General features: G+C 71.8%; 59 protein-coding genes and 1 tRNA gene (1 of these 60 running past the window's edge). 30 read left to right on the plus strand and 30 right to left on the minus strand.

The annotated features are described in order from the left end of the window. On the plus strand, positions 1 to 95 hold a 95-nt coding region (locus BLW43_RS05415; RefSeq protein WP_132546659.1), incomplete at its 5' end, for an EF-Tu C-terminal domain-related protein. 696 nt (positions 96 to 791) lie between these two features. On the opposite strand, the gene BLW43_RS05420 is transcribed toward BLW43_RS05415, so the two are convergent. Further along, positions 792 to 2165: a class II 3-deoxy-7-phosphoheptulonate synthase gene (locus tag BLW43_RS05420; RefSeq protein WP_093250036.1), complete on the minus strand. Its 1374-nt coding sequence runs from the start codon at positions 2163 to 2165 to the stop codon at positions 792 to 794. Positions 2166 to 2288: 123 nt separating this feature from the next. Between BLW43_RS05420 and BLW43_RS05425 the strand changes: the two genes are divergently transcribed. Then, the gene (locus BLW43_RS05425) at positions 2289 to 3308 is read left to right on the plus strand and encodes a GlxA family transcriptional regulator (protein WP_093250039.1); all 1020 of its coding nucleotides are present in this window, start codon (positions 2289 to 2291) and stop codon (positions 3306 to 3308) included. A 5-nt stretch (positions 3309 to 3313) separates the two neighbouring features. Here BLW43_RS05425 and BLW43_RS05430 read toward each other — a convergent pair whose 3' ends face one another. Next, positions 3314 to 4471: a DUF6456 domain-containing protein gene (locus tag BLW43_RS05430; RefSeq protein WP_093250042.1), complete on the minus strand. Its 1158-nt coding sequence runs from the start codon at positions 4469 to 4471 to the stop codon at positions 3314 to 3316. Between the two features lie 219 nt (positions 4472 to 4690). On the opposite strand from BLW43_RS05430, the gene BLW43_RS05435 reads away from it, so the two are divergent. The 5 genes from BLW43_RS05435 (at position 4691) to ppa (ending at position 8821) form a co-directional block, all read left to right on the plus strand. After that, positions 4691 to 5047, plus strand: coding sequence for a DUF6477 family protein (locus BLW43_RS05435; RefSeq protein ID WP_093250045.1), 357 nt, complete (start codon positions 4691 to 4693; stop codon positions 5045 to 5047). Between the two features lie 140 nt (positions 5048 to 5187). After that, positions 5188 to 6750 (plus strand): glutamine-hydrolyzing GMP synthase, encoded by a 1563-nt coding sequence (gene guaA / locus BLW43_RS05440; RefSeq protein WP_093250049.1) that lies wholly within the window; start codon positions 5188 to 5190, stop codon positions 6748 to 6750. Continuing rightward, positions 6741 to 7310 carry a peptide-binding protein gene (locus BLW43_RS05445; RefSeq protein ID WP_139283990.1) on the plus strand — a complete coding sequence of 190 codons (570 nt, stop codon included), beginning with the start codon at positions 6741 to 6743 and terminating at the stop codon, positions 7308 to 7310. The genes guaA and BLW43_RS05445 overlap by 10 nt, the downstream gene beginning before the upstream one ends. Beyond that, positions 7307 to 8191, plus strand: coding sequence for a DMT family transporter (locus tag BLW43_RS05450; protein WP_093250055.1), 885 nt, complete (start codon positions 7307 to 7309; stop codon positions 8189 to 8191). Before BLW43_RS05445 ends, BLW43_RS05450 begins: the two co-directional genes overlap by 4 nt. Before the next feature lie 93 nt (positions 8192 to 8284). Beyond that, entirely contained in the window at positions 8285 to 8821 is a 537-nt protein-coding gene (gene ppa / locus BLW43_RS05455; RefSeq protein ID WP_093250058.1) for an inorganic diphosphatase, read from the plus strand. 30 nt (positions 8822 to 8851) lie between these two features. Here the strand turns inward: ppa and BLW43_RS05460 are convergent, their stop codons facing one another. Then, on the minus strand, positions 8852 to 9613 hold the full coding sequence (locus tag BLW43_RS05460) for an adenosylcobinamide-GDP ribazoletransferase (RefSeq protein WP_093250061.1): 762 nt from the start codon (positions 9611 to 9613) through the stop codon (positions 8852 to 8854). A gap of 91 nt (positions 9614 to 9704) precedes the next feature. Between BLW43_RS05460 and cobT the strand changes: the two genes are divergently transcribed. Further along, positions 9705 to 10715 carry a nicotinate-nucleotide--dimethylbenzimidazole phosphoribosyltransferase gene (cobT, locus tag BLW43_RS05465; RefSeq protein WP_093250068.1) on the plus strand — a complete coding sequence of 337 codons (1011 nt, stop codon included), beginning with the start codon at positions 9705 to 9707 and terminating at the stop codon, positions 10713 to 10715. 15 nt (positions 10716 to 10730) lie between these two features. On the opposite strand, the gene dapE is transcribed toward cobT, so the two are convergent. The 4 genes from dapE to dapD all read right to left on the minus strand — a co-directional run bounded on the left by dapE (position 10731) and on the right by dapD (position 13593). Next, entirely contained in the window at positions 10731 to 11879 is a 1149-nt protein-coding gene (dapE, locus tag BLW43_RS05470) for a succinyl-diaminopimelate desuccinylase (RefSeq protein ID WP_093250072.1), read from the minus strand. Positions 11880 to 11984: 105 nt separating this feature from the next. Beyond that, positions 11985 to 12242, minus strand: a complete 258-nt coding sequence (locus BLW43_RS05475) for a hypothetical protein (protein ID WP_093250074.1) — start codon at positions 12240 to 12242, stop codon at positions 11985 to 11987. A gap of 143 nt (positions 12243 to 12385) precedes the next feature. After that, positions 12386 to 12688, minus strand: a complete 303-nt coding sequence (locus BLW43_RS05480) for a hypothetical protein (protein WP_093250077.1) — start codon at positions 12686 to 12688, stop codon at positions 12386 to 12388. 59 nt (positions 12689 to 12747) lie between these two features. After that, positions 12748 to 13593 (minus strand): 2,3,4,5-tetrahydropyridine-2,6-dicarboxylate N-succinyltransferase, encoded by an 846-nt coding sequence (gene dapD / locus BLW43_RS05485; protein WP_093250079.1) that lies wholly within the window; start codon positions 13591 to 13593, stop codon positions 12748 to 12750. A gap of 100 nt (positions 13594 to 13693) precedes the next feature. Between dapD and BLW43_RS05490 the strand changes: the two genes are divergently transcribed. Continuing rightward, positions 13694 to 14539, plus strand: coding sequence for an LOG family protein (locus BLW43_RS05490; RefSeq protein WP_425441166.1), 846 nt, complete (start codon positions 13694 to 13696; stop codon positions 14537 to 14539). A gap of 33 nt (positions 14540 to 14572) precedes the next feature. Here BLW43_RS05490 and BLW43_RS05495 read toward each other — a convergent pair whose 3' ends face one another. The 6 genes from BLW43_RS05495 to dctP all read right to left on the minus strand — a co-directional run bounded on the left by BLW43_RS05495 (position 14573) and on the right by dctP (position 20923). Continuing rightward, entirely contained in the window at positions 14573 to 15034 is a 462-nt protein-coding gene (locus BLW43_RS05495; RefSeq protein ID WP_093250086.1) for a hypothetical protein, read from the minus strand. A gap of 166 nt (positions 15035 to 15200) precedes the next feature. Further along, on the minus strand, positions 15201 to 16733 hold the full coding sequence (locus BLW43_RS05500; RefSeq protein ID WP_093250089.1) for a malonate--CoA ligase: 1533 nt from the start codon (positions 16731 to 16733) through the stop codon (positions 15201 to 15203). Positions 16734 to 16755: 22 nt separating this feature from the next. Next, the gene (locus BLW43_RS05505) at positions 16756 to 18018 is read right to left on the minus strand and encodes a malonyl-CoA decarboxylase (RefSeq protein WP_093250092.1); all 1263 of its coding nucleotides are present in this window, start codon (positions 18016 to 18018) and stop codon (positions 16756 to 16758) included. Next, on the minus strand, positions 18015 to 19331 hold the full coding sequence (locus BLW43_RS05510; RefSeq protein ID WP_093250096.1) for a TRAP transporter large permease: 1317 nt from the start codon (positions 19329 to 19331) through the stop codon (positions 18015 to 18017). The genes BLW43_RS05505 and BLW43_RS05510 overlap by 4 nt, the downstream gene beginning before the upstream one ends. Further along, on the minus strand, positions 19331 to 19897 hold the full coding sequence (locus BLW43_RS05515) for a TRAP transporter small permease subunit (RefSeq protein WP_093250099.1): 567 nt from the start codon (positions 19895 to 19897) through the stop codon (positions 19331 to 19333). The genes BLW43_RS05510 and BLW43_RS05515 overlap by 1 nt, the downstream gene beginning before the upstream one ends. A 39-nt stretch (positions 19898 to 19936) precedes the next feature. After that, complete coding sequence (gene dctP, locus BLW43_RS05520) at positions 19937 to 20923, minus strand: TRAP transporter substrate-binding protein DctP (protein ID WP_093250101.1); 987 nt, start codon at positions 20921 to 20923, stop codon at positions 19937 to 19939. Between the two features lie 127 nt (positions 20924 to 21050). Here dctP and BLW43_RS05525 point away from each other — a divergent pair, with 127 nt between their 5' ends. The 5 genes from BLW43_RS05525 (at position 21051) to BLW43_RS05545 (ending at position 25095) form a co-directional block, all read left to right on the plus strand. Next, positions 21051 to 21752 (plus strand): GntR family transcriptional regulator, encoded by a 702-nt coding sequence (locus BLW43_RS05525; RefSeq protein ID WP_093251515.1) that lies wholly within the window; start codon positions 21051 to 21053, stop codon positions 21750 to 21752. 91 nt (positions 21753 to 21843) lie between these two features. Continuing rightward, positions 21844 to 22527, plus strand: coding sequence for a hypothetical protein (locus BLW43_RS05530; protein WP_093250104.1), 684 nt, complete (start codon positions 21844 to 21846; stop codon positions 22525 to 22527). Between the two features lie 33 nt (positions 22528 to 22560). Beyond that, complete coding sequence (gene gatC / locus BLW43_RS05535) at positions 22561 to 22848, plus strand: Asp-tRNA(Asn)/Glu-tRNA(Gln) amidotransferase subunit GatC (RefSeq protein WP_093250112.1); 288 nt, start codon at positions 22561 to 22563, stop codon at positions 22846 to 22848. Further along, a complete protein-coding gene (gene gatA / locus BLW43_RS05540; protein WP_093250116.1) occupies positions 22845 to 24332 on the plus strand; it encodes an Asp-tRNA(Asn)/Glu-tRNA(Gln) amidotransferase subunit GatA in 1488 nt (495 codons plus the stop codon). Before gatC ends, gatA begins: the two co-directional genes overlap by 4 nt. 100 nt (positions 24333 to 24432) lie before the next feature. Then, positions 24433 to 25095, plus strand: coding sequence for a MarR family winged helix-turn-helix transcriptional regulator (locus BLW43_RS05545; protein WP_093250119.1), 663 nt, complete (start codon positions 24433 to 24435; stop codon positions 25093 to 25095). On the opposite strand, the gene lpxK is transcribed toward BLW43_RS05545, so the two are convergent. From lpxK to BLW43_RS05595, 10 genes are all read right to left on the minus strand, one after another. Next, on the minus strand, positions 24999 to 26006 hold the full coding sequence (gene lpxK / locus BLW43_RS05550; protein WP_093250121.1) for a tetraacyldisaccharide 4'-kinase: 1008 nt from the start codon (positions 26004 to 26006) through the stop codon (positions 24999 to 25001). The two genes, BLW43_RS05545 and lpxK, sit on opposite strands and share 97 nt — an antisense overlap. Further along, positions 26006 to 27316, minus strand: coding sequence for a 3-deoxy-D-manno-octulosonic acid transferase (locus tag BLW43_RS05555; RefSeq protein WP_093250124.1), 1311 nt, complete (start codon positions 27314 to 27316; stop codon positions 26006 to 26008). The genes lpxK and BLW43_RS05555 overlap by 1 nt, the downstream gene beginning before the upstream one ends. Beyond that, positions 27313 to 28092: a lysophospholipid acyltransferase family protein gene (locus BLW43_RS05560; protein WP_093250126.1), complete on the minus strand. Its 780-nt coding sequence runs from the start codon at positions 28090 to 28092 to the stop codon at positions 27313 to 27315. Before BLW43_RS05560 ends, BLW43_RS05555 begins: the two co-directional genes overlap by 4 nt. A gap of 5 nt (positions 28093 to 28097) precedes the next feature. Continuing rightward, on the minus strand, positions 28098 to 28352 hold the full coding sequence (locus tag BLW43_RS05565; RefSeq protein ID WP_093250128.1) for a DUF4170 domain-containing protein: 255 nt from the start codon (positions 28350 to 28352) through the stop codon (positions 28098 to 28100). Between the two features lie 147 nt (positions 28353 to 28499). Beyond that, positions 28500 to 29303 (minus strand): inositol monophosphatase family protein, encoded by an 804-nt coding sequence (locus BLW43_RS05570; RefSeq protein WP_281243474.1) that lies wholly within the window; start codon positions 29301 to 29303, stop codon positions 28500 to 28502. After that, on the minus strand, positions 29293 to 30630 hold the full coding sequence (locus BLW43_RS23885; RefSeq protein WP_093250129.1) for a TldD/PmbA family protein: 1338 nt from the start codon (positions 30628 to 30630) through the stop codon (positions 29293 to 29295). The genes BLW43_RS05570 and BLW43_RS23885 overlap by 11 nt, the downstream gene beginning before the upstream one ends. Positions 30631 to 30724: 94 nt before the next feature. Next, complete coding sequence (locus BLW43_RS05580; protein WP_093250131.1) at positions 30725 to 31999, minus strand: SAM-dependent methyltransferase; 1275 nt, start codon at positions 31997 to 31999, stop codon at positions 30725 to 30727. Between the two features lie 29 nt (positions 32000 to 32028). Continuing rightward, a complete protein-coding gene (locus BLW43_RS05585) occupies positions 32029 to 32451 on the minus strand; it encodes a DUF6524 family protein (RefSeq protein WP_245730937.1) in 423 nt (140 codons plus the stop codon). 7 nt (positions 32452 to 32458) lie between these two features. Further along, positions 32459 to 33043, minus strand: a complete 585-nt coding sequence (locus BLW43_RS05590) for an MlaC/ttg2D family ABC transporter substrate-binding protein (protein ID WP_175478772.1) — start codon at positions 33041 to 33043, stop codon at positions 32459 to 32461. Positions 33044 to 33080: 37 nt separating this feature from the next. Next, positions 33081 to 33824, minus strand: a complete 744-nt coding sequence (locus BLW43_RS05595; protein WP_175478773.1) for an MlaA family lipoprotein — start codon at positions 33822 to 33824, stop codon at positions 33081 to 33083. A gap of 164 nt (positions 33825 to 33988) precedes the next feature. Here BLW43_RS05595 and BLW43_RS05600 point away from each other — a divergent pair, with 164 nt between their 5' ends. The 6 genes from BLW43_RS05600 (at position 33989) to BLW43_RS05625 (ending at position 40078) form a co-directional block, all read left to right on the plus strand. Further along, entirely contained in the window at positions 33989 to 35794 is a 1806-nt protein-coding gene (locus BLW43_RS05600) for a type I secretion system permease/ATPase (RefSeq protein WP_245730938.1), read from the plus strand. Positions 35795 to 35913: 119 nt separating this feature from the next. Beyond that, positions 35914 to 37179 (plus strand): HlyD family type I secretion periplasmic adaptor subunit, encoded by a 1266-nt coding sequence (locus BLW43_RS05605; protein ID WP_093250135.1) that lies wholly within the window; start codon positions 35914 to 35916, stop codon positions 37177 to 37179. A gap of 26 nt (positions 37180 to 37205) precedes the next feature. Further along, positions 37206 to 37667: a RidA family protein gene (locus tag BLW43_RS05610; RefSeq protein WP_093250136.1), complete on the plus strand. Its 462-nt coding sequence runs from the start codon at positions 37206 to 37208 to the stop codon at positions 37665 to 37667. After that, on the plus strand, positions 37664 to 38464 hold the full coding sequence (locus BLW43_RS05615) for a glycerophosphodiester phosphodiesterase family protein (RefSeq protein WP_093250137.1): 801 nt from the start codon (positions 37664 to 37666) through the stop codon (positions 38462 to 38464). The genes BLW43_RS05610 and BLW43_RS05615 overlap by 4 nt, the downstream gene beginning before the upstream one ends. 64 nt (positions 38465 to 38528) lie before the next feature. Further along, on the plus strand, positions 38529 to 39722 hold the full coding sequence (locus BLW43_RS05620; RefSeq protein ID WP_093250138.1) for a GNAT family N-acetyltransferase: 1194 nt from the start codon (positions 38529 to 38531) through the stop codon (positions 39720 to 39722). Beyond that, the gene (locus BLW43_RS05625) at positions 39719 to 40078 is read left to right on the plus strand and encodes a 4a-hydroxytetrahydrobiopterin dehydratase (protein WP_093250139.1); all 360 of its coding nucleotides are present in this window, start codon (positions 39719 to 39721) and stop codon (positions 40076 to 40078) included. The genes BLW43_RS05620 and BLW43_RS05625 overlap by 4 nt, the downstream gene beginning before the upstream one ends. A 118-nt stretch (positions 40079 to 40196) precedes the next feature. Here BLW43_RS05625 and irrA read toward each other — a convergent pair whose 3' ends face one another. Continuing rightward, the gene (gene irrA, locus BLW43_RS05630; RefSeq protein ID WP_093250140.1) at positions 40197 to 40646 is read right to left on the minus strand and encodes an iron response transcriptional regulator IrrA; all 450 of its coding nucleotides are present in this window, start codon (positions 40644 to 40646) and stop codon (positions 40197 to 40199) included. A 126-nt stretch (positions 40647 to 40772) separates the two neighbouring features. Between irrA and fabA the strand changes: the two genes are divergently transcribed. The 4 genes from fabA (at position 40773) to BLW43_RS05650 (ending at position 44100) form a co-directional block, all read left to right on the plus strand. Further along, positions 40773 to 41291, plus strand: coding sequence for a 3-hydroxyacyl-[acyl-carrier-protein] dehydratase FabA (gene fabA / locus BLW43_RS05635; protein WP_093250143.1), 519 nt, complete (start codon positions 40773 to 40775; stop codon positions 41289 to 41291). A 31-nt stretch (positions 41292 to 41322) separates the two neighbouring features. Next, on the plus strand, positions 41323 to 42549 hold the full coding sequence (gene fabB, locus BLW43_RS05640) for a beta-ketoacyl-ACP synthase I (RefSeq protein ID WP_093250144.1): 1227 nt from the start codon (positions 41323 to 41325) through the stop codon (positions 42547 to 42549). Between the two features lie 5 nt (positions 42550 to 42554). Continuing rightward, on the plus strand, positions 42555 to 43343 hold the full coding sequence (locus BLW43_RS05645; protein ID WP_093251518.1) for an enoyl-ACP reductase FabI: 789 nt from the start codon (positions 42555 to 42557) through the stop codon (positions 43341 to 43343). Between the two features lie 112 nt (positions 43344 to 43455). Continuing rightward, complete coding sequence (locus tag BLW43_RS05650) at positions 43456 to 44100, plus strand: hypothetical protein (protein ID WP_139283991.1); 645 nt, start codon at positions 43456 to 43458, stop codon at positions 44098 to 44100. Between the two features lie 51 nt (positions 44101 to 44151). On the opposite strand, the gene BLW43_RS05655 is transcribed toward BLW43_RS05650, so the two are convergent. From BLW43_RS05655 to BLW43_RS05665, 3 genes are all read right to left on the minus strand, one after another. After that, positions 44152 to 44619, minus strand: coding sequence for an N-acetylmuramoyl-L-alanine amidase (locus tag BLW43_RS05655; RefSeq protein ID WP_093250148.1), 468 nt, complete (start codon positions 44617 to 44619; stop codon positions 44152 to 44154). Between the two features lie 135 nt (positions 44620 to 44754). Continuing rightward, positions 44755 to 45207 carry a TIGR01841 family phasin gene (phaP, locus tag BLW43_RS05660; RefSeq protein WP_093250150.1) on the minus strand — a complete coding sequence of 151 codons (453 nt, stop codon included), beginning with the start codon at positions 45205 to 45207 and terminating at the stop codon, positions 44755 to 44757. A 99-nt stretch (positions 45208 to 45306) separates the two neighbouring features. After that, entirely contained in the window at positions 45307 to 46542 is a 1236-nt protein-coding gene (locus BLW43_RS05665) for a trans-sulfuration enzyme family protein (RefSeq protein WP_425441167.1), read from the minus strand. Between the two features lie 125 nt (positions 46543 to 46667). On the opposite strand from BLW43_RS05665, the gene BLW43_RS05670 reads away from it, so the two are divergent. The 6 genes from BLW43_RS05670 to BLW43_RS05695 all read left to right on the plus strand — a co-directional run bounded on the left by BLW43_RS05670 (position 46668) and on the right by BLW43_RS05695 (position 51778). Beyond that, entirely contained in the window at positions 46668 to 48242 is a 1575-nt protein-coding gene (locus BLW43_RS05670; RefSeq protein ID WP_245730939.1) for an ABC transporter ATP-binding protein, read from the plus strand. Beyond that, on the plus strand, positions 48239 to 49306 hold the full coding sequence (locus BLW43_RS05675; protein ID WP_093250154.1) for an ABC transporter permease: 1068 nt from the start codon (positions 48239 to 48241) through the stop codon (positions 49304 to 49306). Before BLW43_RS05670 ends, BLW43_RS05675 begins: the two co-directional genes overlap by 4 nt. A 69-nt stretch (positions 49307 to 49375) precedes the next feature. Continuing rightward, positions 49376 to 50272 carry an ABC transporter permease gene (locus BLW43_RS05680; protein ID WP_093250157.1) on the plus strand — a complete coding sequence of 299 codons (897 nt, stop codon included), beginning with the start codon at positions 49376 to 49378 and terminating at the stop codon, positions 50270 to 50272. Positions 50273 to 50283: 11 nt separating this feature from the next. After that, positions 50284 to 51339, plus strand: a complete 1056-nt coding sequence (locus BLW43_RS05685) for a BMP family ABC transporter substrate-binding protein (protein WP_093250160.1) — start codon at positions 50284 to 50286, stop codon at positions 51337 to 51339. 152 nt (positions 51340 to 51491) lie between these two features. Then, entirely contained in the window at positions 51492 to 51662 is a 171-nt protein-coding gene (locus BLW43_RS23390) for a hypothetical protein (RefSeq protein ID WP_175478774.1), read from the plus strand. Positions 51663 to 51694: 32 nt separating this feature from the next. After that, positions 51695 to 51778, plus strand: a tRNA-Tyr gene (locus BLW43_RS05695). Between the two features lie 147 nt (positions 51779 to 51925). On the opposite strand, the gene BLW43_RS05700 is transcribed toward BLW43_RS05695, so the two are convergent. The 3 genes in view from BLW43_RS05700 to BLW43_RS05710 are tightly spaced (at most 8 nt apart) and all read right to left on the minus strand, a layout consistent with a single transcriptional unit that may run on beyond the window. Then, entirely contained in the window at positions 51926 to 52606 is a 681-nt protein-coding gene (locus BLW43_RS05700) for an ATP-binding cassette domain-containing protein (protein WP_175478775.1), read from the minus strand. A gap of 8 nt (positions 52607 to 52614) precedes the next feature. Then, entirely contained in the window at positions 52615 to 53787 is a 1173-nt protein-coding gene (locus tag BLW43_RS05705; RefSeq protein WP_093250168.1) for an FtsX-like permease family protein, read from the minus strand. Next, positions 53784 to 53858, minus strand: the final stretch of a protein-coding gene (locus BLW43_RS05710; RefSeq protein ID WP_175478776.1) for an HlyD family efflux transporter periplasmic adaptor subunit. It continues 1158 nt past the right edge of the window; only the last 75 of its 1233 coding nucleotides appear in the window; its start codon lies off the right edge, out of view; it ends in the stop codon at positions 53784 to 53786. The genes BLW43_RS05705 and BLW43_RS05710 overlap by 4 nt, the downstream gene beginning before the upstream one ends.

A 53858-nucleotide genomic window follows, 5' to 3' on the forward strand; every position in this document is an offset into this window, starting at 1 on the left:
TCGCGCCGATCGCCATGGAGGAGAAGCTCCGCTTCGCCATCCGCGAAGGCGGCCGCACCGTCGGCGCCGGCGTCGTCTCCAAGATCATCGAGTAAGCGGGACCGAACCGCCGCCCACGTGGGCGGCGCCGTTCGGCCGGATCGCGGGCCGCCCTCACGGGCGGCCCGTTTTCATTCCTTCGCGAATTCTGTCGCGACGCGGCGCAAGCGGACGGCGGATCGAATGCAGGAAGGGCCGCCATGCGCGGAAGGCGGCCGTCCGCCCCGCGGCGCCTCTTGAGCGATGAGGGCCGCGCCCTCCCTCGGGTGGGCGCTTCGCGACGGCTGAGCGGCGCGGTTTATGGCGCAAACAACTTCGACGGCGCAGCGGGTTGAGGCGTTGCAATGCGCCCTCCCTTGGGGGAGGGAGGGCGCGGCCCGTGCTGGTCGCACGGGCCAAGGGTCGAGCGAGGCGCCTTCAGGCCACAGGCCGCCTTCCGCGCGAATCGGCCCCTTCGCCAACGCGAGTCGAAGCGCTGTGGGATTGCCCACCTCCCCACGCGACATGCGACGGAAACACCAAGGCAGGCGCGCCAAAACAGCGCCATCGTCATGGCGTCCGTCGCCCCGCAAAAACCGGAGCGCCTCTCTGCCGGAAACGCCTGCCCCGCAAGCTGACGTATCGCGCCGCACAACTTGGCGGGTGCGGCGCGCGACCACGCGTCGGCGCCTATCACGCGCCGCCCTCGGCGTACTGCCGCCGCGGGCCGTCGCGAGGCGCGCCGGGCTGTCGCCCGGCGTCGTTCGCCGTTCTCAGACCGCCTCAGCCCTCGGGGCGGCGGCGGTCTTGTCCAGCTCCTCGGCGACGAGGAACGCAAGCTCCAGCGCCTGGCTCGCGTTCAGCCGCGGGTCGCAGGCGGTGTGGTAGCGGCTGGAGAGGTCGGCCTCGGCGAGATTGTGCATGCCGCCAAGGCATTCGGTGACGTTCTTGCCGGTCATCTCGAAGTGGACGCCGCCGGCGTGGGTGCCCTCCGCGGCGTGGACCTCGAAGAATTCCCGCGCCTCGGCCAGCACCCGGTCGAAGGGCCGCGTCTTGTAGCCGGTGTCGGACTTGATCGTGTTGCCGTGCATCGGGTCGCAGCACCAGACGACATGCCTGCCCTCGCGCTCGACGGCGCGGATCCAGCCCGGCAGGTGCTTGGAGACCTTGCCGGCCCCGACGCGGGCGATGAGCGTCAGCCGCCCCGGCTCGTTGGCCGGGTTCAGCCGGTCGATCAGTCGCAACATGTCGTCGGCCTCCAGCGACGGGCCGCATTTCAGGCCGAGCGGGTTGATCACGCCGCGGCAGTACTCGACATGGGCGCCGTCAAGCTGACGGGTGCGGTCGCCGATCCAGAGCATGTGGCCCGAACCGGCGACCCATTTACCGGAGGTCGAGTCGACGCGCGTCAGCGCCTCCTCGTACTGCAGCAGCAGCGCCTCGTGGCTGGTGAAGAAGCTCACGCCGTGCAAGACGTTGGCGTTGCCCGCGTTCACGCCGCAGGCGTTGATGAAGTCGAGCGCGGTCGAGACGCGCTCGGCCATCGCCTGGTACTTCTCCGCCTCGGGCGAGCCTTGGGTGAAGCCGAGGTTCCAGCTCGCCACGCGGTGCAGGTCGGCGTAGCCGCCCTGCGCGAAGGCGCGCAGCAGGTTCAGCGACGCGGCGGACTGCAGGTAGGCCTGCAGCATCCGGTCAGGGTCCGGCGTGCGGGCCTCAAGCGTCGGCAGGTCCTCGTTGATGATGTCGCCCTTGTAGGAGGGCAGCTCCAGATCGCCGACCTTCTCAGTGGGCGCCGAGCGGGGCTTGGCGAACTGGCCGGCCATGCGCCCGACCTTCACCACCGGCTTCTTGGCGGCGTAGGTGAGCACCACCGCCATCTGCAGCAGGACGCGGAACGTGTCGCGGATGGTGTCGGCGGAGAACTCAGCGAAGCTCTCGGCGCAGTCGCCGCCCTGCAGCAGGAACGCCTCGCCGCGCGCCACCTCCCCCAGCCGCTTCGTCAGCGCCCGCGCCTCGCCGGCGAAGACCAGCGGCGGATAGCTCGCAAGCTTGCCCTCGACGACGCCTAGCCGCGCCGCGTCGGCGTATTCGGGAAGCTGCATGGCCGGTTTGCGCCGCCAGCTCGCCCTGTCCCACACTTGCGTCATCGCCGCCTCCCGTCGCGAACCTGTCTTCTTGCGACGGTTCTTTATCGCCACGCGGCGGATTGCGCCAGTTTCAGGGCGCGCTCGCGGCTTGACGCCGCATCGGGCCGCACGTCACCTGAGCCGATGGTCGAACAGCTCCGCAGGACGGTCAGGCCCGAACCGTCGCCGGTCCAGCCGCCGGCGGCCCCAAAGCTCTTTGTTTTCCTGCTGACGCATCAGTTCTCCATGATCGCCTTCGCCGCGGCGCTGGAGCCCCTGCGCATCGCCAACCGGCTCGCGCGGGGCCGGCTCTACGCGTGGCGCCTCGTGGCCGAGACGGCCGAGCCCGCGCGATGCTCCAACGGCGCCGCGGTGAGCGTCGACGGCCCGCTCGACGCCGCGCCGCGCGACGCCACCGTGCTCGTCTGCGGCGGGCTGGAGGTGCAGAAGGCCGCCAGCAAGCCGGTGCTCACATGGCTGCGGCGCCAGGCCCGGCTCGGCTCGCGCATGGGGGCGCTGTGCACCGGGGCGCATGTGCTCGCGCGGGCGGGCCTGCTCGAAGGGCGGCGCTGCACGATCCACTGGGAGAACCGCGCCGCCTTCGCCGAGGAGTTCGAGGACGTCGAGATCACCAACCGCGTCTACGAGATCGACGGCGACCGCCTCACCTGCGCCGGCGGCGCGGCGGCGGCCGACATGATGCTGGCGCTGATCGGCGACGAGCACGGCCCCGACTTCGCCCGCCTCGTCGCCGACCAGATGATCGTCGGCTCGATGCGCGGCGCCGCCGAGGAGCAGCGTCTCTCCGCCCCGGCGCGCCTCGGGACGCGCCACCCCCGGCTGGTGACCATCATCAAGCGGATGGAGGCGCATATCGAGGAGCCGGTGAGCCCGTCAGACCTCGCCGAAGGCGCCGGGATGTCCACGCGACAGCTTGAGCGCCTTTTCAGACGCTATCTGAACAAGAGCCCCAAACGCTATTACATGGAACTGAGACTGCAGCGCGCCCGCGGGCTGCTGCTGCAGACCGACATGAGCGTGATCGCCGTGGCGCTGGCGAGCGGCTTCACGTCATCGGCGCATTTCTCGAAATGCTACCGCGACCAGTTCGGCCGCACCCCGTACCATGAGCGCGGCGCGGCGGAGCCCGAGGAGCGCGCCTGACGCGCTCAGGCGGCCCGTTCGGGGAGCATGGCGACGGTCCCGGCGCCGCGCGCCGCCGCGGGCGTCAGCCCGTAGTGGTCGCTCAGCCGCTGCAGCGCGATCTTGAGCACGACCTTGCCGGACCGCGCGGACCACCCCATGCGGCGTTCGGTCGACTCGAGCCCTTCGCGCAGACAGCAAGTCCGCAGGGCCGCGTCCGCAAGTCCCGGTCCAAGCGCCTCGAGCGCCCGGCCGAACCTGTCGGCCGCCAGGACAGGGGGCGAGGCGTCCCCGCCCGGAGCGCGCGGCGCGACGAGCCCGCGCCAGTCCTGCAGGGCCTCGCCCGCCAGATGCGCGGCCTCGAAGTCGCCGACGAGACGTTCGCCCGCCTCGACCTCCGCAGGCGTCAGGAACGGCGCCCCGTCCGCCCCGCGACGCGTGGCGAGCCATGCGAGCGGCGTCTCGGCGAGACAGGCGCGCAGTTGCGGCGCCGGCGTCGGCTCCGCCGGGCCTTCGCCGCAATCGGCGGCAGGCGCAGCTGGCTGGTTCTCAGCCTCGCGCGCCAGAACCGTCCTCAACCAGGCCCGCCCCGCCTCGGAGATGACGTATTTCGCCGAGCAGTTCGTCCGGGAGAGGCATCGCACCCAGTCCCGCGCCGCAAGCTCCGCAGCCGCCTCCAGCGTCAGCAGGCCCAGCGGACGGCGGAACCGGTTCTTGCGGCAGAAAACGCCCGCCTTGCCGGCGCCGTCGGCGATCATCAGGAAGGCTTCGGGCTCGCTGAGCCGCTCAAGCGCGCGCGCCGCCACGCGACGGCCGTAGTCCGAGATGAGCGCCGGCGCGGCGGCGCCGGACTGACCGTCCGCGTCGCCGTCGTCCCTGGCGCCGGGCGCCGCGCCGTCGTCCGCGCAGCCAACCCCGCCCATCGCCCCGCGCGCCACCGCGCCGAGCGTCTCGAGCGCGCGGTCGATCAGCGGGTCGTCCCGCAGCGCCTCCATGCGGCGGATCGCGCGGTGAACGCTGGCCGGCGCCTTCCCGGCCGCTTCGGCGAGACGTCTCAGCGGCGCCGCGCCCTCCACATGCGCGAGATAGAGCGCAGCGTCCTCGACCCGCCTTGGCGGCGCCTCGGCGAGACTGGCGCGCATCGCGCTGACGCAGGCCCGCAGGGTGACATGGTGGGTGCGCAAGGCGTCGTCTCCAACCGCTTCCAGGCTTTACGCCCAATTTGGTGAAAATCAGCGCTAACCGGCATGTGTGAAGAATGGTTTAAGTCCGGCACTTTGTGGAAAACGTAAATCTTACCGCAAACTCAATTAACTACCCGTCACCGTGCGCTGCGTTTACGAAGTGTGGAACACCTGCCGTGGCGCCGCATTGTCGCCATGAACGCAGCGACGGAGAGCGAAATGCGCCCTGAGATCATGATCGAAGCACAGCCCCTCACCCTTGCGCTGGAAGCGGCGGAGGCGGCGCTCGCGACGCTCTCGCGGCCGCGCCTGCTCGCCGCCGCGGCCCGTGTGGGCGCGACGCTCTATCGGCGCCAGCGCGATCTGCCGGGCCTTTTGCCACAGGGATCAGGCGCTTCCGGCGTTCGCCTCGTGGCGGCCATCATGTCGGCGGAGGCGGCCGCCAACGCCGCGCGGCTGGCGGGAGACCCCACCTACGCACCGGCGCGCCACGTCAAGCTGCTCACCGCGCTCCTCGCCGAGGCCGCCGCGCTGAAGCAGTCGGGCGGGCTTGAGACCAAATCCCGCGCGGCCTGATCCCGTGGCCTGATCCCGCGACCACCGCTCCGCGCCGGCCAGACGCGCCCGCCCCCCTGCGGCGGCGCCCGGCCGGCGGCGCGCAGGCCGCAGCATCGCCGCCGCTTGCGCGAATCCGCGCGCGCGCTTACGCGGGCGCGATGAACCCGCCCCAGCATGAACGCGTCCTGATCGTCGATTTCGGCAGCCAGGTGACGCAGTTGATCGCCCGCCGCCTGCGCGAGGCGCGGGTGTATTCCGAGATCGTCCCCTTCGCCCGCGTGGACCGCACCTTCCTTGCCGGGTTCGCGCCGCGGGCGATCATTCTCTCGGGCGGCCCCGCCAGCGTCCTCGAAACGAACGCGCCGATGCCGGACGCCGCCGTGTTCGAGGCGGGCGTGCCGGTTCTCGGCATCTGTTACGGCCAGCAGGCGATGGTCTCGGCGCTCGGCGGCGAGGTCGAGGGCGGGCGCCATCGCGAATTCGGGCGCGCGAGCCTCACCGTCGCCGCGCATTCGCCGCTCTTCGAGGGATGGGTCGAGACCGGCGCCGCCGAGCAGGTCTGGATGAGTCATGGCGACCGCGTAGCGGCGGCGCCGCCGGGTTTCCACGTCATCGCCGCCTCGCCCGGCGCGCCCTGCGCGGCGATCGCGGACGAGGCGCGGCGCTTCTACGGCGTGCAGTTCCACCCCGAGGTCATGCACACCCTGCGCGGCGAGCGCATCTACGAGAACTTCCTGTTCAGGGTGGCCGGGCTCAAGGGCGACTGGACCATGGCCGCCTACCGCGACGAGGCCGTGGCCGCCATCCGCGCCAAGGTGGGCGATGCGCGCGTGGTCTGCGGGCTTTCGGGCGGCGTCGACAGCGCGGTGACGGCGGTTCTGGTTCATGAGGCCATCGGCGAGCGCCTGACCTGCGTGTTCGTCGACACCGGCATGATGCGCGAGGGCGAGGCGGACGAGGTGGTGGGCCTGTTCCGCGACCACCACAACATCCCGCTGATCCACGCCGACGAGGGGCCGCGCTTCCTCGCCGCGCTCGACGGCGTGACCGACCCCGAGCAGAAGCGCAAGACCATCGGCAAGATCTTCATAGACGTCTTTCAGGAACACGCGGAAAGCATTGGTAAAGTTAAGTTTCTTGCGCAGGGAACGCTCTACCCCGACGTGATCGAGTCGGTCTCCGTCACCGGCGGCCCCTCCGTCACGATCAAGAGCCACCACAATGTCGGCGGCCTTCCGGAGCGCATGAACCTCGGGCTCGTCGAGCCGCTGCGCGCGCTCTTCAAGGACGAGGTTCGGGCGCTGGGCCGGGAACTCGGGCTGCCCGAGCGATTCGTGGGCCGGCATCCCTTCCCCGGCCCCGGCCTGGCGATCCGCTGTCCCGGTGAGATCACCGCGGAGAAGCTCGCCATCCTGCGGCGTGCTGACGCGGTGTACCTGGAGGAGATTCGCAACGCCGGCCTCTATGATGAGATCTGGCAGGCCTTCGCCGCCCTGCTGCCGGTGCGCAGCGTCGGCGTGATGGGGGACGGGCGGAGCTACGACTACGTTCTCGCACTGCGGGCCGTGACGTCCGTCGATGGCATGACCGCCGACTACTATCCGTTCGAGCACGACTTTCTCGGCCGTGTGGCGGGCCGCATCATCAACGAGGTGCGGGGCGTCAACCGTGTGGTGTATGACGTCACGTCGAAACCGCCGGGGACGATCGAATGGGAGTGAACCGGGCCGCGCCGATCGCATCGCTTCTGGCGGGCCTGCTGGCGGGCTTCGCCCATGCACAGGCGCTTTTCACCGCGCCGGCGCACCCGCTGCCGGTGCGCGACGCGCCGGGCGGCGACGTGATCGGCGCGCTTGAGCCCGGCGCGACGCCCGTCGAATCGACCGGCGCGGACGGCGCCTGGCTGCGCATCGGCTTTGGCGAGCGGGACGGATGGGTGGCGCGCGACGCGCTCTCGCCGACGGAGACGCCCATGCTCGCCGGCTCGCAGGCGCCCGACGGGCTGCTCTGTTCGGGGACAGAGCCGTTCTGGTCGCTGCGCCTCGAAGCGGCCACGACGCTGCGCAGCCCCGACGGAGACGGACCCGCGCTCACCCTGCATGGCGTCGCGCCCGCCGTCGGCATGTCCGCCTTCCCCGCGCGCGTCGACTATGGCCCGCTGGTGGCGGTGCTGCGCCCGCTCGCCTGCGCCGACGGGATGTCCGACCGCACGCAGGCCTGGACCGTCGACGTGCTCGACGGCGACCGCCTCCTCACGGGTTGCTGCCGCCTCTCGCCATGACCGTCGCCGCTGACGGCCACCCGACCGCCCGCCCGATGGCGGCGGCAGGCTGGATGGGCCTCGCCATCGTCTCCTTCGCCGCGATGGCCGTCGCCGGGCGCGAGCTCTCCGCCCATTACGACACCTTCGAGATCATGTTCTATCGCTCGGCCATCGGTCTGCCGATCGTCGCGGCGCTGCTGCTGCGCCTGCACGGCTGGCGCGGGGCGGCGACTGCGCAGCCCTGGGGCCATGTGCGCCGCAACGTGATCCATTTCACAGGGCAGAACCTCTGGTTCTACGGCGTCGCCACGATACCGCTCGCGCAGCTCGTCGCGCTGGAGTTCACCAACCCGATCTGGGTGGCGATGCTGGCGCCGCTGCTGCTCGGCGAGACGCTGACGCGCTGGAAGCTGGTCGCCGCGCTGCTCGGTTTCGCCGGCGTGCTCGTGATCGCGCAGCCCGGCGTCGCGCCGCTGGAGCTTGGGCATCTCGCGGCGCTGGCCTCCGCGCTCGGCTTCGCGCTCACCAACATCTTCACCCGCGGGCTGATGCGGCGCGACGGCGCGCTCTGCGTCCTGTTCTGGATGACGCTGAGCCAGATGCTGATGGGGCTGGCCTGCGCCCTGCCCGGCGGCGTCGCCGGCGTGACGCCGGAGACGCTTCCCTGGGTGCTCTTCGTCGGCGTCTGCGGCCTCTCGGCGCATATGGGGCTGACGCGGGCGCTGGGCTTCGCGCCGGCGTCGGTGGTGGCGCCGATGGAGTTCCTGCGCCTGCCGGTCATTGCGGTCGTGGGGCTGACGCTCTACGGCGAGCCGGTCGAACTGGCGCTCGCCCTCGGCGCCGCGCTGATCCTGTTGGGCAACGTCCTGAACCTTCGGGCGCAGCGGCGCGGCGCGTGACGGCGCTTTGCCGCCGGACGCCGCTGTGCTAGGCGATCCGCGAAAACCCAGCGCGGCGGCCTTCGCAGCCGCAACAAGATCAATGGAGACATCATGAATCTCGACGCCATCCCCGCGGGGAAGAACCCGCCCAAGGACGTCAACGTAGTGATCGAGATCACCGGCGGCGCCGGCGGCGGCGCGCCCGTGAAGTACGAGATCGACAAGGACAGCGGCGCCGTGTTCGTCGACCGCATCGTGAACACGCCGATGTTCTACCCGTGCAACTACGGCTTCGTGCCGAACACCCTGCACGACGACGGCGACCCCACCGACGTGCTGGTGCTGTGCGATTTCGCGCTGGCCCCCGGCGTCGTCATCCGCTGCCGCCCGGTGGGCGTGCTGAAGATGGAGGATGACGGCGGCATGGACGACAAGATCATCGCCGTGCCGGTGGAGAAGGTCGACCCGTTCCAGGCCAACATCCAGGACCTGACCGACATCGTCGAGAAGACCCGCGACCGCATCAAGCACTTCTTCGAGCACTACAAGGACCTCGAGGCCGGCAAGTGGGTCAAGGTCATCGGCTGGGGCGACAAGGCCGAGGCCGAGACGATCCTGATGAAGTCGGTGGAAGCCGCCAAGAAGTGAACCGAGGGCGGCGCCGCACGAGGCGCCGCCTCACTCCGGCGACAGCAGCGCCGCGAGCGCGGCCAGCGCCGCCAGTTCGCCCGCCATCTGGGCCGCGCCCAGCACGTCTCCGGTGACGCCGCCGATCCTGGCCCGCGCGACCGCCCGCGTCGCCAGCGCCGCCGCAAGCGCCGCCGCCGTCATCCAGCCCGCCGACCGCCAGCCGAGCGCCAGCGCGCCGACGGCGCCGCCGACCGCCAGCGCGGCGACGACCGTGGCCCAGCCCGGCGCGCCCGCCGTCGCCGCCATTCCGCCGGGCTTCGCCTGCGGCCCTAGCCTGAAGATCAGCGGCACGACGGCGCGGCTCACCGCGCCGGAGGCGGCGAAGGTCGCGACCGTCAGCGCCGGCGCGGTCTCCGCCATGAAGGCGGCCTTGGCGAGCAGCGCGAGCGCGAGCGCGGATGCGCCGAACGTCCCCACCCGGCTGTCGAGCATGATCTCCAGGCGCCGCGCAGGGTCCATTCCGCCCCCGAAGCCGTCGGCGCAGTCGGCCAGCCCGTCCTCGTGAAAGGCGCCCGTCAGCGTCAATGACGCCGCCAGCGCAGCGGCGGCGGCGGCGAGCGGCGGCAGGCCCAGCGCCAGGCCGAGCCACAGCGCCGCACCCGTCAGCGCGCCGACCAGCGCGCCGACCAGCGGCCACGCCCACGCCGCCGCCGCGGCGCGCTCCGCCGCGCGGGCGTGGTCGACCGGCGCCGGGATGCGCGTCAGCAGGCTGAGCGCATGGAGCGGGTCTCGGAGGTCGAAAAGGCGCATCGGTCGCGCTCCGCCAGGGGGTCCGCGGATTGCCCGCGACGCGCGCGCGGGCTACCGCCTCGGCTGATACAGCCTCATAGCCGGAGCCGCCATGCCCTTCGCCAGCCTCGACGCCTTCCGCGCCGCCCTAGCCGCCGCGCCGGGGCCCGACCGCGCCGCGCGCGCCGCCGCGGAGGCGCGCAACAGTCGGCTGACGAAGCCGCCCGGCGCGCTGGGACGGCTGGAGGAGATCGCCGTCTGGTGGTGCGGCTGGCGCGGCGTGGCGCGCGGCGCGCTGGAGCGCCCGCAGATCGTCGTGTTCGCCGCCGACCACGGGGTTGCGCGCCGCGGCGTGTCGCCATTCCCCGCCGAGGTCACGGCGCAGATGGTGGGCAACTTCGCCGCCGGCGGCGCCGCCATCAACCAGCTCAGCCGCCTGCTCGGGGCGCGGCTCGACGTCGTGGACGTCGGCGTGGGCCGGCCCACGGCCGATTTCACCGAAGGCCCCGCGATGGACGAGGCGCGCTTCCTGCAGGCTCTCGGCGCCGGTTGGGACGCGGTGGACCCCGACGCCGACCTCTTCATCGCCGGCGAGATGGGCATCGGCGCCACCTCGGCGGCGTCGGCGGTCGCGGCGGCGCTGTTCGGCGGCGGCGCGGAAGCATGGACGGGGCGCGGCGCCGGCGTCGACGACGCCGGCCTTCGCGCCAAGACCGCCGTGGTCGCCGCCGGTCTCGCGGCCCACCCCGAAGCCGCCGCCGATCCGCTTGAGGCGCTGCGGCGTCTCGGCGGGCTGGAGATGGCCGCCATGGCCGGGGCCGTCGCCGCCGCCCGCGCCCGCCGCACCCCGGTGCTGCTCGACGGCTTCATCTGCACCGCCGCCGCCGCCGCGCTCGCCCACGCCAGTCCCGGCGCGCTCGAGCACTGCCGCGCGGGGCACCGCTCTGGCGAGGCGGCGCATGGCCGGATGCTCGACGCGCTGGGGCTGGAGGCCGTGCTGGACCTCGGCATGCGGCTCGGCGAGGGCTCCGGCGCCGCGGTGGCGGCGCTGACGGTGAAAGCGGCGCTCGCCTGCCACGGCGGCATGGCGACCTTCGCCGAGGCGGGCGTCTCGGGCGGATGAGGCGCGCCCCGGCCGTCAGGAGCTTGCGAAGAAATCCTCGATGACGGCGCGGTAGACCTCCGCCAGCCGCCGCACGTCCTGCACCGGCACGCGCTCGTCGACCGCGTGCATCCCGCGCCCGACGAGGCCCACCTCCACGACCGGGCAGTGGTCCTTGACGTAGCGCGCGTCGGATGTGCCGCCGGTGGTGCTGAGTTTCGGCGTCTGGTTGGTGGCCCGCGCCACCGCCGCGGCGACGCGGTCGGTGAAGGGCCCCGGCGGCGTCAGGAACGCCTCGCCGGAGATCCGCGTCGACACCGAAGCGGTCACGCCGAACTCGGCGGCGACCGCCTCCGCCTCGGCGCGCAGCATCGCCGTGAGGCCCGCGCCGTCATGCATGTCGTTGAAGCGGATGTTGACGGTGGCGCGTCCCTCGGCGGGGATCACGTTGGAGGCCGGGTTGCCCACGTCGACCGTCGTGATCGCGAGCGTGGAGGGGTCGAAATGCGCCGTGCCCTCGTCCAGCGGGCGGCTCGCCAGCCGGTCGAGCAGCCGCGCCAGCGCCGGCAGCGGGTTGCGCGCCCGATGCGGGTAGGCCGTGTGGCCCTGCACGCCGCGCATCGCGAGCTGCGCGGTGACGCTGCCGCGCCGCCCGATCTTGATCATGTCGCCCAGCGTCTCGACGGAGGTCGGCTCGCCCACGATGCAGGCGTCGAGCCGTTCGCCGTTGGCCTGCATCCAGTCGAGGATGGCGGGCGTGCCGTCGACGCTGTCGCCTTCCTCGTCGCCGGTGATCAGCAGCGCCAGCGAGCCGCGCGCCGGATCGCCGGCAGCCCAGGCGCAGGCGGCCGCGACGAACGCCGCGACGCCCGACTTCATGTCCACCGCGCCGCGCCCCCAGAGCTCGCCGCCAGCCACCGTCGCGCCGAAAGGCGGATGCGTCCAGGCCGCCGCGTCCCCGACCGGGACGACGTCGGTATGGCCGTTGAACCCCAGCACCGGCCCCAAGGCCCCGAAGCGCGCGTAGAGATTCGCGATGCCGCCGCGGTCGCAGCGGGTCGTGCGGAAGCCCGCCGCGGACAGCGCAGCCGCCACGACGTCGATGGCCCCGTCGTCGGCGGGCGTCACCGACGCGCAGCGGATCAGCGCGGAGGTCAGGGCGACGGGGTCTATCGGCTCGGGCATGGGCGGGACTCTCGTCAGGGAGGCGCCGCCGTACGCTTGCGGCCGCGCGCACTCACAAGGCCCGTCCGCGCCCGGCGGGTCAAGCCGCCGCGCGCCGCGGCGCGCTCAGCCTTTCGGGATGACGCTCAGCACGCGGCCGAGCCCGTTGTCGCCGTCGCTTAGGAAGGTGATCACGACGCGCTTCCCGGCGGCGAGTTCGGTGGAGACCTCCGTCTGCGCCGCCAGCGGCCACACGGTCCGGTCGGTCAGCACGATGACGCGGCGCGCCTGATCATAGGTCGCGATCTGGCCGGAGGTCTGGTCCGCGAGCGCGGCGCCGGCGAGGGAGGACAGGCAGAGAGCGGAGAGGATGAGTGCGCGCATGGCGCTGTTTCCCGGAAAGCCGGCCCCGATGGACGGACAGACCGGAGATGAAGTGGGATTGCCCGGCCGCGCCGCAAGCGGGGCCGTCGAGGCCGGCGCGAATATTTCTCGCAGGCGGTCGGGCGTCGCCGGCGGACGCGCTCTCAGTCGAAGAGCGGCTCCATCTGGGCGACGATGACGGCGTTCTCGTCGCGCGCGCGGGCCATAAGCGCGCGGTCGTCGTCGCCGATCTCGTCGCCCTCGGCCTCCCGGTCGGCGACGCCGCCATAGCCCTGCACGTCGAGCGGCGCGAGGCCGGCGGCCTTGAGGATGGCGACCGTCTCCCGCACCGCCTCGGCCTCGTCCCTGCCGCTCGCGTAGCAGACCAGCGCGGCGCCGGTGGAGCCGTCGGGCAGGCCGTCGCCGGGCGCGCGGCCGCACTGAACCAGCAGCGTGAAGACGTCCATGGCCCCTCCAGTGCCGCCAGGGGCGTCCGGGTCTCGACCCGAACGCCCCGGCGCCGCGGTCAGTCGCGCAGCAGCTCGTTGATCGAGGTCTTGGAGCGGGTCTGCGCGTCGACCTTCTTGACGATGACGGCGCAGTAGAGACCCGGCCCCGGCTCGCCGTTCCCCATCGGCTTGCCCGGCAGCGAGCCGGCCACCACGACGGCGCCGGCGGGCACCTCGCCCATGGTGATCTCGCCGGTCGCGCGGTCGACGATCTTGGTGGACTTGCCGATGAAGACGCCCATGCCGAGCACCGCGCCCTCGCGCACGATGCAGCCCTCGACGACCTCCGAGCGCGCGCCGATGAAGCAGTCGTCCTCGATGATCGTCGGGCCGGCCTGCATCGGCTCCAGCACGCCGCCGATGCCGACGCCGCCGGAAAGGTGCACGTTGCGCCCGATCTGCGCGCAGGAGCCGACAGTGGCCCACGCATCCACCATCGTCCCCTCGCCGACATGGGCGCCGAGGTTGACGAAGGAGGGCATCAGCACCGCGCCCGGCGCGATGTAGGCGGAGCGGCGCACGACGCAGCCGGGCACGGCGCGGAAACCCGCCGCCTGCCACTCGCTCTCGCCCCAACCCTCGAACTTCGAGGGAACCTTGTCCCACCAGGTCGCGCCGCCGGGGCCGCCGGCGACGGCCGCCATCGGGTTGAGGCGGAACGAGAGCAGCACGGCCTTCTTGAGCCACTGGTTGACCGTCCACGCGCCGTCCGCGCCCCGTTCGGCCACCCGCTCGGCGCCGCTGTCGAGCAGCTCCAGCGCCGCCTCGACGGCCTCCCGCGTCTCGCCTCTGGTGTCGACGGAGACGCCGTCGCGCGCCTCCCAGGCCGCTTCGATCGCCGTCTCAAGACCCGCGTGGCTCATGCGCCCCTTCTCCCCCGTTTTACCTGCGTCAAGGTTGGCGCTATACGCGGCGCTCCGGGGGCGCGCAACGCATGCGCCCCTGCTGGCGGGAGTGAGCGGCGTGGACGACAAGGACGAGCAGAAGCATCGCGCATCGGTGTTTCCCTCCGCGACGCGCGACGTCGAGGCGGCGGGACGCATCCCGTCGACGCCGCAGACCCGCGCGCCGGCCTATCGCCTCGCCTTCGCCGACACCGACTTCCTGCGCCGCGAGGAGCTGCGGCCGGTCCGCCTCCAGCTGGAGCTGCTGAAGCCCGAGCTGACGCTCGCAGAGCGCGGCATCGTCTCGACGGTGGTGATGTTCGGCGGGGCCCGCATCCGCCCGGGCGGCGCCCAGGCGCGCACGCCGCAGATGGCGGAGATGTCGCGCTACTACGAGGAGGCGCGGAAGTTCGCGCAGCTCTGCAGCCTGGAATGCCTCAAGCGCGGCGGCGGCGAGTTCGTCGTCGTCACCGGCGGCGGTCCCGGCGTGATGGAGGCCGGCAACATGGGCGCCGCAGAGGTCGGCGCGCCGTCGATCGGGCTGAACATCGTCCTGCCCCACGAGCAGGCCCCGAACGCCTATGTGACGCCGGAGCTGAGCTTCAATTTCCACTACTTCGCCATCAGGAAGATGCATTTCCTGATGCGCGCCGCGGCGATCTCGGTGTTTCCGGGCGGCTTCGGCACGCTCGACGAACTGTTCGAGGCGCTGACGCTGATCCAGACGCGGCGCATGGCGCCGGTGCCGCTGCTGCTGTTCGGGGAGGCGTTCTGGCGGCGCGTGATCGACTTCGACGCGCTGGTGGAGGCCGGGACCGTGTCCCCGGAGGATCTCGACCTGCTCCAGTTCGTCGAGACGGCAGAGGAGGCCTGGGCCGCCGTCGCCTCCGCCGCCACCGAGTCAGAGAGGGCGGCGGCGGAGTAGCGACGGCGCGACGCGGGCGGGCCCCCCGCAGCTTCAGCGGGGCAGGCCGCTGATCTCCAGCCCGAGCGTGCCGGCGGCGCCGGTGATCGCCTCCGCGGCGCGATCGATCTCGGCGCGCATGTCGGCGTCGGGACGCTGGGCCGGCGCGTCGGAAGCCTCTGGCGCTGCGGTGGCGGCGGAACGCTCCAGCGACCTGTCCAGCGTGCGCAGCGCCGACACCGCCTCCACCAGGAGACGCCGGGTCTCCGCGAGGTTCTCGACCTCGCGCGTGGCCTCGGCCATGCCCGCCGGCGTCTCCAACTCTTCCACGCGCGCCTGAGAAGCCACCAGCTGCTCGCGCAGCGCCTCGGTCTCGCCCGCCCGGCTGGTGGACTCCGCAAGGCGCCGCTCCAGCGATTCGGAGCGCTCCAGCGCGAGCTCAAGCTCGCTCTCAAGCCGCTTCACGCGCGGGTTCTCGTCGATGTCCTCGCCGCAGCCGGCGGCGAGAGAGAGCATGATCAGCGCTCCCAGCGCCGCGACCCGTGATCGCGGCGATCTGGTGGGAAGGGTCCGCATCATCGGCACGTCTGTTCTCCGCATTCGGTGCGCCGGCCGCCGACCGGCCCCGCCCGTCGCCGACATAGGCGATGAGACGCGGCGGCGCATCCCGCCGTCTGCAGAATCACGCGCCGGCGGCGTCGGTGAAAAGCCGGCCGAAAGTCTCGCGCAGCGCCTTCTTCTGCACCTTGCCCATCGCGTTGCGCGGCAGCTCGTCAACGATCACGACGCGCTTGGGGTGCTTGTAGCGGGCGAGATCGGCCGAAATCGCGGTCATCACCGCCGCCTCGTCGACAGAATCGGGCTTCTCCGGCGTCACCACGGCGACCACGGCCTCGCCGAAATCGGGGTGCGGCACACCGACCACGGCGCTCTCCTTCACGCCCACCACAGCGTCGATGCGCTCCTCCACCTCGCGCGGATAGACATTGAAGCCGCCGGAGATGATCAGATCCTTGGCGCGGCCGACGATGGAGACGTAGCCGCGATCGTCGATCACGCCGAGGTCGCCGGTGATGAAGAATCCGTCGGCGCGCATGTCCTCCGCGGTCTTCTCCGGCATCCGCCAGTAGCCAGAGAATAGATTGTCGCCCTTCACCTCGATCACGCCGATCTCGCCCTGCGGCAGCGACCGGCCCGTCTCGGGGTCGGCGACGCGCAGGTCCACCCCCGGCAGCGGGAAGCCCACCGTGCCGGCGCGGCGCTCGCCGTCATAGGGGTTGGAGGTGTTCATGTTGGTCTCGGTCATGCCGTAGCGTTCCAGGATCGCGTGGCCGGTGCGCGCGCGCCAGGCGTCATGCGTCTCGGGCAGCAGCGGCGCCGAGCCGGAGACGAAGAGGCGCATGCCCGCCGTCGCCTCGCGCGTCAGGCCGGGGTGGTCGAGCAGCCGGGTGTAGAAGGTCGGCACGCCCATCATCGCGGTCGCGCCCTGCGCCATCGCCCCGAGCGCAGCGTCGGCGTCGAACTTCGCCATGAAGAACACGCCGCCGCCGGCCATCAGCGTGACGTTGGTCGCCACGAACAGGCCGTGGGTGTGGAAGATCGGCAGGGCGTGGATCAGAACGTCGGCGGCGGTGAACCGCCAGACGTCGCGGAGCGTCAGGGAGTTCGACGTCAGCGCCCGGTGGCTGAGCATGGCGCCCTTGGAGCGCCCGGTGGTGCCGGAGGTGTAGAGGATCGCCGCGAGATCCTCCGCCCCGCGCGGAACCGCCCCGAAGCCGGCGTCGGCGGCGTCGGCGGCGTCGCGCAGCGTGCCGCGCCCGGCGCGGTCGAGCGTCATGACCGCGCCCACGTTCTTCGCCGCGCCCGTCAGAGCCTCGCGCCGGCCCGGATCGCACAGGAAGGCGGCCGGCTCGGCGTCGCCGAGGAAATAGCCGACCTCGGCGGGCGTGTAGGCGGTGTTGAGCGGCAGGAACACCGCGCCGGCGAGCACCGAACCGAGATAGAGCTGCACGGCCTCAAGCGACTTCTCGACCTGCGCCGCGACCCTGTCGCCGGGCTTCACGCCCGCCGCGGCGAGCGCGGCCGCCATGCGCTCGGCCCCGGCGAAAAGCGCGCCGTAGCTCAGTTCCCCACCGTCATGGCGGGCGAAGAGCCGGGCGTCGTCGCCCACGGACGCCGCGCGCAGCGCCTGCGCGAGGTGGTTCTCGTCATACATCGTCGTCTTTCCTCAGCTGCCCTCAGCGGCGCGGCAGGAGGCGCCGCACCGCCGGGGCCGTCGCGATGGCTCCCTCGCCGGCGAAGGCCTCGTGGTTCCGCTCGATCGCATCGAGATCGTAGAGATAGTTGACCATGCAGCCCCATGACGCGGCCATCCCGCGTTCGCTGGCGTCGGCCTCCGGGTTGACGCGGTGCAGCACCGCGCCGTTGCCGAGGTGGAACCGCGCCACCGGGTCGAGCGGCCCGCCGCGGGACTTTGCCTCGGCGAGATAGACCGCGGCGGCCCGCGCCAGCGCGTCGGGCGGCGGCGGCTCGGCGGCCATCGTCGCGCGCGCCTCGTCGCTCAGCTCCGGCGCGCCGCCGGCCAGCCACGCCCGCAGGCCGGGGATCGGCGAGAGCGTGACGAAGGTGCGCAGCCGCGGCAGTTCGCGGCTCAGCTCCTCGACCACCTGCTTGATCAGGAACGCGCCGAAGGAGACGCCGCGCAGCCCCTCATGGCAGTTGGTGATCGAGTAGAAGGCGGCGACGCGCGCCTGCTCGGCCGGGTGCGGCGCGCGATCCTCGGCCAGCACGGGGCCGATGGCGCCGGGAATATCGGCGGTCAGCGCGACCTGCACGAAGATCAGCGGGTCGCCGGGCATGGCCGGATGGAAGAAGGCGTAGAGCCGCCGGTCGGGCGCGGCCACGCGGCGGCGCAGCTCCTCCCATCCGCGGATCTCGTGGACGGCCTCATAGGAGATGATCTTCTCCAGAACCTCGGCCGGCGTGCTCCAGTCGATGCGCTGGATGCGCAGGAAGCCGCGGTTGAACCACGAGCCGAACAGGTGCCGGAAGTCGCGGTCGAGCCCCTCCAGCCGCGAATTCTCCCGCAGGGCCCGCAGCAGCGCCGCCCGCAGCCGCACCAGCCGGGCGGTGGCGCCCGGCGGGCTGTTCAGGCGGCGCACCAGCTCCTGCGACCTCGGCTCCGAGGAGAAATGCACCGCGCGCGCCAGCGCGTCGTCGTCGGGCGCGGCGCGCCACGCCTCGACGGCGGCCTCCAGCCGCGCGCGGTTGGGGCCGAAGCGTTCGGCCAGCATGGCGAAGGCCTCGACCCTGGCGGCGTCGTCCATCGCCTCCAGCCGGTCGAGCACCCGGCCCGCCAGCGCAAGACCGGTGGCCTCGCCGCGCCCGGAGGCAAGCCGCTCGCAGAGATCCTCGAGCGGCGCGTCGCGTGTCGCCGCCCCGGGCAGCAGGGCGTTGCCGATCTCCGACACGCGCTCAAGCAGATCCGAGACGACGCTCACAGCACGGGCCCCATCACCAGGTCCGGCAGGCCCGTCGCCAGGCCGGGGAACACGCAGAGGATCAGGATGGCGACGACCATGCACATCACATAGGGGATCGACCCGCGCAGGATGGTCTTCAATGGAATGTCGGGCGCGATGCCGTTGATGACATAGAGGTTCAGGCCCACCGGCGGCGAGATCAGCCCGATCTCCATGTTGATCGTCAGCACGACTGCGAACCAGTAGGGGTCGAACCCCGCGGCGAGGATCACCGGCAGCAGGATCGGCGCCGCCATCAGGATCACCGCGACCGGCGGCAGGAAGAAGCCCGCGACGAGCAGGAACAGGTTGATCGCCGCCATCAGCACCCAGCGGTTCACGTCGAGCTCCGTGATCCATGCGGCGATCGACTGGGTGATGAACAGCGAGGACAGCATGTAGGAGAACACGCCCGCCGCCGCGATGATGAACAGGATCATCACGCTCTCGCGCGTGCTGTCGCGCAGGATCGCCCAGAGCGCCGGCAGGTTCCACAGCCGGTAGATCACGACCGCGATGCCGATGCAGAGCAGCGCGCCCACCGCCGCCGTCTCCGACGGCGTCGCGACGCCGCCGTAGAGCACGAACAGCACGCCGACGATGACGGCCAGGAACGGCCCGACCCGCGGCAGGATCTCGATCTTCTGCGCCCAGGTGAAGCTGCGGCTCTCCAGCACCTTCGCGTTGCCCGAGGCCCAGGTCGCGTAGATCGACCAGGCCATGAAGAGCGTGACCAGCATCAGCCCCGGCACGACGCCGGCGAGAAACAGCCGGCCGATGGAGGTCTCCGTCGCGACGCCATAGACGATCATCGTCACCGAGGGCGGGATCAGGATGCCCAGGGTGCCGCCTGCGGCGATGGAGCCGGCGGCCACGGTGTCGGGATAGCCGCGCCGCCGCATCTCGGGCACGCCCATCTTGCCGATGGCCGCACAGGTGGCCGGCGACGAGCCCGACATGGCGGCGAACAGCGCGCAGGCGCCGAGGTTCGACACCACCAGCCCGCCGGGCACGCGGGTCAGCCAGCGGTCGAGCGCCTCGTAGAGATCGGCGCCGGCGCGGGTGGACGAGATCGCGGCCCCCATGATGATGAACATGGGGATCGACAGCAGCGCGAAGTCGTTGAGCTTGCCGAAGAAGATCTCCGGCATCAGCTCCAGCGAGCGCATGCCGTCGAAGGCCAGCAGGAAGCCGCCAGCCGTGATCAGCAGGCCGGTCGCGACCGAGACGCCGGAGAACAGGACCAGAATGGTCGCGAGGGCGACGACGCCGCCGAGCGTGAGCGGATCCATCAGGCGTCCTCCCCGGCGTCTGCGTCCGGCACTCCGAAGGGCCGGTCGACGCCCAGCACCACCCCCGCAAGGTCAGCGGCGAGCTGCAGGATGAACAGGCCGAAGCCGACGGGCAGCGCGAGGTAGGGTATCCAGAGCTTCACGCCCCAGACCGTCTCCGAGCGCCAGCCCCGCTCCCACGCCATCAGCCACAACTCGAAACCGTGGAAGAACATCACCCCGAGAACGGCGAGCGAGAGGCACAGCACCACCGCCGCCAGCACCCGTCGCGCCGCCATCGGCAGCGCCAGCGGCACCAGGTCGACATTCACATGGCCACGCAGATACTGGACATAGGGCAGCCCGAGCATCGTCGCCCCGACCATCAGGTAGATCACCGCCTCGGTCTGCCAGATGGTCGACCCGCCTAGAACATAGCGGATGAAGATCATCTGGCAGGTGATCAGCACCGAGGCGAGGATCATCAGCGAGGCGACAAGGCCGCAGGCCTGCGACAGCCAGCCGATCGCGCGAAGGGCGGCCACGCCGCCATGGCGCGCGCGCGTCGTCTCAGTCTGCGCCGTCATGGCCGCGCGCCCCAGTCCCTCACCGCGTCCCTCACCGCGTCACTCGACCGAAAGCGCGAGGTCGAGCAGTTTCTGCCCGTCGGGCGTGCTCTCGACGAACGCCTTGTAGGACGTCTGTTTTGCAAGCTCGCGCCAGGCGTCGAAGTCCTCGCTGGTCATCTGCGCGATCTCGACGCCGTTCTTGCGGAACACCTCGACAGAGGCTGCGTCCTCCTTCTTGGCCTCTTCGAGATAGAACGCCTCGGCCTTGGCGGCGCCTGCGCGCAGCGCGGCCTGCTGTTCGGCGGTCAGGCCGTCGAAGGTCGACTTGTTCATCAGCACGGGTTGATACATGAACCACAGCGCGACATCCCCGGCGGGGGTGTAGCACGCCACCTGCTCATAGAGGCGGAAGCTCACGAAGGAGGAGGACGAGGTGTTCACCGCCTGGAGAACGCCGGTCTGCATCGCGTTGTAGACCTCCGACGACGCCATCGAGGCGATCGACGCGCCGGCGCCCGCCAGCATCTGCTCAAAGGCCTTGCCGGCGGCGCGGGTCTGCAGGCCGGCGATGTCCTCGGGCTTGGTGATGCAGCCGTCCTTGCCGGCGAAACCGCCCGCGAGATAGCCGTCCACCAGCACCATCACGTCGTCTTCGGCCATGATCTCGCCGATCGCGTCCATGAACGGCGACTCGTTGAGGCGCGCGGCGTGGTCGTGGTTCTTCACGAGGCCCGGCATCAGCGTGAGGTTGTAGGCCGGTCGCTCGCCGCCTGCGTAGGAGAGCGGCAGCACGGTCATGTCGAGCTGGCCGCGGCTGAGGGGGCGGTACTGCTCGCTCGCCTTGAACAGCGACTGGCTGGGGAAGATGCGGATTTCAAGATCGACGTCAGCCGCCGCGACATGGTCGGCGACGATCTGGGCGACCTTGTGGCGCACGTCGCTCGTGGACCACTGGTGGCTGAGGCGCAGTTCAGCGGCGCCGGCGAATGCAGCGCCGAAAGCTGCGATTGCGGCGACGGCGGCGCCGACAAGAGTGCGATTCATGACGTTTCTCCCGGTTGACCGCAGGGTCTGAGCGCCCCGCGTAACGACCCTGCGACAACAGCGCAGAATGCGCACACAGTCAATCATTCTGTATGCAGAAGTCCAAAACTCGTCTATTGTCATGCACATGAAGGAAGTTTCTGGCGCGCGTTGCACGACTCGCACCCTGCGCGACAGGCTGGAGGAGCTCGTCCTCACCGGCGCCTTCGCCCCCGGCGCGCGGCTGGAGGAGACCGCGCTGGCCGAGCGTTTCGGCGTGTCCCGCACCCCGGTGCGCGAGGCGCTGGCCCAGCTCGGCGAGGCGGGGCTCGTGGTGATCCGCCCGAGACGGGGCGCCGTGGTCGCCGCGCTGACGCCGCGGCGGCTGATCGAGATGTTCGAGGTGATGGCCGAACTTGAGGCGATGTGCGCCCGCCATGCCGCGCGCAGGGCGGGCGGGCGCTCCCTGGCGGCGATCCGGCGCACGCATGAGCTCTGCGCCTCGGCGGCGCGGACGGGCGACGTCGACGCCTACTATTATGAGAACGAGGCGTTCCACGAAGCCATCCGCGCCGCGTCGCGGCAGGATTTCCTCGTCGAACAGGCGGGCGCGCTCCAACGCCGGCTGCGCGCCCATCGGCGGCACCAGCTGCGCGCGCGCGACCGCATCGCCGCGTCGCTGGCCGAGCATGACGCCATCGTGGCCGCCATCGAGGCAGCCGACGGAGAGGCGGCGGCGGCCGCCATGCGCGGCCATGTGGCCGTGCAGGGCGCGCGTTTCGCCGACATGCTCGCCGCCCTTGATCCCGATGCGGCGGCCGAGGCCGCCGTCTCTGACGCAGCCGTGTAGCCTGGGCGGTTGGCGGGCGCGAAGACGCGGCTATGATGCTTGGGCCGGCGGCCGGGCGGGCCGCCGCCGGCCGAACTGAGCGGAGACCGCGATGAACTGGACCGCCCCGGTTGACATCTACTGCGAAAGGCTGGGGCCGGGACTTCTCGCCGAGCCGCTGAACGCCGTAACCAACGCCGCCTTCCTCGTGGCGGCCTGGCTGGCATGGCGGGCGGCGAAGGCGCGGGGTCGGCTCGACTGGCCGATGTGGACGCTCATCGGCCTGACGGCGGCGATAGGCGTCGGCTCGACGCTGTTTCACACGTTCGCCCAGCGGTGGGCGGGTGCGGCCGACGTCATCCCGATCCTGCTGTTCATCGTCACCTATTTCGGCCTTTCGATCTGGCGCTTCTTCGGCGCGCGCGCGGCGGAGGCTGTGGCGCTGGCGGCGGGGTTCCTGTTCTTCGCAACGGGCCTGCGGGCGGCGGCGGGCGGCGCGCTGCCGGACGCGCTGCAGCCCGCCGTCGGCTATCTGCCGGCGCTCGTCGCGCTGGGAATGTGCGGCGCGCTCCTGCTGGCGCGGCGCCACCGCGTCGGCTGGCGGCTGCTCGGAGCGACGGCGCTCTTCACCGCCTCGCTCACGTTCCGCTCGCTCGACATGGCGGTGTGCGAGGGCTTCCCGACCGGCACGCATTTCATGTGGCACATCCTGAACGGCTGCGTGCTGGGCACGCTGCTCTTCGCCTGGATCGGCCATGGCGCGGCGCCCGTTGCGAAACAGGCTCCGGCGGGCTAACCCCTCGACCGTCTCAGGTTTCGGGGGAACGGCATGGCGGTCGACAAGGCGACGGTGCGGCGCGTAGCGCATCTGGCGCGCATCCGCGTGGACGAGGACCATCTCGCGCCGATGGCGCAGGAACTCTCGCGCATCCTGGCCTTCGCCGAGCAGCTCGCGGAGGTGAACGTCGACGGCGTCGAGCCGATGACCTCCGTCACCCCCATGGCGCTCAGGATGCGCGAGGACGTCGTGACCGAGGGCGACGCCCGCGACGCCGTGCTAGCCAACGCGCCGCTCACCCGCGGAGGCTTCTTCGCCGTGCCGAAGGTGGTGGAATGACCGCGCTCAACGCCCTCACCATCGCCGAGGCGCGCGACGGCCTGCGCCGCGGCGATTTTTCCGCGCGCGAAATCACAGACGCGTGCATCACGGCCATCGACGCCGCCGACGCGCTCAACGCCTTCGTCACCAAGACGCCAGAGAAGGCGCTGGCCATGGCCGACGCCGCCGACGCGAGGCTGAAGGCCGGCGACGCGCCGGCGATGTGCGGCGTGCCGGTGGGGATCAAGGATCTGTTCTGCACCGAAGGCGTCCGCGCCCAGGCGGCCTCCGACATCCTGCGCGGGTTCAAGCCGCCCTACGAGAGCACCGTCACCCGCAGGCTGTGGGACGACGGCGCCGTGATGCTCGGCAAGCTCAACATGGACGAGTTCGCCATGGGCTCGTCCAACGAGACCTCCGCCTACGGCCCCGTCGCCTCGCCCTGGCGGCGCCGCGGCGACAATCGCCCCTTGACGCCAGGCGGCTCCTCCGGCGGCTCCGCGGCGGCGGTGAGCGCCGACCTCTGCCTCGCCGCCACCGGCACGGACACCGGCGGCTCGATCCGCCAGCCGGCCGCCTTCACCGGCATCGTCGGCTTGAAGCCGACCTATGGCCGCTGCTCGCGCTGGGGGGTCGTCGCCTTCGCCTCCTCGCTCGACCAGGCCGGCCCGATGACCAAGACGGTGCGAGACGCCGCGATCATGCTGCAGGCCATCGCCGGTGAGGACGCGAAGGACAGCACCTCCGCGCCCATCCCCGTGCCCGACTTCGAGGCGGCGCTGACCGGCGACGTCCGCGGCCGGCGCATCGGCGTGCCGAAGGAGTACCGGCTCGACGGGATGCCGGCGGAGATCGAGGCGCTGTGGGCGAAGGGCCGCGCCATGCTCGCCGACGCGGGGGCGGAGATCGTCGACATCTCGCTGCCCCATACGAAATACGCCCTGCCCGCCTACTACATCATCGCGCCGGCGGAGGCCTCGTCGAACCTCGCCCGCTACGACGGCGTGCGCTACGGGCTACGGGCCGAACTGCAGCCCGGCGACGACATGACGGACCTCTACGAGCGCAGCCGCGCCGAAGGTTTCGGGGCGGAGGTCAAGCGGCGCGTGATGATCGGCGCCTATGTGCTCAGCGCGGGCTACTACGACGCCTATTACCTGCGCGCACAGAAGGTCCGCACGCTCATCCGGCGCGATTTCGAGCAGGCGTTCGACGCCGGCGTCGACGCGATCCTGACGCCTGCGACGCCCTCGGCCGCCTTCGCGCTCGGCGAGGTGGGCGGGGACGACCCGGTGGCGATGTATCTCAACGACGTGTTCACCGTGACGGTGAACCTCGCGGGGCTGCCTGCGATCTCGGTGCCGGCGGGGATGAACGAGGCTGGGCTGCCCCTCGGCCTCCAGCTCATCGGCCAGCCCTGGGGCGAGGCGGCGCTGCTGAACGACGCCTGCGCGCTGGAGAACGCGGCCGGCGCGCGCCCCCGTCCCGGCGCCTGGTGGTGAGGACGGGCTCGGGGATGAACCGATAGGATTGACTTCGATCAAGGCGGGTGGCGGAGCGGGGTGGTCAAGTTCGGAACTGGATCATATTCGGAGCCGAAGCATGAGCGCACCAGCCAAGCCACTGACAGCCTCGGTCGCGGGCGAGCGAGCCCATGGCGGCGGCGCCGAACATGGATCCTGCCCGATCCGCGAGATCCTCGTCGAACTCTCGGCGACAGCGCAGATGAGCCGCGCCTACGCCGAGAACCTGCTGCCAAGGGGCCTCTCGCTCTCGACCTTCATCGTGCTCGATCATCTGTGCGACCGCGCCGCCGGCGCCACGCCGATGCGCGTGGCGCGCGCGCTGGGCATTCCCAAGGCGAGCCTGACGAACACGCTCGCCAGCCTCGCCCGGATGAAGTGCCTCGCCATGCGCCCGGACCCGCGCGACGGCCGCGGCAAGCAGATCTTCGTGACCGAGGCCGGGCGCGAGACTCGCGACGCGGCGCTCTCCGCGCTCCATGGCGACGCAGAAGCAGTGTGCGCGACGATGGCCCGGGTCTCGGGCCGCGGCGCCGCGGAGACCGCCGCCGAACTGCGCGGCGGCCTCGCGGCGATTCGGGCCGCGCTGGCCCCCCCCGGCGCGGAGAGGGCCGGCGAGAAGCCAGACCCCTGCGGCGCGCCGCCTCACGACTGCGAGGAAAGCGCGGCGATCCTGTCTATGAGCGCCTCGAAGGCCGCCGCATTGTCGAACGACAACCGCACCGGCAGAGCCAGAACCTGAGAGCGGCAGGCGGCCGACAGCCGCGCGGCGTCCTTCTCGGTCGTCACCAGCATCGCGTCGGCGGCGCGCGCCTCCTCGATCATGCGGCGCAGGATGCGCGGCGCGTAGGGCGCGTGGTCCGGAAAGGCGTGAGTCGCGACGAGGCGCGCGCCGAGCGCGCGGAGGGTCCGGAAGAACTTCTCGGGGCGACCGATACCGGCGAAGGCGACGACGTCGGCGCCGTCCAGCGGCATGGCGGCGGCGAGCGGCTCCAGCCGCGCGCGCAGCGGCGCGAGCCGCGCGAGCGCAGGCCAGTCGCCCAGGGTCCGCGCCGCCTCAGCGCCGTCGCCGATCAGGATCGCGGCGTCGGCGCGCGCCAGTCCGGCCGCGACGGGCTCGCGAAGGGGGCCGGCGGGGATCACGCGGCCGTTGCCGAAGCCGGCCCCGGCGTCCACCACCACGATGGACAGATCCTTGCGCAGCCGCGGGTTCTGGAAACCGTCGTCCAGCAGCGCGAGGCGCGCGCCGGCGCGCGCCGCCGCGCGCACGCCGGCGGCGCGGTCGCGCGAGACCCATGTCGGCGCCCAGAGCGCGAGCAGCAGGGGCTCGTCGCCCACCTCCGACGCGGCGTCGGCCAGCGGGTCCACCCGCCGCGGGCCGCGCGCGGCGCCGCCATGGCCGCGGCTGACGACATGGACGGCGACGCCGCGCCCGGCGAGCGCCTGCGCCAGCGCGATGGTGGTGGGCGTCTTGCCGGCGCCGCCGGCGGTAAGGTTGCCGACGCAGACGACGGGTATCGCCGCCTTCTCGGCCCGGATCAGCCGCCAGCGCAGCGCCGTCGCCAGCCGCCAGACGAGCGACAGCGGCCAGAGCGCCAGCGCGGCCGGGCCGGGCGAGCCGGGCGGCCGGCTCCAGAACGCCGGGGCGCGCATCACGTCGCCGCTCCGGCCGGCGGCGGCGGCGGCGCAAGCGCCGCGAGGGCCTCCGCCATGCGCGCAGCCACGCCAGGGTCCGGCGCAAGCGCGAGCCGCCCGGCGGCGGCGTCCGCGGCGGCCGCCGGCGCCAGCCCGCCGCCGGGCTGAACGGCCTGCGTCAGGGCCGCCGCGATCGTCGCGGCGCCATCGACGGCGCGGGCGCAGGCCCCCAGCGCGGCGTAGGCGTCAGCGAAATTCGCGACATGGGGTCCATGCGCCACCAGCGCCCCGAGCGACGCCGGCTCGTACGGGTTGTGGCCTCCGACAGGCGTCAGCGAGCCGCCGACGAAAACGAAGGGCGCGAGCCGCAGCCACAGCCCCATCTCGCCGAACGTGTCGGCGACGTAGAGCGCCGTATCCGGCGCGGGCGTCTCACCGATGGATCGACGCGCGACGGCGAGCATGGCAGCGGCGGCCTCTGCGGCGATGGCGCCGCCCCGCTCGGCATGGCGCGGCGCGACGAGGGTCAGCAGGCCGGGCAGGCGGCCGCAGGCGGCGAGGTGCGCCGCGATCGCCGCGGCCTCCTCGCCGGGATGCGTGCTGACGGCGGCCCAGACCGGCCGTCCGGCGAGCGCGTCGCGCAGCGCCCGCAAGGCCTCGTCGTCGGCCTCCGGCGGCGAGGCCGACGACTTGAGCGGACCTGCGACGACCACCCGATCGAGCCTCGCGCCGAGCCTCGTCAGGCGCTCGGCGCTGGGCGCGTCTTGGGCGAGCGCCAGCGACACGCGCGCCATCATCGCCCGCGCCAAGCCGGGCGCCCGCCCCCATCGCGCCGCCGAACGTTCCGAGAGACGCGCGTTCGCCAGCGCGACCTTCGCGCCGGCGCGCTCGGCCGCGACCAGCGTCGCGGGCCAGAGCTCGCTGTCGATCCGCACCGCGAGACAGGGCCGCCAGTGGGCCAGAAAACGCTGCAGAAAGGGCCAGACGTCCACCGGCGCGAACTGGTGGACGACCGACTTCGGCAGCCTCGGGCCCAGCGCCTGCGCGCTCGCGCGCGTGCCCGTCGTGAGCAGGAAGGCGAGGTCGGGCCGCCGCGCCGCCATCGCCTCGATGAGCGTCAGCGCGGCCAGCCCCTCGCCGACGCTCGCGCCGTGCACCCAGACGAGCGGGCCCTCGGGTCGCTCTGCGGAGGCGCGGCCCATGCGCTCGCCGAGACGCGCCGCGTCCTCCTTGCCGCGCGCCGCGCGCCGCGCGAGCAACAGCCGCGCCAGCGGCGCCGCCATGCGCGAGGCGGCAAGATAGAGGCTCAGCGCGGGCGACAGGGTCACTTTGCGTCGGGCCGGGCGTCGGGGCGGTCGTCGAGCCCGCCTTCGTCCCAGGCCCCGCGGTCGTCCGCCGCCGGTTCGGGCTCGCGCCCGACAAGCGCGTCGGCGCGCAGGGTCAGCGCCGTCAGAGCCGCCTCGACGGCCGCGCGATGCGCCGCGACCGCTTCCGGCCCCGCGCCCCGCGGCGCGATCGGCTCTCCCGCCAGCATCACGCCACGGTCGAAGGGGACGGGGATCAGGAAGCCGTCCCAGCTGCCAGCCCGGCGGCCGCGACGCGTCGAGATCGCGAACGGCACCACCTGCGCCGAGGTCAGCGCGGAGAGCGCCGCGACGCCCGGCTTCACGCGCAGCCGCGGGCCGCGCGGCCCGTCCACCGCGATGGCCACGACGCCGCCCTCCCGCACCGCGCGGACCGTGGCGACCGCCGCCGCCCTGCCCTGCTTGTCCTTGCCCGGCTTGCCCGGATCGGCGCTGGAGCCCCGGATCAGCGAGACGCCGAAGCGCCGCGTGAGCGCGGCGATCACGTCGCCGTCCCGGTTCGCGGAGATCATCGCCCAGCTCCGCCTACCCTCCGGCGCGGCGAGGGCGGAGAAGGCGAGGCGGTTATGCCAGACGGCCACCAGAAAGCCCTCGGCGCCCGCGAGCGCCGCCTCGACGCCCGGCGCCCGTTCGACGCGCCAGCGCGTCGTGCGCCAGCAGAGCGTGATGTAGCCCCACGCCAGCGCGCCGGCCGCCTCGCGCCCGAACGCTCCGAACAGCGCCCTCGGCCGCAGGTCCATGGGCGTCAGCGCTGCGCTTCGGTGGGCCCGGCCGGCGTCTCCTCGTCGAGCAGGCGGTGCAGGTGGGCGATGAAGTAGCGGGTCTGCGCGCTGTCCACCGTACGCTGAGCGGCGGCCTTCCAGGCGGCGTGGGCGCTTGCGTAGTTCGGGAACAGCCCCACGATGTCGATGGCCGACGGATCGACGAACTCGGTGGACTGCGGATTCTTGAGCTCGCCGCCGAACACGAGGTGCAGCAGGGTCGGCGCTTGGTCGGCCATGGACGATCTCCGGCGCTGCGCGAGCGGCACGACGCCGCTGCGGTGATGGTGCGCCGCACCCTAAGCGCGGGCGGCGCGCGGTCAACGCGTCAGGGCGCCCCTGCCCCGCCGCGCCTCAGCTTCGCCGCGCCCCTGCCCGGCCGCGCGTCAGGCCGCCGGCGGACGCCGAAGCGCGAGCAACGCGCCGTGCAGCGCCGGCGGGGCGGCGATCAGCCCCCTGGAGCGCGCGCCGGGCGCGTTGAAGCGCAGCGCGGCGCCGTCGCCGTCGCTCACCGCGCAGCCGGCCTCGGCGGCGATCAGCGCGCCGGCGGCGACGTCCCACTCCCAGGCGTCGCGCAGGGTGATCACCGCGTCGGCGCCGCCGTCGGCGACGAGGCACATGCGGTGCACGAGGGAGGGCCGGAACGCGCGCCGCACCGGCGGCGCGCCGCCCGGCCAGAGCTTCGGGTCGAGCTGCGCCGCGCCCGAGAGCGCCCGCGCGCCCGCCAGCGCGCCGCGGCCGGAATGGCCGATGGCCGCGCCGTCGCGCGTCGCGCCCTCGCCCAGCGCGGCGCTGTAGAGCTGACCCAGCGCGGGAAACCACGCCGCCGCGGCGGTGACGACCCCGGCGCGGGCGACCGCCAGCGCGACGCACCAGCCGGTTTCGCCGGCGATGAAGGCGCGCGTGCCGTCGATGGGGTCCACGATGAAGACGGTCTCGCTGGCGAGCCGCGCCGCGTCGTCCGGCGTTTCCTCCGACAGCCAGCCATAGTCCGGCCGCGCCGCCTCCAGCCGCGACTTCGCCAGGACGTCCACGGCGAGATCGGCCTCGGTGACGGGCCCGGCCTCGCCCGGCTTCTCCCATTTCCGGGGGTCGCGGCGGAAGAAGTCCATGGCGACGGCGCCGCCCTCGCGCGCGACCTCCTCCAGCAGGGCGCGGTCCGCGCCCGGCGCCGGATGATCAGGCGACAACGAGGCCCTCCACCCGAAGGCTCGGAACCGACAGCGACATGTGCGGGTCCGGATCGTCGGCGGCGGCGATGGTCGGCAGCATCCGCGGCAGGGCGCCTGCGATGGTGGCCTCGGCGACGGCGTGGACGATCTCGCCATTCTCGAACCAGAACCCGCCCGCGCCGCGGCTGTAGTCCCCGGTGGTGGGGTTGACGCTGCTGCCGAGCATGGTCGTCACGAGCAGGCCGCGCCCCGCCTCGGCCATCAGCGCCTCGCGGCTGACGGCGCCGGGGGTCAGGCGAACGTTGGTGGCGCCGGGCGACGGCGCCGACGCCACGCCGCGCCGCGCGTTGCCGGTGCTCTCCAGCCCCAGCTGCCGCGCCGAGGCGCTGTCGAGCAGCCAGCGCGCCAGCACGCCGCCCTGCACGATGGGGCGCGCGCGGGCGGCGAAGCCCTCGCCGTCGAAGGGGCGGGAGGACGGCCCGCCCGGCAGCAGCGGATCCTCCAGCAGATCGGCCCAGGCGGGCAGCACCGCCTCGCCGAGACGGCCCTGCAGCCAGCTCGACCCCCGCGCCACCGAGGCGCCGTTCGCCGCGCCGAGCAGGTGCCCGATCAGCGACGGCGCCACGCGGCGGTCGAAGATCACCACCGCCGGCCCGGCGGGCGCCTTGCGGGCGCCGAGGCGGGCGACGGCGCGCTCGGCGGCGCGGCGGCCGACGCCGGCGGCCCCTGGCAGATCGGCGAAGCGGCGGCGCACGGCGTAGTCGTAGTCGCCCTCCATGCCCCCCGGCCCCGACGCGATGGCGGAGACCGAGAAGCCCGAGGTCGTGCGTCCGTAGCCGCCGCTGAAGCCGTTCGAGGCGGCGAGCGCAAGGTCGGTCCGGCTGACGGAGGCCTGCGCGCTTTCGACCTGCGAGACGCCCTCGACCCCGAGCGCCGCGGCCTCGGCCTCCAGCGCCAGCCGCTCGAGCGCAGCCGGATCGGGCTGCGGGTCGTCGTCGATCAGCGCCAGCGTCGCGGGGTCGGGCGCGGGCCCGAGCGCCGCGGCGTCGGGCAGGCCGCACCAGGGATCGTCCGGCGCCGCGCGCGCCATCGCCACCGCCCGCTCGGCGATGGCGAGGATGGTCTCCGCGCGCGGATCGGACGCCGAGACGCAGGCCTGCCGCCGCCCGACGATGGCGCGCACGCCGAAATCCACGCCCTCAGAACGCCCGGCCTCCTCGATGGCGCCGCCGCGCACGGCGATCGAGGTCTCCTCGCCGCGCAGCGCAAGCGCGTCGGCGCCGTCGGCGCCGGCCTTGAGGGCCGCTTCGACGAGCCGCGCCGCGAGTGTGCTGAGGTCGATCATGCCGCGCCGCTCCGTCCTGCAGGGGACCGCCTGCTTACAACCGGGCGCGCCCGGGCGAAAGGGCGGCGGGCGAAGCCAGGCGGCGCAGACGGGCTCAGGCGGTCTCGCCGAAAGCCCTTGCCGTGGCCGCTGCGATGCGCGGCAGGGCCTCGCCTTCCCGCTCGGCCAGCCTCGCCTCGTTCTCGGCGACGTAGCCGCGCGTCAGCGGGCACGCGTCGCGCAGGCGGCCGAGCTGGAGGTGCATCACGGCCGACGAGCCGTGCTCGAACACCGCCTCGCAGGAGGCGAGGTAGATCTCCCACATCCTGAGAAAACGCGCCTCGTAGCGCCCTTCGAGCTGCGGGCGGGCGGCGAGGAACCGCTCGCGCCAGGCGCGCAGGGTGCGGGCGTAGTGACGCCGCCAGATCTCCACGTCGAGCGTCCAGAGCCCCGACTTCTCGATGGCGGCGACAGTCTCGGAGAGCGACGGGCTGTAGCCGCCCGGGAAGATGTGCCTGCGGATGAAGGGGCCGGTCACGCCGGGCGGCGACTTGGTCGTGATCGAGTGGATCAGCGCGAGCCCGTCCGGCGCCAGCCTGTCGCGGACGCCGAGGAAATAGGGCTGAAGCTGGCCGACGCCGACATGCTCGAGCATCCCCACCGACACGACGCGGTCGTACGTCCCGCGCACCTCGCGATAGTCGCGCAGCTCGAAGCGCACGCGCTCCGAGAGCCCGGCGGCCTCCGCGCGGGCGCGCGCGACCGCGAGCTGGTTCTCCGCGAGCGTGACGCCGACCACCTCGACGTCGGCGACCGCGGCGAGATAGAGCGCCATGCCGCCCCAGCCGCAGCCGATGTCGAGCACGCGCTGGCCCGGGCTGAGGTTAAGCTTGGCCGCGATGCGGCGCTTCTTGGCGGTCTGCGCCTCCTCCAGCGTCGTCGCGCCCTCGGCCCAGTAGGCGCAGGAATACTGCATGTCGGCGTCGAGCATCAGGCGGTAGAGGTCGTCGCCGATGTCGTAATGCGCCTTCGCGTTGGCGCTCGCGCGGCTCAGCGTGTTGTAGGTGAGAAAGCGCCGCGCCCTGCGCGCCAGCGTGCGGAACAGGATCTGCCCGGGCGAGAGGTCGAAGGCGCGCTTGTTGACGAAGAAGACCTCCATGAGGTCGTGCACGTCGCCGCGCTCCATCGTCAGCGTCCCGTCCATGAACGCCTCGGCGGCCTTCAGCTCGGGGTTCAGCGGGATGCGCCAGTCCAGCGAGGCGTCATGGATGCGGATCGCCGCCTGCGGGCCGTCGCCGTCGCCGAAACGCCAGACCTCGCCCCCCGGTCCGGTCAGCTCCAGCCGACCTTTGCGGACGGCGCGCTCCAGAAGGCGGGGAAGCAGGCGCATCGGCGATCTCCCTCGGCCTCGGCCCGGCGTCAGTCCGCAACGTCGTCGACGTCGGCCTGTCCGCTCAGCATCGCGCGGATGTGAGACCATGACATGCCGACGCCCAGCACCACGCCCGCGACCGCGAGCGCGGCCCACTCCATCGCGGCGCCGCCGGAGAGCGTGAGAACGCCCGCATCCGCCAGCACCCAGACGAACGCCGCGAAGAAGGCCGTCGCGAGCGCGAGCCCGAGCGCGCCGAGCGCGCGGAAAGTCGCGCGCAGATAGATCGCCCAGAGTATCAGCAGCGTCACGCCGGCCAGCGCGACCAGCGGCAGGTTGTCGCGCGCGGCGCCCAGCGCCCAGTGCGCGAAGGAATGGCCGCTCGGATTGAAGGTCGCGAAGACGAGCAACACAGCGAAGACGATCCGCAGCGCCATCCCGCCGGCGGTGAACCTGCGCCCCGCGGCCATGTCGCCGTCAGGCCCCTAGATCGGCGATGAACTGGTCGATGTCGCCGCCGCGCTTCTCAAGCATCGCGGCGAACTCCTCGCGCTGGGAGATCGACAGCGAAACGCCCTCGCCCACGACGTCGACCACCTGGGTCGAGCCGCCGCGGTCCGTCACCAGCCAGTCGATGCGGATGTCCTGCCCGCCGGGCGACTTCAGCAGGCTGTTCACGAGCACGCCGCGCTGTCCCGCATCCTGGGAGCCGGTCACGATCAGGGTCTGACCCGAGTACTCGCCGAGGCGGCTGACATAGGCGTTCGCCGCGTAGCGCTCGAAAGCCTCGAGATAGGCCTCCTGCTGCGCCTGCGACATCTCCCGCCAGGCGAGCCCGGCGGTGAACCGGCCGATCTGGGGAAGCGCGGCGTTCTCGCGGAACAGCTTCAGGAAAGCCTGCGCCCGCTCCTCCGGAGAGTTCGTCCGCCTGACGATGGCGATGACTTCGTCGGCGAGCTCGGTCACGAAGGCCTCGGCCGCCTCCGGCTCCAGCGCGCGCGCCGCGTCCAGCGCGAAAGCGGACGCCGCGCTGGCGACGATGAACATGCGTCGGTTGAGCATTCCTGGTCGTCTCCTGCTGGTCGCGCCGGAGGCGCGGTCACTCCGCGAAAACGTCGGGTAGCGCCTCGACGTCCACAACCCCGTCGGCGATGCGGTTGCGCCTGCTGAGCACATAGCCCGTGCGCGTCGCCACATAACTGTCCTCGCTGTCGTACAGAACGCTGTCGATGATTTCGAAGTTCTGGTCGCGCAGAATGATCACCGGGCCGACGAACTCGCCGACCGCGGCCGCGATCTGCCCGGTGCCGCCGCCGAAAGTGACGTAGGTCAGCGGGTTCATGGCGATGTTGCCGATGCGCCCGAAGGCGTCGCGCGACGTCGCCGGCCCCAGCACCGGCAGAACGACGAAAACCCCCTCCTCGGCGCCCCACTCGGCCAGCGTCACGCCGAAGCCGTTGTCCTCGAACGGCAGACCGAACTCCGTCGCCGGGTCGAGCAGGCCGCCGGCCCCCACGAGCGTGTTCACGCCGAACCGCCCCGCCGTCTCAAGCGCGCCGTCGACGTCGGCCTGAAGGACGTTGTTGATGAAGATCAGCGGCAGCCGCACATGCTCGACGAAGTTGCCGAGCATGTGCTGGAACAGCGTCGGCGTGGCGACATCATAGACCTGCGCCGCGGGCCGCAGCACGAAGCGGTCCGCCGCCACGTTGAAGCCGTGCATGACGCGGTTCACATTCTCGTACGGGTCGGCGATGAGCTGTCCCGGCGGCGTGGGGGCGGCGCACGCGCCGAGCGATAGCGCGGCGAGGCCGCAAGCAGCGAGGGTGGTTCCGATTCGCATGGCACGCCTTCCAGTCTGGGGCTCCGCTCCGCGCCAAGGAGTCGCGTGAGACCGCCTAACATATCCTCTCGCAAGCACGCGCGCCGAAATCAAGGCGACATACGGGCTTCGCATTCGGCCGTCCGTCATGCTAACGACCGCGCGTTCAGAGGAGAATGGGCGTCATGCGCGAGCCACCCCGTAACGGCCTTCCCGAGTTGCGCGCGGCGCTCGGGGCGTCGCGCAGCCTCTTTTTCGGCGTCGGGCTGTTCAGCGTGTTCGTGAACCTGCTCATGCTCACCGGGCCCCTTTTCATGCTTCAGGTCTACGACCGCGTCCTGGCCAGCCGCTCCGAGGCGACGCTGCTGACGCTGTTCCTGCTGATCGTCGCGCTCTTCGCGCTGATGGGCGTGCTGGACTTCGCCCGCACGCGGGTGCTGTCGCGCGCCGGCGCCCGGTTCCAGAGCCTGCTCGACCGGCGCGTGTTCGACGCCGTCCTGCGCAGGGCGGTCTCGCCCGACGAACGGGGCGCGCCGAGTTCGGGTCTGCGCGACCTTGAGGCGATCCAGCGCGCGCTGTCCGGTCCGGCGCCTTTCGCCTTCTTCGACGCGCCCTTCGCACCGCTGTTTCTGGCGATGATCTTCTTCTTCCACTGGAGCCTCGGCCTGCTGGCCATCGTCGGCGGGATCATTCTGTTCGCGATCGCGCTCCTGAACGAACGCCGGTCGCGCGCGCCGCTGGCGGCGTCGGCGGAGGCTTCCGCGAGGTCGGAGAACTTCGCCGAAGTGCTGCGGCGCGAGGGCGAGACGGTGCAGGGGCTGGGGATGCGCGAGGCGGCGCTGGCGCGCTGGAGCGGCCTGCGCGAGAGCAGCCTCGCGGCCCAGATCGGCGCGTCGGACGCGACCACGGGCTACAGCGTCAGCTCCAAGACCATGCGGTTCTTCCTGCAGTCGGCGATGCTCGCGCTCGGCGCGCTGCTGGCGATCGAAGGCGAGATCACGCCGGGCGTGATGATCGCAGGCTCGATCCTGATGGGCCGCGCGCTGGCGCCGGTGGAGCAGGCCATCGGCCAGTGGGCGGTCATGCAGCGGGCCTTCTCCGGCTGGAGCAAGCTGAAGGAACTGCTTGAGAAGACGCCGCCGGAAGCCCGGCGCACCGAACTGCCGGCGCCGAAAGGGCTGCTTGAGGCGGTGGGCGTCACCGCGGCGGCCCCCGGTTCGCGGACGCCGGCGCTGCGCAACGTCTCGTTCCGGGTGGAGCCCGGCCAGGCGCTCGGGGTGATCGGGCCTTCGGCCGCGGGAAAATCGACGCTGGCGCGGCTTTTGGTGGGGATCTGGCGGCCCGCCTCGGGCTCGGTGCGCCTCGACGGCGCCGCGCTGGACCAGTATGACGACGTCACCCTCGGGCGGCATGTCGGATATCTGCCGCAGGACGTGGCGCTGTTCGACGGCACGGTGGCGGAGAACATCGCCCGCCTGTCGCCGGACGTCGACGCGCAGGCCGTCGTGACAGCGGCGAAGCGCGCCGGGGCGCACGAGCTCATCCTGCGACTGCCGCAGGGTTACGACACGCCCATCGGCCCCTCCGGCGCGCGCCTGTCCGGCGGCCAGCGTCAGCGCATCGCGCTGGCGCGCGCGCTCTACGGCGATCCGGCGGTGGTGGTCATGGACGAGCCCAACTCGAACCTCGACGCGCGGGGAGAGCAGGCGCTGGTCGCGGCGATCAAGGATCTGCGCGAGCGCGGCCGCGTCGCCGTGGTCATGGCGCACAGGCCCTCCGCCATCGCGGCGTGCGACGTGCTGCTTATGCTCGACCAGGGCGCGCCGCGGGCGTTCGGCCCGAAGGAGCAGGTGCTGAAGGAGACGACGGCGAACTATCCGCAACTCGTCGGCGGGGCGCCGGCGTCCGCCGCGCCGCCAGCCGCGCCGCCGCCCCAGCAGACGGGCGGCGCCTCCGCCGTCGGCGGCGGCTACTTCAGGCCGAAGCCGTGAGCGGCGCAGCGCAACCGCCGGCGCCGGCCGGCCCTCGCACCACAGCCCTCGGCGCCCTTGCGTCGCCAAGCGCTGCGGCCCCTGCTCAGCGACTCGGGAAGTGGAGCGCGGCGTCGGCGATGCGGATCGGCCTTGTCGCCGTCTTCGTGCTTGTCTTCGGCATCGGCGGCTGGTCCGCGCTGGCGACGATCTCCGGCGCGGTCGTCGCGTCGGGCAGGGTCAAGGTCGAGAACAACCAGCAGGTCGTTCAGCACCCCGACGGCGGCGTGGTGCTGCAGCTCAACGTGAAGGAGGGGCAGAAGGTCGAGGCCGGCGACGTGCTCATCGGCCTCGACGACCGGCTACAGCGGGCCGAGCTGGCGATCCTCGAAGGACAGCTCTACGAGATCATGGCCCGCATCGGCCGCCTGGAGGCCGAGCAGGAGGACGCCGAGGCGCCCACCTTCGACCCCGAGCTGGTCTCGGTCGCAGCGCAGCGGCCGGAGATCGCGTCGCTCGTCGAAGGCCAGTCGCGTCTCTTCGCCGCCCGGCTGGAGACGCTCAACCGCGAGCGAGAGCAGCTCCGCGAGCGTCAGGTCCAGATCCGCGACGAAATCAAGGGCGCAGAGTCGCAGATGAACGCCCTCGAGATCCAGCTCGGCTTCATCGGCCAGGAGTTGCGCGACCAGCGCTCGCTGCTGGACCGCGGCCTGACGCAGGCGACGCGCGTGCTGTCGCTCGAACGAGAGAAGGCGCGGCTCGACGGCGAGTTCGGCGCATTGACCGCGCAGATCGCCCAGGCGCGCGGCCGCATCACCGAGATCGAGATCCAGATCGTCGGCCGCGAGGCGACGCGGCGCGAAGAGGCGATCGCGGAACTGCGCGACCTGCGCTCGCGCGAGGCGGAGTTGAAACAGCAGCGCCTCTCCCTGCTGGAGACGCTGGAGCGCCTTGCGATCCGTGCGCCGCGTTCCGGCTCCGTCATCGGGCTCACCGTGTTCACCGAACGCGCGGTGATCCGCCCCGCCGAGCCGATCCTCTTCATTGTGCCGGAAGCGGCGGAGCTGGTGGTGGAGGCGCGGATCGAGCCGCAGCAGATCGATCAGGTCTATGTCGATCAGCCGGCGCGGCTCCGCTTCTCGGCCTTCAACCAGCGCACGACGCCGGAGATCGACGCCATGGTGGCGCGCATCTCGGCCGATGCGATCGTCGACGAGAACACCGGGCAGAGCTACTTTCTCGCCGAAGTCGACATCACGCCGCAGGGTCGGGAACAGCTCGGCGACCTGCGTCTCGTCGCCGGCATGCCGGTGGACGCGTTCCTGCGCACGGGCGACCGCACGCCGCTAAGCTTCCTCGTGAAGCCCGTTTCCGACTATTTCAGCGGCGCGCTGACCGAGCGCTGAAGACGCCCAGCCACGAGGAGAGAGAGATGACCCACACCGCAGAGACCCGCCTCAAGGAGCTTGGCGTGACCCTGCCCGACGCGCCTGCGCCGGCGGCGAACTACGTTCCGGCCGTGCGCGCGGGCGATCTTCTCTTCGTGTCGGGTCAGGTGAGCCAGAACGCCGACGGCCTCGTGAAGGGCGTTCTGGGCGCGGATATGGACGTCGAAGCCGGCGCTGCGGCCGCGCGCCTCTGCGCAATGAGCCTGATCGCCCAGGCCCGCGCGGCCTGCGATGGCGACCTCTCGCGCATCCGGCGCGTCGTCAAGCTGACCGCCTTCGTCAACTCCGCGCCCGGCTTCGGAGACCAGCCCAAGGTCGTGAACGGCGCATCGGATTTCCTCGTCGCGGTGTTCGGGGACGCGGGCCGTCACGCCCGGTCCGCGGTCGGCGCCGCCCTGCCCTTCGGCGTGGCCGTGGAGATCGAGGCGATCTTCGAACTGGCATGACCTGGGCGCCGCCTCCGTCAGTCGCGGCGCTGGTCGCCGCTCCGGTCGCCCATCGCGGTCTGCACGACCCGAAAGCGGGTCGTGTCGAGAACAGCCGCGCCGCGGTCGCCGCCGCGGTCTCGGCAGGCTACGGCGTCGAGATCGACGTGCAGCTCTCCGCCGACGGCGAGGCGATGGTGTTTCACGACGAGACGCTCGACCGGCTTACGCGCGAGACCGGCCTGCTGCGGGAGCGCACGGCCGCCGCGCTTTCGGATACCGCGCTGACCGGCGGCGGCGAGACCATCCCGACGCTGGGGGAGATCCTCGCGCTCGTCGGCGGGCGGGCGCCGCTCGTGGTCGAGATCAAGGACCAGGGCGGAACGCTCGACGGCGCCGGCGTCGGCCCGCTCGAGGCGCGCGTCGCGGCGCTGCTGAGCGGCCATGGCGGAACCGTCTCGGTCATGTCCTTCAATCCCGCGTCAGTGGCGGCGATGGCGCGGCTCGCGCCGTCGCTCAGCCGCGGCGTCGTGGCCTGCGCCGCGGCCGACTACCCGGACGACATCCCGGCGGAGCGGCGCGAGGCCCTCGCGGAGATGACGGAGGCCGAGGCCGTGGGCGCCGCGTTCTTCTCCTACGACTGGCGCGCCCTGCCGACCCCGCGTACTCGGGCGCTGAGGGCGCAGGGCCTCGCCGCGCTCTGCTGGACGGTGCGAAGCGCCGCGGATGCAGAGCTCGCGCTGCGCGGCGCGGACGCCCTCACCTTCGAAGGCTTCGCGCCGGAACTCCGAGCCGACAGGCCGAGCCCACGGGTCTGACCTGGCGGGCCGTTGACCTGCGCTAAACAGGCGCCACTCTCTTGTTCTGGTTCGGAGGCGCGCCATGGCGGACGGCGGACGGGACGGCACCATTTCGATCGAGGCGTTGGGGTCCATAGCGGCCGTGCCCGCCGCCGACTGGGACGCCTGCGCCTGCCCGGAAGCGCTGGACGGGGGGCGGCCGCTCGATCCGTTCACAACCCACCGGTTCCTGCTCGCGCTGGAGGAAAGCGGCGCGGCGTCGCCGCGCGCCGGCTGGGCCCCGCGCCATCTCGCGGCGCGCGACGCGTCGGGACGCCTGCTCGGCGTGACGCCGCTTTACCTGAAGTCCCACAGCCAGGGCGAATACGTCTTCGATCATGCATGGGCGCACGCCTATGAGCGTGCGGGCGGCGACTATTATCCCAAGCTGCAATGCGCCGTGCCCTTCACGCCAGCGACCGGGCGGCGACTGCTCGCGCACCCTGACGCGCCGATCGACGTCGTGGAGCCGGCGCTGCTGCAGGGCGCGATGGAGCTGGCGCGGCGCGGCGACATCTCGTCGCTGCACCTGACCTTCTGCACCCAGGGCGAGTGGGAGCGCGGCGGCGCGCTGGGGCTGCTCCAGCGCCAGGACCAGCAGTTTCACTGGGAGAGTCGCGGCTACGCGACCTTCGAGGATTTCCTCGCCGACCTAGCCAGCCGCAAGCGCAAGCAGCTTCGCAAGGAGCGCGAGCAGGCGACGGCGAACGGCGTCGAGATCGTGCGGCTGACCGGCGACGCCCTCCAGCCGGAGCACTGGGACGCGTTCTGGCTGTTCTACCAGGACACCGGCTCGCGGAAATGGGGGCGGCCCTACCTGAACCGGCGCTTCTTCGAACTCGTGCAGGAGCGGCTGCGCGAAGACGCGCTGCTGGTGCTGTGCCGGCGCGACGGGCGCTGGATCGCCGGCGCGCTCAACTTCATCGGCCGGAGCACCCTTTTCGGGCGCTACTGGGGCTGCGCGGAGGATCACCCCTGCCTGCATTTCGAGGCGTGCTATTATCAGGCCATCGACGCCGCGCTGGAGCTGGGCCTCACGCGCGTCGAGGCGGGCGCGCAGGGCGCCCACAAGCTCGCCAGGGGCTATCTCCCGACGCCCACCTACAGCCTGCACTGGATCGCCGACCCAGGTTTTCGCAACGCCGTGGCGGACTATCTGCGGCGCGAGAGAGAGGCGGTGGGCGAGGAGATCGCCTTCATGCTCGACAGGGGCCCGTTCAGGAGGGATCAGGCATGACGCAAGTGCAGCGGCCGGAAAAGCTCGGCGCGGACGCAAGGCGCGACCTGCTCCCGCCGCTGGCCCAGACGGGCTGGGGCTCCGTCGACGGCCGCGACGCGATCCGCAAGGTCTATCGCTTCAAGGATTTCGTCGAGGCGTTCGGCTTCATGAGCCGCGTGGCGCTCGCAGCCGAGAAGCTCGATCATCATCCGGAATGGCGCAACGTCTACCGCACCGTCGACGTGACGCTCGCGACGCATGACGCAGGGGGCCTGAGCATCCTTGACGTTCATCTCGCGAGGCGGATGGACGCGCTCGCGCACGGCGCCGAGCATGACCAGACCGCGGTTTCTCCGATGCAGGCGCTGCTTTAGCGCCTTTTCCGAAGCGGCTGCATGAGTCGGCGGCGGGAAAACAGCGACCAGGTGACGGCATCGACAGATTGATCCGTCGCAGTCGGGTCGGACGCCGCTCTGGCGGCCTCCAGCCGGCTCAGCGGCGGCGCAGGCGGATGACGACGTCGACTCGGGCGATCTCGCTGCCTTCCGGGGGCGTCGGGAGACGCGTGATCTCCACGCCGTTGGATGGCGCATCCGTCAGGGCGCCGTCGTCCTCCCAGTAGAAGTGCGGATGGTCCTCGGTGCGGGTGTCGAAGTAGCTGCGGGCGCCGTCGACGGTGATCTCCGTCAGCAGGCCCGCTTCAGTGAAGCTCTTGAGCGTGTTGTACACGGTCGCCAGCGCAACCCCCGCGCCGTTGCGTCGGGCGGCGGCGTGAAGGCTCTCGGCCGTGACGTGCCTGTGCCCGCCGTCGCCGATGAGCAGCGCGGCGAGGGCGAGCCGCTGTCGCGTTGGGCGCAGCCCGGCGGTCGCCAGCCAAGCCGCCGCGACCCTCCGCGCGCCCTCGTCGCAGCCGCCGTCCTCGATGTCGCACGAACCTGTCATGCGCCTAAGCATAGGCTTTCCGCGCGCCGCACGCCAGACCGCGCCGCTGCGACGACTTGCGCGGCGCGCGCGCAGGGTGTTACGGCTCGCTCAAAGCGCGGAAGATCGGTGCGCCCGAGGGGTTAAATGACCGACAGACAAGCAAGTTACGACTTCGAGGGATTGATGCGCTGCGCGCGCGGCGAACTCTTCGGCGCCGGCAACGCCCAGCTTCCGGCGCCGCCCATGCTGATGATGGACCGGGTCACGGCGATCGAGGAGGACGGCGGCGCGCATGGCAAGGGCCGCGTCGTCGCGGAATTCGACATCAAGCCCGACCTCTGGTTCTTCCAGTGCCATTTCCTCGGCGACCCGGTGATGCCGGGCTGTCTGGGCCTCGACGCGCTGTGGCAACTCACCGGCTTCTTCATGGGCTGGAAGGGCATGCCGGGCCGCGGGCGGGCGCTCGGGGTCGGCGAGGTGAAGTTCTCTGGGATGGTCACGCCCCAGACCCGCCTCGTGCGCTACACGGTCGACTTCAAGCGCCTCATCGACCGGAAACTGAAGCTTGGCATCGCCGACGGGGTGATGGAGGCCGACGGAACGCCCATCTACCAGACCACCGACATGCGCGTTGGCCTGTTCCAGGACGAAGCGCCCGCCTGATCGGCGGTTCATCATCGAGGGAGTTCTGCCCATGCGGAGGGTGGTCGTCACAGGCATCGGCGTGGTCTCGTCGATCGGCAACGACGCGCAGGAGGTCACGGCTTCGCTGCGCGAGGGACGATCGGGCATCCGCTTCGCGCCGGACTACGCGGAGCACGGGTTCCGCTGCCAGGTGCACGGTGCGCCCCAGATCGACATCGACGCGATGATCGACAAGCGCGACCGGCGCTTCATGGGCGACGGCGCAGCCTACAACTTCATCGCCATGCGGCAGGCGATCGCCGACAGCGGCCTGACCGACGCCGAGGTGAGCCATGAGCGCACCGGCCTCGTGATGGGTTCCGGCGGACCGTCGACCAGGAACCTTTTTCAGGCGCACCAGATCGTGCTGGAGAAGAAGTCGCCCAAGCGCATGGGGCCGTTCATGGTGACGCGGGGCATGTCCTCGACCAACTCCGCCTGTCTGGCGACGCCGTTCCACATCAAGGGCGTGAACTACTCCATCACGTCGGCCTGCTCGACTTCGGCGCACTGCATCGGCAACGCCGCCGAGATGATCCAGTGGGGCAAGCAGGACGTGATGTTCGCCGGCGGCGGTGAGGAGCTCGACTGGACGCTCTCGTGCCTGTTCGACGCGATGGGCGCCATGAGCGCCAAGTACAACGACGCGCCCGAGACCGCTTCGCGCGCCTTCGACGCGACGCGCGACGGCTTCGTGATCGCAGGCGGCGGCGGCGTGGTCGTCCTGGAGGAGCTGGAGCGCGCCCAGGCGCGCGGCGCGCGCATCTACGCCGAAGTCACCGGCTACGGCGCGACGTCGGACGGCTACGACATGGTGGCGCCATCCGGAGAAGGGGCCGAGCGCTGCATGAAGCTGGCGCTCGCCACGCTCGGCGAGCGTAAGGTCGACTACATCAACGCCCACGGGACATCGACGCCGGCCGGCGACGTGACGGAGGTGAAGGCCGTGCGCGCCGTGTTCGGCGAGGACGCCATGCCGCCGATCAGCTCCACCAAGTCGCTCACCGGCCACTCTCTCGGTGCGACCGGCGCGCAGGAGGCGATATACTGCCTGCTGATGATGCAGGGCGACTTCATCGCGGGGTCGGCCAACGTCGAGACGCTCGATCCCGAGATCCGCCCTGGCGAGATCGTGACGCAGCGCGTCGACGACGCGGGGCTCGACACCGTGATCTCCAACAGCTTCGGCTTCGGCGGCACCAACGCGACCCTCGCCTTCAGCCGCTACCACGGATGAGCGTCATGCCGATCATGGAAGGTCGGAGAGGGCTCGTGATGGGCGTCGCGAACGACCACTCGATAGCCTGGGGCGTGGCGCGGACGCTTCACGCCCATGGCGCCCGCATTGCGATCAGCTACCAGGGCGAGGCGTTCGGGCGCCGCGTGACGCCGCTGGCCGAGAGCATCGACGCGATCACCGTGCCGGCGGACGTTGGCGACCCGGCGAGCCTAGACGCCGCCTTCGAGCAGATCGCCGCAAAATGGGAAACGATCGATTTCATCGTCCATGCCATCGCCTACTCCGACAGGAACGAGCTGCAGGGACGCTTTGCGAACACGACGCGGGAGAACTTCCTCCGATCCATGGACGTCAGCTGCTACTCGTTCATCGACGTGACCCGCCGCGCGGCGGAACTGATGCCCAATGGCGGCGCGGCGCTCACCATGAGCTATCTCGGCGCTGAACGGGTCATGCCGAACTACAACGTCATGGGCGTCGCCAAGGCGGCGCTCGAGGCGTCGGTGCGCTATCTGGCCGCCGACTTCGGCCCGGTGGGCGTCAGGGTCAACGCGCTCAGCCCGGGGCCGATGCGGACCCTCGCCGGTTCCGCCGTCGGCGGCGCGCGGCGCGTCTACAAGCGCAGCGCCGAGACGGCGCCCCTGCGGCGGAATCCGACGCTCGACGAAGTCGGCGGCGCGGCGCTGTTTCTCCTGTCGCCGCTCGGCGGCGCCGTGACCGGGGAAGTCATGTTCGTCGACGGGGGCTTCCACGCCGTCGGGATGCCGCCTATCGACGAGGGCGCGGCCTGATCGACATGCGAAAACGTTAACGAACGCTTGATCTCGGCGAGCTTTTGGATCAACTTCCGGTAGAGTTTTTCCGGAGGCGAACGCCGTGCCGCGGGATGTCGCGATTGCGTCCATGGAAGACGACCGGCGCGCACCGGGCGCCGCGGCGCCGTTGTCCTCCGGGGAGATGGCGCAGGCGCGTTGGGCTCAGTTCGAAGCATTGATGGCAGCCGACGCCGCGTCTTCGCGGGCCGCCCCATCGCCGGAGCAGGTCGGTCTGCGCGCCCGGACGGAGGAACCGACCGGTCATGCGCCGCGCCGGGACCGTGCTCGGCTCCCCGCCTCGCTGCGCGCCGCCGCAAGGCCGACCGGGCCCCGCGGGTCAAGGTCGGGCGCGGATCTACGGTGCTGGCGCCATCGCGCCGAAGGCGCACTGGCGGCCGCGGCGATCCTTGCTCTCGCGATGGCCGGCTTCAGCCTGGTTTCCGGAGTCGCATCGGGCGCCGAGGACGTCACCGCGACGGCTGAGCAGCGCACCTTCGCTCGGGCGTCTGAGCAGGATTATCTGGCGCTGGAGGAACTCATCAAGGCGGCGCTCAGCGAACCCGAAGCGTCGCGTGGTGAGGTCGAGACCCGGTCCGTGGCGGCCGACGCCCTGCTTCCGGTCAGGCTCGACGGCGATGGAGCGCCGATGGGGACCGGTTTCGGCGGCGCATCGCACCTTGAGACGATGCGGACGCTGGAGGCGCTGACTCACCTGCCGGGTGGGCCCGCATGAAGCCGCGCCTGGCGGGCATCACTCCCTCGCCATCCAGCTGAGCGGACGCGATCAGACTTTCGCGTCCTCCTCCTCCTCGAACTCCTCGCGCACGATCGGCATGGTCATCACATGGGCGCGCCAGTCCGCCTGGGCGTCGAAGCAGGGGCAGGCTTTCGCCGCGAACTCGTTGTGGCCGTGAACGGTCGATCCGGGGAAGCGCCCGATCAGCGTCGCCGTGAGGTCGTAGAGCGCCGCCTTCTGCTCCTTGGTGCGCGTGTCCTTGGGCTTGCCGCTCTTGGTCAGACCGCCCACATAGCTGATGCCGACACTGGCGGCGTTAAGACCCCGAACATGGGCGCCAGCGCGGATCAGCGGCCGCCCGGCCTTCACGGACCCGTCAAGTTCGATGACGAAATGATAACCGATGTCGCTCCAGCCGCGACCGCGCACATGCCAGTCCCGCACCGTCTCGACAGAGATCGGATCGCCTTCCTTGGTCGCCGTGCAGTGCCAGATGATCTTGTCGATCCTGCGCATTCTGCCCCTCCCGCTTTCGGCCGCGGCTGGATGCGCGCGCCTCGGCGAGCAGCCTACAGCAAACGCAACGCAACGAAAGCATGGCGAAGACATGTCGCATGCGGGGGCGGCGCGAGGCCGCCCCTGCGAGCAGGATCAGGACCTGCCGGCCATCGACTGCAGCTCGGCGAGGCTTTCCTTGACGCGCGCGGAGACGATCGCGAATGCCTCCTCGTTGGCCTTCTTCGCGGCCTCGGCGAGCTCGGTCATGTTCGCCAGCGCCTTCTCCATCGCAACGCGGTAGAGATCGGCCTGCTTCGCGGCGGCGTCGGGGTTCATGCCGTCGCCGATCTGGCCCATCTGGGCCTGCGCGGCGCTCATGGTCTCCTCGAAGATCGCCATCTGCTTCTTGAAGAAGTCCTGGTAGCCGGCCGCCGCGGCGCGATTCGCCGCCATCAGTGCTTCCATGTTCTTCTTCTGCGACTCCATCACGGCCTGCATGTCGAAGCCGGGAACCTTGTAGCTCTCGAACATCTTGGTCATGTCCGGAACCTTGAACATCTCGGACATCTTTTCCGCGTCGAAACTGAACATGTTCTTGTCGAACATTGTGCTTCTCCCATGGCTGTTTCAGCGCCCGATGCTGTCCGAACGCCCTCCGAGACTCGATATGCTGCGGCGCAACATGAATTGCAAGCTTGGTGTGAATTATGAGACCGATTGGCGGGCGGCGGCGACGATCTCGCCCACCAGCATCGCCGTCTCCTCCACGCCCACCGAGACGCGGATGAACCCCTCGTCGATGCCGAGCGCGGCGCGGCCTTCCGGCGTCAGGCCGCGATGCGACGAACTCGCGGGGTGCGAGAGCGTGGTGCCGACGTCGCCCAGCGTGGGCGCGAAGGGGATATGGCTCGCGGCCCGCAGGAAACGGTTCGCCGTCTCGCGCCCGCCGCGGAGCCGGAAGCTGACCATGTTGGCGTAGCGGCCCCGCAGCAGCCCTGCGGCGCGGGCGTGGTCGGGATGGTCGGCGCGGCCCGGATAGAGCACCTGCGCCACCGCGGCGCATTCGCCGAGCGCGTCCGCCAGCGCCGCCGCGGTGGCGGAGGCGCGGTCATAGCGCAGATCGAAGGTGTGCAGCCCGCGCTCGGCGAGCCAGCAGTCGAACGGGCTCGCCGTCAGCCCCCAGGTCGTGGCGGCGTCGTAGAGCGCCCGGTTGCGCTCAGGCGTGTCCGCCGCGACCCAGCCGAGCGTGGCGTCGGAGTGCCCCGCCAGCAGCTTGGTGACGGAATGGACGACCACGTTGGCGCCGTGGGCGAACGGGCTGAAGCCGCGCGGCGTGGTGAAGGTGTTGTCCACCACCAGCAGAAGGCCCTTGGCGCGCGCGATCTCGGCCGCGGCCTCCATGTCGGCGACGCGCAGGGTCGGGTTCGAGACGACCTCCAGCACGATCATGCGGGTCTCGGGCCGCACCGCGGCGGCGATGGCGGCGCCGTCGGTCGGGTCCACGAAGCTGGTCTCGACGCCCATGCGGGGCAGATCCTGCCGCATCAGGCGCAGCGAGCGGCCGTAGAGCTGGTCTCCGGCGACGATGTGATCGCCCTGTTTCAGCAGCCCGAGAAAGACCGCGCCGACCGCCGCCATGCCCGAGCCGGTGACGACGCCCCTGCCCATCTGCGGCGTCACGCCCTCCATCCAGTCGATCTTGTCGCCGAGCACCGTCGCGTTCGGGTGGCCTTCGCGCGCGTAGGTGTAGCCGGGGCTGCGGCCCTCGTACTGCGCGTCCAGCGCGTCGGCGTCGATCGAGCGCCACGCGACGGCGGGCTGCAGCGGCGTCGTCAGCGGCGTGGAGGAGGACGTCGCCGGCGGCGACCGGCGCACCACCGAGCGGCCGTCCTGATTGTGGCCCATGGCGCGCGCCGGCGTCGCTGACGTCTCTTCGGGCATTTGGCGATTCTCCTGAACGATCGGGGATCAGCGGCGTCGGTTCGGCGCCGACGTCGCGCCACCCTCTTGCGCCGGCGGGAAGCCTTGCGCAACGTCCTGCCGTCGATGCCGCGGGAGAGAGCCTCGTGACGCTGGAGAGCGCAAGCGCCCCGCCCGGACGCACGGGCGAGCCCCTGCTTGACGTCCGCGGCGTTTCGAAGCGCTTCGGCGCGGTGACGGCGGTCGACGACGTGACGTTCTCGATCCGCGCGGGAGAGCGGCACGCGCTTCTGGGCGAGAACGGCGCCGGCAAGTCGACCGTGGTCAAGATGATCTACGGCTCGCTCCAGCCCACCGCAGGCGGTTTCGCTTGGCGCGGCGAGCCCGTGTCGATCGCCTCGCCGGCGGCGGCGCGCGCCATGGGCGTCGGGATGGTGCACCAGCATTTCTCGGTGTTCGAGGCGCTCACCGTGGCCGAGAACGTGGCGCTGGCCCTGCCGCGGGAGCCGATGGCGGCGCTGGCCCGCCGCATCCGCGAGGTCTCCGCCAGCTACGGCCTCGCCATCGACCCCGAACGCTCCATGCACGCGCTCTCGGTCGGCGAGAAGCAGCGCGTGGAAATCATCCGCTGCCTGCTCCAGCAGCCGAAGCTGCTGATCATGGACGAGCCGACCTCGGTCCTGACGCCGCAGGAGGCCGAGGCGCTGTTCGTCGTCCTGCGCAGGCTCTCCGACGAGGGCTGCGCCGTACTCTACATCTCGCACCGGCTGGAGGAGGTGCGCGCGCTGTGCTCGGCCGCGACGATCCTGCGCCGCGGCAGTGTGGTCGCGCGGTGCGACCCGCGCGAGATGACGGCGCGGGCGCTGGCCGAGGCGATGATCGGCGCCGGCGTCGGAGCCGTCGAGCGCACCCCCGCGCCGGCGCCGGGCCCGGTCCGCCTCGCGCTGCGGGGGCTGACCCTGCCGGCTTCCGATCCGTTCGGCATGGCGCTGCGCGACGTTTCGCTCGAAGCGCGCGGCGGCGAAGTGCTCGCGGTGGCGGGCGTCGCGGGCGAAGGCCAGTCGGAACTGTTCGCGGCGCTGAGCGGCGAGGCGCGCTCGGCGGCGTCGATGGTCGAGATCGACGGACGGCCGGCCGGCGCTCTGGGGCCGACGGCCCGCCGCCTGCTCGGCGCCGCCTTCGCGCCGGAGGAGCGCAACGGCCACGCGGCCGTGGGCGAGATGCGGCTGAGCGAGAACCTCGCGCTCTCGCACCACGCCGTCGCCGGCCTCGCCCGCGGCGGCGCGCTTGGGCGCCTGCTCGGCGGCTGGATCGACTGGCGGGCGGCGCGGGCATGGTCGGCGCGCGTGCGCGAAGCCTTCGACGTGCGCGGCGGCGGCGAGGATCCGCAGGCGCGCAGCCTGTCGGGCGGCAATCTGCAGAAATTCGTGATCGGGCGCGAGATCCTGCGCGAGCCCGGCGTCCTCGTCGTCAACCAGCCGACATGGGGCGTCGACGCAGGCGCCGCAGCGGCGATCCGCACCGCTCTCGTGCGGCTGGCGCGGGCCGGCGCGGCGGTGGTCGTGGTGAGCCAGGACCTCGACGAGATCTTCGAGATCGCCGACCGGATCGCAGTGATGCGCCGCGGCGCGCTGGCGCCCGCGGCGCCGACCGCCGAGATGACCGCCGAGCGGCTCGGCGTGCTCATGGGCGGCGCCGACGCCGCAGAGGCCGCCGCATGATCGCTCTGGAGGCGCGCCCAGAGGCGTCGCGGGCGCTGGCGCTGGCCTCTCCCGCGCTCGCCATCGTTCTGACGCTGCTCGCGAGCGCGGCGCTCATCGCCGCGCTCGGCCGCGATCCGCTCTCGGCGCTCCACGTCTATTTCGTGTCGCCGTTTCTCGACGGCTACAGCCGCGCCGAGATCCTCGTGAAGGCGACGCCGCTGGCGCTGATGGGGGCCGGACTCGCCATCTCGTTCCGCGCCAATGTCTGGAACATCGGCGCCGCCGGTCAGTACACGCTCGGCGCGCTGGCGGCCGGCGCCGTGGCGCTTGCGGCGCCGGAGGCGCGCTCGGCGCTGTGGCTGGCGCCCTATCTCGCGGCGGGCGTCGCCGGCGGGATGCTCTGGGCCGCAGCGCCCGCGCTCCTGCGCACCCGGTTCGGCGCCAATGAAATCCTCGTGAGCCTGATGCTGACCTATGTGGCGGGGCTGCTGCTCGACTGGCTGGTGCGCGGGCCGTGGCGCAGCCCCCTCTCGTTCGGCTTCCCGCAGTCTCGCGACTTCGCCGAGGCGTTCGTCCTGCCCGTGATCCTCGACGGCACGCGCCTGCATGTCGGCGCCCCGGCTGCGCTGCTGATCGCCGCGGCGCTGGCGCTCTTGATGGCGCGAACGCTGCGCGGCTTCTCGGTGCGCGTGATCGGCGCGTCGCCGCGGGCCGGCGCGTTCGCCGGCTTCGGCGAGAGCGGGACGGTGTGGTTCGCGCTGCTGCTCTCGGGCGGTCTAGCCGGACTTGCCGGCGCCATCGAGGTGGGCGCGGTGATCGGCAAGATACAGCCCGACATCGGTGCCTCTGCGGGCTTCACCGCCATCATCGTCGCGTTTCTGGGGCGGCTGAACCCGTTGGGCGCGGTGCTCGGCGCGCTTGTGCTGGCCGTGAGCGTGATCGGCGGGGAGAACGCGCAGATCCTGCTCAAGCTGCCGAAGAACGTGACCGGCGTGTTTCAGGGGATGCTGCTGTTCTTCCTGCTGGCCTGCGACGTCCTGATCCGCTGGCGGGTCGTGTGGCGGCGGAAGGGGGCGGCGTGAGCGGCGCTTCCGATATCGCCAGGGCGCCGGCGGGACAGGCCGCGCGCGTCGGGCGTGGAGGCTGACCCTATGGAACCGTTTCTCATATCGGTGATGATCGCCGCGACGCCGTTCCTCTTCGCCGCCACCGGCGAGCTGGTGGCGGAGCGCTCGGGCGTGCTGAACCTCGGGCTCGAAGGCATGATGCTGATGGGCGCCGTGACCGCCTTCGCCGCGACGAGCGCCACCGGTTCGCATCTGCTTGGCGCGCTCGCCGGGGCCGGGGCGGGCGTCGCGATGGCGCTCGTCTTCGCGGTTCTGGCGATCTCGCTGATGGCCAACCAGGCCGCCACCGGGCTGGCGCTGACCATCTTCGGCATCGGCGCCTCCGGCCTCGTCGGACAGCCCTTCATCGGCCAACCGCTGGACAGCCTTGCGAAACTTCCCGTGTGGGACGCGACGGCGCTGACGCGGGTCATCACCGGTCACGACCCGATGACCTATCTGGCGCTGGCGATGGCCGGGGGCGTCGCGTGGTTTCTCTACCGGACGCGGGCGGGGCTGGCGTTGCGGGCGGTGGGAGACAGCCATGGCAGCGCCCATGCGCTCGGGCTGCCAGTGACGGCGACGCGATATGCGGCAGTGCTGTTCGGCGGCGCCATGGCGGGGCTTGGCGGCGCTTACATATCAATCGCCTACACGCCGATGTGGGGCGAGAACATGACGGCCGGGCGAGGCTGGATCGCGCTGGCGCTGGTGGTGTTCGCGACGTGGCGGCCGGGCCGCCTGGTGGCCGGCGCCTACCTGTTCGCCGCCGTGACGCAGGCGCAGTTCTATGGGCAAGCCCTTGCGATTCCCAGTCAATTTCTGGCGATGGCGCCCTATCTGGCGACGATCGCGGCGCTGGTCGTCATCTCTCGCGACAAGGCGCTGACCCGCGCGAACGCGCCCGCCTGCCTTGGCAGACCCTTCCGACCTGACCGCTAAAAGGAGCATCCATGCGTAGAACACTCGCAGCACTCGCCGTCGGCCTTGTTGCAACATCCGCCGCAGCACAGGAGTTGAAGGTCGGTTTCGTGTATGTCGGGCCGATCGGCGACTTCGGCTGGACTTATCAGCACGATCAAGGACGGCTCGCCGTCGAGCAAGCCTTCGGCGACCGCGTCGAAACGACTTATGTCGAAAGCGTGCCGGAGGGGGCCGACGCCGAGCGCGTGATCCGCCAGCTCGCCGCGTCGGGCCATGGCCTCATCTTCACGACGTCTTTCGGATACATGGACGCCACCGCCAAGATCGCAGAACAGTTTCCCGACGTGAAGTTCGAGCACGCCACGGGCTACAAGACCGCCGCGAACCTCGCCATCTACAACGCCCGTTTCTACGAGGGGCGCGCGGTGATCGGCACGATCGCGGGCCGCATGACGAGGACCAACAGGATCGGCTACATCGCCTCCTTCCCCATTCCCGAAGTCATCATGGGCGTGAACGCGGCGACGCTGGCCGCGCAGAAAGTCAACCCGGACGTCGAGATGACCGTGACCTGGGTCAATTCATGGTACGATCCCGGTCGCGAGGCCGACGCAGCCAAGGCGCTGATCGCGCAGGGGATCGACGTCATCATGCAGCACACCGACAGCCCCGCGCCGGTGCAGGCGGCGGCGGAGGCCGGCGCGCTGGCCTTCGGGCAGGCGTCGGACATGCGCCGCTTCGGCCCCGAGGCGCACATGACCGCGATCATCGACGACTGGGCGCCCTACTATGTGAAGCGCGTCGGGCAGGTGCTTGACGGCACATGGGAAAGCACGAACTCCTGGGCGGGCTTCGCCGAGGGCGAGGTGGTGATGGCGCCCTACTGGAACATGCCCTACGAGGTAGCCGTCGAGGCGGCTGACCTCGAGCGCGCCATCCGGCTCGGCCGCACGCACCCGTTCGAGGGCCCGGTGGTGGACCGCGACGGCGCCGTGCAGGTGCCCGAGGGCGAGACCGCGAGCGACGCGCACCTGCTGAGCATGGGCTACTTCGTCCAGGGCGTCGTCGGCGACCTGCCGAAGTGAAGCCTGCGCGCCGCCGCCGCGAAACGCTCGTGGCGGCGGGCTGCGAGGCGAGTGTGCTCGCGAGGCGCGGCTCAACCCCAGTCGATGCGAAGAACCCTGCGTTCGACCTGCTTTCAGGCGGTTCCGGCGACGCTGCGCAGAAGCGGCCAGCGATGGTGGGCGAGATGACCGGCGCGGCGGCGCGGGAGGCGCCGGAGCGCGACCATGGCTGGTCGACCGAAAAACCGGAGCGGGGCGACGCACGGATCGCCTGCGGCGACCGGCTCGACGGCGGCGGCTTCGACCATCCGCGCCGGCGCAGGCGTCTGCCTCCCCCGTCTTGACGCCCCCCGCCCCTTCCAATATCCCGGCCGGCGGGAGGGATGCTCTAAGGTAGAGCAGCGGACTGTAAATCCGTCGAGGAGACTCACAGTGGGTTCGATTCCCACCCCTCCCACCACCGGACGCGTCTTTGACCGTCAACGGGTTCCCTCCGCTCCCATCGATGCGCAGGCGCGCTGCGGTTCGCGCTGGTCTCGGGCCATGGCGCCGCCGGGCCGGTCTCTCCCGGCGCGCGACGACGCCTGAGGGCGCCGCGCCGGCGCGCTCATGACACGATCCGCCCATCCTCCAGGGTGAGGATGCGGTCGGCGCGGTCGAGGATGCGGTTGTCGTGGGTCACGAGCAGCGTCGTCGTCGCCCGCCGGCGGCCGAGCCGCTTCAGCAGGTCGACGACCTCGCCGGCGCTGTCCCTGTCCAGCGCGGCGGTCGGCTCGTCGGCGAGCACCAGCGCGGGGGCGCCGACGAGCGCGCGCGCCACGGCGACGCGCTGCTTCTGGCCGCCGGAGAGGTTCGCCGGCAGGTAGTCCGCCCTGTCCGACAGGCCGACGAGGCCGAGGGCGCGCGTGGCGGCGCGGCTCGCGAGATCGTCCGGCACGCCGGGGCGGACCTGCGCGCCCATCATGACGTTCTGCCGCGCCGTCAGGCTCTCATGCAGGTTGTGGGACTGGAAGATGAAGCCGAGCCGCCGGCGCAGGGCGGTCAGCTCCGCCTCCCCCGCGCCCCGAAGCTCATGCCCCATCAGGCGCAGCGAGCCGTCCTGCACCGCGCGCAGGCAGCCGATCAGGGTGAGCACCGTCGTCTTGCCCGACCCCGACGGTCCTATGAGCGCGGTCAGGCCGCCGCGCGGGAGCGCGAGGTCGATGTCGAACAGCGCCTGCTTGCGCGCCTCGCCGGCGCCGAACCAGTGGTTCAGCCCGCGGGCCTCGACGATGATCTCGCCGTCCACGCCGCGCCTCAGAAAAGATCGGCGGGGTCCGCCGCCGCAAGCCGCCGCGTGGCGACGATCCCCGACAGGACCGAGAAAAGCACCGTGCCCAGAAACACCGTGACCGCCATGCCCGGCGTCATCGTGAGCGGCAGGGTGGTGAGCGCGCCCATCAGCGACAGGATCGCGGCGCCGAAGACCAGCCCCGGCGCGAAGCCGAGAAGCCCCAGCACCAGCGCCTCCTCCACGACCACGCCGGCGAAGAACATCGGACCGTAGCCCATCGCCTTGAAAGTCGCGTATTCGCGCAGATGGTCGGCGACGTCGGCCGAAAGCACCTGATAGACGATCACGAGGCCGACGAGGACGCCGATCAGGACGCCGAAGCCGAAGATGATCCCGGTGGGCCGGCGCGTCTGCTGGTAGCGCAGATCCTCCTGCGCGGCGTCGGCATAGGCGCGGATGCGCAGGCTGTCGTCGGAGATCAGCGTGCGCAGCCGCGCGGCGACCGCCGTCGCGTCCGCGCCCCGGCGCAGCTGCAGCAGGATGTGGTCGGGCGCGCCGGAGCGGCGCGCGGGAAACAGCGAGAGGAACGTCTGGTCGGAGACGATCATGTAGCCGTCGCCGCCGAACCCGCCGCCGCCGGCGAAGGTGGTCATCGCCGTCACGGTGCGGCCCTCGGTCTCGAACGAGCGGGGCGTCTGCGGGCGGATGGCGGCCGCCTCCTCGCGCGGCAGGCCGCGCGCGCGTCGGTCGAGGATGGCGGCGCCCTGCAGCTTCAGCAGCGCCGCGTCGGCGGCGATCTCGGGCGCGAGAAAGCGCGGCTGGGCGGGGTCGACGCCGAGGGTGTTGAGGCTGATGTCCTTCTCCCCCCGGTCCCAGGGCGCCGTGCCGACGAACAGCCCCATGCCGGCGACCACGTCGGGGTCGGCGAAGGCCTGCAGCATCCACTGCCTTGCGACGTTGCCGCCCTCGTTCAACGCGTTGGCGTCGCCGGCGGAGATCATGACGTCGGCCACGAAGAAGTCGTAGGGCCGCAGCGTCGCCGCCGCCATCGCGTTCATGATGCCGAGCTGCACGAAGACCAGCACATTGGCGAAGGCGACGCCCGCCAGCGCCGCGATGAAGCGCCCGCGCCGGTGGGTCAGCTGCAGCCAGCCGATCGGCATCCGACCGAACAGCCGTTGCAGCAGCCCGCTCATGGCGCGGCCCGTGCGCCGGCGCCGGTGTCGATGCGCGCGACCGCCTCGAGGCCGACCAGCCGGGCGGCGAG

The organism is Rubrimonas cliftonensis (assembly GCF_900107585.1).
GTDB classification, from domain to species: domain Bacteria; phylum Pseudomonadota; class Alphaproteobacteria; order Rhodobacterales; family Rhodobacteraceae; genus Rubrimonas; species Rubrimonas cliftonensis.

Excerpts from the sequence above, each read along its gene's own strand:
- BLW43_RS05420 (WP_093250036.1), bottom strand. The coding sequence starts at position 2,165 with ATGACGCAAGTGTGGGACAGGGCGAGCTGGCGGCGCAAACCGGCCATG.
- BLW43_RS05425 (WP_093250039.1), top strand. The coding sequence starts at position 2,289 with ATGGTCGAACAGCTCCGCAGGACGGTCAGGCCCGAACCGTCGCCGGTC.
- BLW43_RS05435 (WP_093250045.1), top strand. The coding sequence starts at position 4,691 with ATGCGCCCTGAGATCATGATCGAAGCACAGCCCCTCACCCTTGCGCTG.
- guaA (WP_093250049.1), top strand. The coding sequence starts at position 5,188 with ATGAACCCGCCCCAGCATGAACGCGTCCTGATCGTCGATTTCGGCAGC.
- BLW43_RS05445 (WP_139283990.1), top strand. The coding sequence starts at position 6,741 with ATGGGAGTGAACCGGGCCGCGCCGATCGCATCGCTTCTGGCGGGCCTG.
- BLW43_RS05450 (WP_093250055.1), top strand. The coding sequence starts at position 7,307 with ATGACCGTCGCCGCTGACGGCCACCCGACCGCCCGCCCGATGGCGGCG.
- ppa (WP_093250058.1), top strand. The coding sequence starts at position 8,285 with ATGAATCTCGACGCCATCCCCGCGGGGAAGAACCCGCCCAAGGACGTC.
- BLW43_RS05460 (WP_093250061.1), bottom strand. The coding sequence starts at position 9,613 with ATGCGCCTTTTCGACCTCCGAGACCCGCTCCATGCGCTCAGCCTGCTG.
- cobT (WP_093250068.1), top strand. The coding sequence starts at position 9,705 with ATGCCCTTCGCCAGCCTCGACGCCTTCCGCGCCGCCCTAGCCGCCGCG.
- dapE (WP_093250072.1), bottom strand. The coding sequence starts at position 11,879 with ATGCCCGAGCCGATAGACCCCGTCGCCCTGACCTCCGCGCTGATCCGC.
- BLW43_RS05475 (WP_093250074.1), bottom strand. The coding sequence starts at position 12,242 with ATGCGCGCACTCATCCTCTCCGCTCTCTGCCTGTCCTCCCTCGCCGGC.
- BLW43_RS05480 (WP_093250077.1), bottom strand. The coding sequence starts at position 12,688 with ATGGACGTCTTCACGCTGCTGGTTCAGTGCGGCCGCGCGCCCGGCGAC.
- dapD (WP_093250079.1), bottom strand. The coding sequence starts at position 13,593 with ATGAGCCACGCGGGTCTTGAGACGGCGATCGAAGCGGCCTGGGAGGCG.
- BLW43_RS05495 (WP_093250086.1), bottom strand. The coding sequence starts at position 15,034 with ATGCTCTCTCTCGCCGCCGGCTGCGGCGAGGACATCGACGAGAACCCG.
- BLW43_RS05500 (WP_093250089.1), bottom strand. The coding sequence starts at position 16,733 with ATGTATGACGAGAACCACCTCGCGCAGGCGCTGCGCGCGGCGTCCGTG.
- BLW43_RS05510 (WP_093250096.1), bottom strand. The coding sequence starts at position 19,331 with ATGGATCCGCTCACGCTCGGCGGCGTCGTCGCCCTCGCGACCATTCTG.
- BLW43_RS05515 (WP_093250099.1), bottom strand. The coding sequence starts at position 19,897 with ATGACGGCGCAGACTGAGACGACGCGCGCGCGCCATGGCGGCGTGGCC.
- dctP (WP_093250101.1), bottom strand. The coding sequence starts at position 20,923 with ATGAATCGCACTCTTGTCGGCGCCGCCGTCGCCGCAATCGCAGCTTTC.
- BLW43_RS05525 (WP_093251515.1), top strand. The coding sequence starts at position 21,051 with ATGAAGGAAGTTTCTGGCGCGCGTTGCACGACTCGCACCCTGCGCGAC.
- BLW43_RS05530 (WP_093250104.1), top strand. The coding sequence starts at position 21,844 with ATGAACTGGACCGCCCCGGTTGACATCTACTGCGAAAGGCTGGGGCCG.
- gatC (WP_093250112.1), top strand. The coding sequence starts at position 22,561 with ATGGCGGTCGACAAGGCGACGGTGCGGCGCGTAGCGCATCTGGCGCGC.
- gatA (WP_093250116.1), top strand. The coding sequence starts at position 22,845 with ATGACCGCGCTCAACGCCCTCACCATCGCCGAGGCGCGCGACGGCCTG.
- BLW43_RS05545 (WP_093250119.1), top strand. The coding sequence starts at position 24,433 with ATGAGCGCACCAGCCAAGCCACTGACAGCCTCGGTCGCGGGCGAGCGA.
- lpxK (WP_093250121.1), bottom strand. The coding sequence starts at position 26,006 with ATGCGCGCCCCGGCGTTCTGGAGCCGGCCGCCCGGCTCGCCCGGCCCG.
- BLW43_RS05560 (WP_093250126.1), bottom strand. The coding sequence starts at position 28,092 with ATGGACCTGCGGCCGAGGGCGCTGTTCGGAGCGTTCGGGCGCGAGGCG.
- BLW43_RS05565 (WP_093250128.1), bottom strand. The coding sequence starts at position 28,352 with ATGGCCGACCAAGCGCCGACCCTGCTGCACCTCGTGTTCGGCGGCGAG.
- BLW43_RS23885 (WP_093250129.1), bottom strand. The coding sequence starts at position 30,630 with ATGATCGACCTCAGCACACTCGCGGCGCGGCTCGTCGAAGCGGCCCTC.
- BLW43_RS05580 (WP_093250131.1), bottom strand. The coding sequence starts at position 31,999 with ATGCGCCTGCTTCCCCGCCTTCTGGAGCGCGCCGTCCGCAAAGGTCGG.
- BLW43_RS05585 (WP_245730937.1), bottom strand. The coding sequence starts at position 32,451 with ATGGCCGCGGGGCGCAGGTTCACCGCCGGCGGGATGGCGCTGCGGATC.
- BLW43_RS05590 (WP_175478772.1), bottom strand. The coding sequence starts at position 33,043 with ATGCTCAACCGACGCATGTTCATCGTCGCCAGCGCGGCGTCCGCTTTC.
- BLW43_RS05595 (WP_175478773.1), bottom strand. The coding sequence starts at position 33,824 with ATGCGAATCGGAACCACCCTCGCTGCTTGCGGCCTCGCCGCGCTATCG.
- BLW43_RS05600 (WP_245730938.1), top strand. The coding sequence starts at position 33,989 with ATGCGCGAGCCACCCCGTAACGGCCTTCCCGAGTTGCGCGCGGCGCTC.
- BLW43_RS05605 (WP_093250135.1), top strand. The coding sequence starts at position 35,914 with ATGCGGATCGGCCTTGTCGCCGTCTTCGTGCTTGTCTTCGGCATCGGC.
- BLW43_RS05610 (WP_093250136.1), top strand. The coding sequence starts at position 37,206 with ATGACCCACACCGCAGAGACCCGCCTCAAGGAGCTTGGCGTGACCCTG.
- BLW43_RS05615 (WP_093250137.1), top strand. The coding sequence starts at position 37,664 with ATGACCTGGGCGCCGCCTCCGTCAGTCGCGGCGCTGGTCGCCGCTCCG.
- BLW43_RS05620 (WP_093250138.1), top strand. The coding sequence starts at position 38,529 with ATGGCGGACGGCGGACGGGACGGCACCATTTCGATCGAGGCGTTGGGG.
- BLW43_RS05625 (WP_093250139.1), top strand. The coding sequence starts at position 39,719 with ATGACGCAAGTGCAGCGGCCGGAAAAGCTCGGCGCGGACGCAAGGCGC.
- irrA (WP_093250140.1), bottom strand. The coding sequence starts at position 40,646 with ATGACAGGTTCGTGCGACATCGAGGACGGCGGCTGCGACGAGGGCGCG.
- fabA (WP_093250143.1), top strand. The coding sequence starts at position 40,773 with ATGACCGACAGACAAGCAAGTTACGACTTCGAGGGATTGATGCGCTGC.
- fabB (WP_093250144.1), top strand. The coding sequence starts at position 41,323 with ATGCGGAGGGTGGTCGTCACAGGCATCGGCGTGGTCTCGTCGATCGGC.
- BLW43_RS05645 (WP_093251518.1), top strand. The coding sequence starts at position 42,555 with ATGCCGATCATGGAAGGTCGGAGAGGGCTCGTGATGGGCGTCGCGAAC.
- BLW43_RS05650 (WP_139283991.1), top strand. The coding sequence starts at position 43,456 with ATGGAAGACGACCGGCGCGCACCGGGCGCCGCGGCGCCGTTGTCCTCC.
- BLW43_RS05655 (WP_093250148.1), bottom strand. The coding sequence starts at position 44,619 with ATGCGCAGGATCGACAAGATCATCTGGCACTGCACGGCGACCAAGGAA.
- phaP (WP_093250150.1), bottom strand. The coding sequence starts at position 45,207 with ATGTTCGACAAGAACATGTTCAGTTTCGACGCGGAAAAGATGTCCGAG.
- BLW43_RS05665 (WP_425441167.1), bottom strand. The coding sequence starts at position 46,542 with ATGCCCGAAGAGACGTCAGCGACGCCGGCGCGCGCCATGGGCCACAAT.
- BLW43_RS05675 (WP_093250154.1), top strand. The coding sequence starts at position 48,239 with ATGATCGCTCTGGAGGCGCGCCCAGAGGCGTCGCGGGCGCTGGCGCTG.
- BLW43_RS05680 (WP_093250157.1), top strand. The coding sequence starts at position 49,376 with ATGGAACCGTTTCTCATATCGGTGATGATCGCCGCGACGCCGTTCCTC.
- BLW43_RS05685 (WP_093250160.1), top strand. The coding sequence starts at position 50,284 with ATGCGTAGAACACTCGCAGCACTCGCCGTCGGCCTTGTTGCAACATCC.
- BLW43_RS23390 (WP_175478774.1), top strand. The coding sequence starts at position 51,492 with ATGGTGGGCGAGATGACCGGCGCGGCGGCGCGGGAGGCGCCGGAGCGC.
- BLW43_RS05705 (WP_093250168.1), bottom strand. The coding sequence starts at position 53,787 with ATGAGCGGGCTGCTGCAACGGCTGTTCGGTCGGATGCCGATCGGCTGG.